Annotated in this window: 39 protein-coding genes and 1 pseudogene; 17 read left to right on the top strand and 23 right to left on the bottom strand. The window is 63.5% G+C overall.

Going from position 1 to position 41,346, the window contains the following annotated elements:
- Window positions 1–72: 72 nt before the first annotated feature.
- The 3 genes from EII26_RS13150 to EII26_RS10820 all read right to left on the bottom strand — a co-directional run bounded on the left by EII26_RS13150 (window position 73) and on the right by EII26_RS10820 (window position 2,309).
- Window positions 73–246 (bottom strand): hypothetical protein, encoded by a 174-nt coding sequence (locus EII26_RS13150; protein WP_158612285.1) that lies wholly within the window; start codon window positions 244–246, stop codon window positions 73–75.
- Window positions 247–324: 78 nt separating this feature from the next.
- Window positions 325–561: a hypothetical protein gene (locus tag EII26_RS10825; RefSeq protein WP_124889178.1), complete on the bottom strand. Its 237-nt coding sequence runs from the start codon at window positions 559–561 to the stop codon at window positions 325–327.
- Entirely contained in the window at window positions 561–2,309 is a 1,749-nt protein-coding gene (locus EII26_RS10820) for a WD40 repeat domain-containing protein (RefSeq protein ID WP_124889177.1), read from the bottom strand. The genes EII26_RS10825 and EII26_RS10820 overlap by 1 nt, the downstream gene beginning before the upstream one ends.
- A gap of 661 nt (window positions 2,310–2,970) precedes the next feature.
- On the opposite strand from EII26_RS10820, the gene EII26_RS10815 reads away from it, so the two are divergent.
- On the top strand, window positions 2,971–3,819 hold the full coding sequence (locus EII26_RS10815) for a hypothetical protein (RefSeq protein ID WP_124889176.1): 849 nt from the start codon (window positions 2,971–2,973) through the stop codon (window positions 3,817–3,819).
- A gap of 130 nt (window positions 3,820–3,949) precedes the next feature.
- Here EII26_RS10815 and EII26_RS10810 read toward each other — a convergent pair whose 3' ends face one another.
- The 9 genes from EII26_RS10810 to EII26_RS10770 all read right to left on the bottom strand — a co-directional run bounded on the left by EII26_RS10810 (window position 3,950) and on the right by EII26_RS10770 (window position 11,472).
- Window positions 3,950–4,741, bottom strand: a complete 792-nt coding sequence (locus EII26_RS10810; RefSeq protein ID WP_158612284.1) for a histidinol-phosphatase — start codon at window positions 4,739–4,741, stop codon at window positions 3,950–3,952.
- A complete protein-coding gene (hisIE, locus tag EII26_RS10805; protein WP_199735192.1) occupies window positions 4,738–5,394 on the bottom strand; it encodes a bifunctional phosphoribosyl-AMP cyclohydrolase/phosphoribosyl-ATP diphosphatase HisIE in 657 nt (218 codons plus the stop codon). The genes EII26_RS10810 and hisIE overlap by 4 nt, the downstream gene beginning before the upstream one ends.
- Window positions 5,391–6,167 carry an imidazole glycerol phosphate synthase subunit HisF gene (hisF, locus tag EII26_RS10800; protein WP_124889174.1) on the bottom strand — a complete coding sequence of 259 codons (777 nt, stop codon included), beginning with the start codon at window positions 6,165–6,167 and terminating at the stop codon, window positions 5,391–5,393. Before hisF ends, hisIE begins: the two co-directional genes overlap by 4 nt.
- Window positions 6,164–6,886, bottom strand: a complete 723-nt coding sequence (hisA, locus tag EII26_RS10795; protein WP_124889173.1) for a 1-(5-phosphoribosyl)-5-[(5-phosphoribosylamino)methylideneamino]imidazole-4-carboxamide isomerase — start codon at window positions 6,884–6,886, stop codon at window positions 6,164–6,166. Before hisA ends, hisF begins: the two co-directional genes overlap by 4 nt.
- Window positions 6,887–6,920: 34 nt before the next feature.
- Window positions 6,921–7,508 carry an imidazoleglycerol-phosphate dehydratase HisB gene (hisB, locus tag EII26_RS10790; RefSeq protein ID WP_124889172.1) on the bottom strand — a complete coding sequence of 196 codons (588 nt, stop codon included), beginning with the start codon at window positions 7,506–7,508 and terminating at the stop codon, window positions 6,921–6,923.
- Window positions 7,495–8,565, bottom strand: a complete 1,071-nt coding sequence (gene hisC / locus EII26_RS10785) for a histidinol-phosphate transaminase (RefSeq protein ID WP_124889171.1) — start codon at window positions 8,563–8,565, stop codon at window positions 7,495–7,497. The genes hisB and hisC overlap by 14 nt, the downstream gene beginning before the upstream one ends.
- Entirely contained in the window at window positions 8,562–9,203 is a 642-nt protein-coding gene (gene hisG / locus EII26_RS10780) for an ATP phosphoribosyltransferase (RefSeq protein ID WP_124889170.1), read from the bottom strand. The genes hisC and hisG overlap by 4 nt, the downstream gene beginning before the upstream one ends.
- Complete coding sequence (locus EII26_RS10775) at window positions 9,200–10,285, bottom strand: ATP phosphoribosyltransferase regulatory subunit (protein WP_124889169.1); 1,086 nt, start codon at window positions 10,283–10,285, stop codon at window positions 9,200–9,202. Before EII26_RS10775 ends, hisG begins: the two co-directional genes overlap by 4 nt.
- A 350-nt stretch (window positions 10,286–10,635) precedes the next feature.
- Window positions 10,636–11,472 carry an alpha/beta hydrolase gene (locus EII26_RS10770; protein ID WP_124889168.1) on the bottom strand — a complete coding sequence of 279 codons (837 nt, stop codon included), beginning with the start codon at window positions 11,470–11,472 and terminating at the stop codon, window positions 10,636–10,638.
- Window positions 11,473–11,799: 327 nt separating this feature from the next.
- Between EII26_RS10770 and EII26_RS10765 the strand changes: the two genes are divergently transcribed.
- From EII26_RS10765 to EII26_RS10725, 9 genes are all read left to right on the top strand, one after another.
- Window positions 11,800–12,822, top strand: a complete 1,023-nt coding sequence (locus EII26_RS10765) for an SIS domain-containing protein (protein ID WP_124889167.1) — start codon at window positions 11,800–11,802, stop codon at window positions 12,820–12,822.
- Between the two features lie 6 nt (window positions 12,823–12,828).
- Complete coding sequence (locus EII26_RS10760) at window positions 12,829–13,635, top strand: PfkB family carbohydrate kinase (RefSeq protein ID WP_124889166.1); 807 nt, start codon at window positions 12,829–12,831, stop codon at window positions 13,633–13,635.
- 34 nt (window positions 13,636–13,669) lie between these two features.
- Window positions 13,670–14,953, top strand: a complete 1,284-nt coding sequence (locus tag EII26_RS10755; protein ID WP_124889165.1) for an ABC transporter substrate-binding protein — start codon at window positions 13,670–13,672, stop codon at window positions 14,951–14,953.
- A gap of 66 nt (window positions 14,954–15,019) precedes the next feature.
- Window positions 15,020–15,901 (top strand): carbohydrate ABC transporter permease, encoded by an 882-nt coding sequence (locus EII26_RS10750; protein WP_124889164.1) that lies wholly within the window; start codon window positions 15,020–15,022, stop codon window positions 15,899–15,901.
- A gap of 12 nt (window positions 15,902–15,913) precedes the next feature.
- Window positions 15,914–16,747: a carbohydrate ABC transporter permease gene (locus EII26_RS10745; RefSeq protein ID WP_124889163.1), complete on the top strand. Its 834-nt coding sequence runs from the start codon at window positions 15,914–15,916 to the stop codon at window positions 16,745–16,747.
- 2 nt (window positions 16,748–16,749) lie between these two features.
- Window positions 16,750–17,754: an SIS domain-containing protein gene (locus tag EII26_RS10740; protein ID WP_124889162.1), complete on the top strand. Its 1,005-nt coding sequence runs from the start codon at window positions 16,750–16,752 to the stop codon at window positions 17,752–17,754.
- 8 nt (window positions 17,755–17,762) lie between these two features.
- The gene (locus EII26_RS10735) at window positions 17,763–18,908 is read left to right on the top strand and encodes an ABC transporter ATP-binding protein (protein WP_124889161.1); all 1,146 of its coding nucleotides are present in this window, start codon (window positions 17,763–17,765) and stop codon (window positions 18,906–18,908) included.
- Window positions 18,909–18,912: 4 nt separating this feature from the next.
- Window positions 18,913–19,620: a GntR family transcriptional regulator gene (locus tag EII26_RS10730; protein WP_255415963.1), complete on the top strand. Its 708-nt coding sequence runs from the start codon at window positions 18,913–18,915 to the stop codon at window positions 19,618–19,620.
- Window positions 19,620–20,363 carry a GntR family transcriptional regulator gene (locus EII26_RS10725; RefSeq protein WP_124889159.1) on the top strand — a complete coding sequence of 248 codons (744 nt, stop codon included), beginning with the start codon at window positions 19,620–19,622 and terminating at the stop codon, window positions 20,361–20,363. The genes EII26_RS10730 and EII26_RS10725 overlap by 1 nt, the downstream gene beginning before the upstream one ends.
- Window positions 20,364–20,606: 243 nt before the next feature.
- Here the strand turns inward: EII26_RS10725 and EII26_RS10720 are convergent, their stop codons facing one another.
- The 11 genes from EII26_RS10720 to EII26_RS10670 form a co-directional block, all read right to left on the bottom strand.
- Window positions 20,607–21,896 (bottom strand): D-serine ammonia-lyase, encoded by a 1,290-nt coding sequence (locus tag EII26_RS10720; RefSeq protein WP_124889158.1) that lies wholly within the window; start codon window positions 21,894–21,896, stop codon window positions 20,607–20,609.
- Between the two features lie 106 nt (window positions 21,897–22,002).
- Complete coding sequence (locus EII26_RS10715; protein WP_124889157.1) at window positions 22,003–22,662, bottom strand: M15 family metallopeptidase; 660 nt, start codon at window positions 22,660–22,662, stop codon at window positions 22,003–22,005.
- 2 nt (window positions 22,663–22,664) lie between these two features.
- Window positions 22,665–23,849 carry a DUF819 family protein gene (locus EII26_RS10710; RefSeq protein WP_158612283.1) on the bottom strand — a complete coding sequence of 395 codons (1,185 nt, stop codon included), beginning with the start codon at window positions 23,847–23,849 and terminating at the stop codon, window positions 22,665–22,667.
- 241 nt (window positions 23,850–24,090) lie between these two features.
- Window positions 24,091–24,531 carry a VOC family protein gene (locus EII26_RS10705; RefSeq protein ID WP_124889155.1) on the bottom strand — a complete coding sequence of 147 codons (441 nt, stop codon included), beginning with the start codon at window positions 24,529–24,531 and terminating at the stop codon, window positions 24,091–24,093.
- Between the two features lie 6 nt (window positions 24,532–24,537).
- Window positions 24,538–25,854, bottom strand: coding sequence for a methylenetetrahydrofolate--tRNA-(uracil(54)-C(5))-methyltransferase (FADH(2)-oxidizing) TrmFO (gene trmFO / locus EII26_RS10700; protein ID WP_124889180.1), 1,317 nt, complete (start codon window positions 25,852–25,854; stop codon window positions 24,538–24,540).
- Window positions 25,855–25,856: 2 nt separating this feature from the next.
- The gene (topA, locus tag EII26_RS10695) at window positions 25,857–28,190 is read right to left on the bottom strand and encodes a type I DNA topoisomerase (protein ID WP_124889154.1); all 2,334 of its coding nucleotides are present in this window, start codon (window positions 28,188–28,190) and stop codon (window positions 25,857–25,859) included.
- Window positions 28,191–28,192: 2 nt separating this feature from the next.
- Window positions 28,193–28,528 carry a hypothetical protein gene (locus tag EII26_RS10690; protein ID WP_124889153.1) on the bottom strand — a complete coding sequence of 112 codons (336 nt, stop codon included), beginning with the start codon at window positions 28,526–28,528 and terminating at the stop codon, window positions 28,193–28,195.
- Window positions 28,529–28,792: 264 nt separating this feature from the next.
- On the bottom strand, window positions 28,793–29,620 hold the full coding sequence (locus EII26_RS10685) for a QueT transporter family protein (RefSeq protein ID WP_124889152.1): 828 nt from the start codon (window positions 29,618–29,620) through the stop codon (window positions 28,793–28,795).
- Window positions 29,621–29,692: 72 nt separating this feature from the next.
- The gene (locus EII26_RS10680; protein ID WP_124889151.1) at window positions 29,693–30,469 is read right to left on the bottom strand and encodes an energy-coupling factor transporter transmembrane component T family protein; all 777 of its coding nucleotides are present in this window, start codon (window positions 30,467–30,469) and stop codon (window positions 29,693–29,695) included.
- On the bottom strand, window positions 30,469–32,196 hold the full coding sequence (locus EII26_RS10675; protein ID WP_124889150.1) for an ABC transporter ATP-binding protein: 1,728 nt from the start codon (window positions 32,194–32,196) through the stop codon (window positions 30,469–30,471). Before EII26_RS10675 ends, EII26_RS10680 begins: the two co-directional genes overlap by 1 nt.
- Before the next feature lie 207 nt (window positions 32,197–32,403).
- Window positions 32,404–33,048, bottom strand: a complete 645-nt coding sequence (locus EII26_RS10670) for an L-fuculose-phosphate aldolase (RefSeq protein ID WP_124889149.1) — start codon at window positions 33,046–33,048, stop codon at window positions 32,404–32,406.
- Window positions 33,049–33,327: 279 nt separating this feature from the next.
- Between EII26_RS10670 and EII26_RS10665 the strand changes: the two genes are divergently transcribed.
- The 7 genes and pseudogenes from EII26_RS10665 to EII26_RS10635 all read left to right on the top strand — a co-directional run.
- Window positions 33,328–34,401, top strand: coding sequence for an Rpn family recombination-promoting nuclease/putative transposase (locus EII26_RS10665; RefSeq protein WP_124889148.1), 1,074 nt, complete (start codon window positions 33,328–33,330; stop codon window positions 34,399–34,401).
- A gap of 84 nt (window positions 34,402–34,485) precedes the next feature.
- Window positions 34,486–34,968, top strand: coding sequence for an HIT family protein (locus tag EII26_RS10660; protein WP_124889147.1), 483 nt, complete (start codon window positions 34,486–34,488; stop codon window positions 34,966–34,968).
- A 4-nt stretch (window positions 34,969–34,972) separates the two neighbouring features.
- On the top strand, window positions 34,973–35,608 hold the full coding sequence (locus EII26_RS10655; RefSeq protein WP_124889146.1) for an IMPACT family protein: 636 nt from the start codon (window positions 34,973–34,975) through the stop codon (window positions 35,606–35,608).
- A 41-nt stretch (window positions 35,609–35,649) separates the two neighbouring features.
- Window positions 35,650–35,934 (top strand): PD-(D/E)XK nuclease family transposase, encoded by a 285-nt coding sequence (locus tag EII26_RS10650; protein WP_124889145.1) that lies wholly within the window; start codon window positions 35,650–35,652, stop codon window positions 35,932–35,934.
- Window positions 35,935–36,050: 116 nt separating this feature from the next.
- Window positions 36,051–36,710: pseudogene (locus EII26_RS10645) on the top strand (Rpn family recombination-promoting nuclease/putative transposase); the annotation flags it as partial.
- 737 nt (window positions 36,711–37,447) lie between these two features.
- Window positions 37,448–40,396 (top strand): hypothetical protein, encoded by a 2,949-nt coding sequence (locus EII26_RS13455; protein ID WP_233572715.1) that lies wholly within the window; start codon window positions 37,448–37,450, stop codon window positions 40,394–40,396.
- A gap of 117 nt (window positions 40,397–40,513) precedes the next feature.
- Window positions 40,514–41,346, top strand: an 833-nt coding sequence (locus tag EII26_RS10635; RefSeq protein ID WP_124889143.1) for an Rpn family recombination-promoting nuclease/putative transposase, incomplete at its 3' end; no start/stop codon positions are given.

Here is a 41,346-nt window from a genome sequence, read left to right as displayed (position 1 = left end):
ATCGAAACAAACAGACCTTCATCGATATGATTTACCTCGTCGCAGGACATTTGAATTTGACTGAATAGTTCCTTACCCACACAGAATAACGAGGAACCTAAAAAATACAATAACGGCATCGACCACCCGCGCAAAGAAACGGCGCCAGAACAACATTGCCTGCGGCGCTTCCAAATTCCTCTCCGGCTCCTCCCGCTTGGCTTCCGATGCGTTTCCTCCCGTCGGTTCCAATATCGTCTCGTCCATCGCAGCGCCTCCCTGTTCCTTGTATGGTCTTCTTTATTTCATGACCTTCTCCGCTGGCTTAATTTCAAGCGTGTCAAGCTAAGACCGCACTGTGGAATCCGGCTTGTCGGGATAGGGATCGCCCATGGGGTCGCAAATTCTGTCATAAGGCCCCGGATTCCTCTTCAACAGCCAGCTCCATTGCCCAAGGGGATGAGGCGTTTCGTCATATCTGAAAAAACCGTCTTTTTTAACCCCTTGCAGACCCCGGGGTGTAATGTAATATGACTGCTTGATCAGCTCAAGCATCAAAAGCCTGTCGTTCCAAGCACCCATCACTTAGCCTCCCTCTCAAGATCGATAAAGGCCAAAGTGCCCCTTTGATCGTCCATTGCAACGGCAAACAGTTCCGTCTTCAGCCACACAAAACGTCTAGGGGACCCTCGATCGTCTTTGTCGAACTTCCTGAGAACCTGCACCTCTGCCTGCGTCTTCCGATCCAAAAAATTCAAAGCGACTATCATTATCCTTTGCGACTGATTATCACCAGCCAGCATCACAATTGTTTTCTCGTCCGACGACAGGAGCAGACGCCCCCCTTTGCCGGCGAACTCCCGCTTTAGCCCTGTCCCCAAGTCCAACTCAAGCAAAACGCCGACATCTTTTCCCTTCTCTTTTTTCTCTCCGAGAAGATACGCTTTGGTGCCCTCCGCATTCAGCTTCCACCCGTAGTAACGGACTCCCCAATAGCTGTCCAAACGGTATCCATCAAGCTGAAACATCCGCTCTTCCCACGTTTTCGTATCTACGCTGTGCACCCACTTACACACCGATATGGTTTGGGCGTTATCTGTCGGATAAACGAAACGAGAAGCATCGGAGGAAAAATACGCACTGCCCTCAGGGCTCAGTTCAAAAGAAACGGAAAGCCCTTGCCGTATCGTTCTCGGAAGCCCTATCTCTCCTCCAGCCACAGCCACTTCCGTGCAGAGCAGATCGGCCAGATTCGTTTCGTGCCCCAGGCTTTTCTCCCTTGCTTTGACCGTTTTAGCCTCCTTACTAGTGCTCCAACCTCCTTTTCGATTCCAAATCCAGCTCCGGTGCCACAGCACCAGCAGCGTCTCCTCGTCCGGGCGGAATGCCAGGTCGTGGAACACCTTCTCCTTATGTTCCTCGTGCTCCGGCCAGTTGAACCCGGAAAGCCGCCTGAAGCCCTCCACCTCGTACACCACCAGGTCGCTGGCCCCTTCCGGACGGCCCCGGCCCGCCGCAGCCAGATAACGGCCGCTGGGGCTGAAACGCACCCGCTGCACCGCAAGGCAGTCGTCGCTCCAGACGCACTCACGGCTCGTCGTATCCCACACGTAAAGCCCCTTTGCCGTACCCAACGCCAGCAGTTCTCCGTCCGGAGAGCCTGCCATGTACGCAATACGCGACCCCACGTCGTATACCTTTACGGCGGGGGCGGAGTAATGGTCAAACACCCTGACGATGCTCGACCAGCTGAAATCTATGCCGGGCGCAAAGTAGCACAGCAGCATCAGAAAGACGATCCCCGTCTGGACGAACCACGGGTCCTCCTTGGACGCGATGCCTTTTTCTTCGTTTATCGTTTCCACAATCTGTTGCAGCCGCACCATCCTGAGCGCGGCCCTGAAGAACAATACCAGCAACACCAGTACCAAGGCCGCGCCGAAAAGAGAAGCGAGCAGGACGAGGCTGATCAGGCCGGCACTGTGTCGAGGGCTGTCCGACAGGAAAGGTGCACCGATCACCATGAGCACCAAAAGAAGTGCGACCTGAACGACCTCCAGAAAAGCATAAATCACCAAGATATGGCCTGTCGAATAGGCTTTTTGGCTGTAAAGCCACATCAACAAGGGCAGTGAGGCGTAGAGAATCCTTCCGATCAGGCCCGCTCCGTCTCCCCCGACAAAAACAAAGAAAAGATTCCCCCCGCCCGTCACGACCAGCAGCAAGATTACCGCGGAATAGATCTTCAGCAGCTTCCCGATCCGATCCCGGCATTCCGTTATTGGATCTAAAGTACCCTCCCGCATCGGTTCCAGCACCGCCTCGTCCATCGTATTGCCCCCTGTCCGGGTGAAAGTGGTATTTTTCGCTTCAATGCCCCGACTTCCGTTTTGGATGCTGTCCGTTGTGGCCCCCGCTCACGCTCCGCCCCCACGAAAACCGAAGCCCGCCGCCCTTGCAAAAGTGGTGAAAGTGGAATGGTCCATGATCGATTTTGAAATGAAATGAAAAGGAATGCCGACGAAAAAATATCAAATATTCTCACCGGAGTCAATGAATGTTGATGGAATGGGGTTGTAGGGGAGAGGTTGGGACGGGGCCTTTGAGGCCCGTGGCGAAGGAGGATGAAAGGTGGAGCTGATCTGCCGGGCAATGCTGGAGTGTTTCGGGGGCCATTAGGTCGTCGAAGGGGACTTCCTTGGTGTCCGGCTGCCCGCGGCGGGGAAGATCGAGCACCCTTTACACTCGTGTATCTTTGTGCTTGAATGACGACGGCAGTGCCATTTCCCCGACACGAACGGAATAGACCGGAACTCGTAGAACAGCATTCGGGAACGCCGCTCTGGCCGCGCAGACCTGAGTCAACGACAAATTCCTGCGAACGCGCGCGAAGCGACCGACCTTAAAGATCGAGGTCCGTTGTTTCACGTTGTTTTGTTGTTGGCTACCAACGCTTGGCAAGGCTAAGGCGCTCATCGAGGGAGGGGCCGAATGGGCCATACGACGGAAGAGGACGAGCGCAGAATTCGGGAGAAGTACGGGGATATGCTGGAGGAAGTTGAGGCGGATGAAGGGAAACAAAAATTCAAGACTAATAGGTTTAATTTTCACCACTATGTCGATATTACATTGGGGATCGGCTTTTACTTATTGAGTCTGTGGTTTTTTGTCGCTTCCTTTCCTAACGCTCCCAACTTTCTATGGGTGGGAATGGTGGTAGCTCTCGTTATCTACTTCAAACGCTGGCGCTTTTATTATTCTGTGGCGCAACGTATCCGGCATACTTTGGCCATCATGGTCTTTATCCATGTCTGGCTCTGTTTCGCCATCTTCTTCGGGGCAGGATATCTCGATAATATCCTGTTTGGTTGGTTTTTGACCTGTGGGTTTTGTCTTTTGGGTATGCCTGTGTTGGCGTATTGGATTTGGAGTAAGCGGCGGGATGATCGGCTTGCGCTTCTGGTCTATTTGAGTGGGCTGTGGTTTATCTTGCTCTGCTGTCTTGTCCCTGCTCCACAACGTTTCTTGATCTTTTTTTGCGCTATTGTCGCTTATTTGACTATGTGCCTTATAGGTTACCGAGTTCGAGAAGGGACATATGCCAGAAGTTTCGGTACTCTTGATTCGCCTAATCACATTTTAACAGTGCTGATGTTAATACCCCTTTCCTTTTTTACAAACCAAAAGATTTTATTAAGGCAACTGCCTGATTTTATGTCTCTTTATTTGGTAATAGCTGGATTGGGAGCGATAGAGTATCTTTTTTATGGACTCGAAGAGTGTGGGGCATTTCGCGCATACCGCTTGGCTGAGTTGGAAGAAAAAAGGCGGAGAGGATAAGAAAAAAGGAGACTTGTCTGGAACTTGAGTGAGTCGGGAGAAAGATTGTGACGTCCTCTGGACTGGGAAATCCGGAGGGGTATGCCTTGGAGGCCCTGAATCCGCAATCTCCGCCGCGAGCGGCTCCGGCCTAAAGCCCGACCTCCTGCCAGGCGCCGCCGATCCACTGAAGCGCGGAACGGAAGCCGGCCTGTCGCAGGGCCTCCGCCCCCTCCGGCAGGAAGCGCAGAAGGTCCCCTGCGTCGTGGCAGTCCGCCTGAAGCGTGAGGAGGCGGTTCTTCTCCCGAAGCCGGCGCAGCAGGAAGCCGTCCGGGTTCGGCCGACCGCGCCAGCGGAACCCGCTGGCGTTCAGTTCCGGAACGCACCCGCTCTCGATCACCGCGTCGAGCGCCTCCAGGGCGATCCTCCGGTACGCCGCGTCCTCCTCGAAGAAACGCCCCTCCGCGTTGAACTTGACGATCAGGTCGAAGTGCCCGACCACGTCCGGGCGCTGGGTCCGCACCATGTCGACGACGCTTGCGTAGTAGGCCCGGACGGCCGCCAGGGGGCCGCCGACCGCCTGAAGAAGCGCGCCGAAGCGTTCCTTGTCCCAATCCACCGCGTGATGGGCTCCGTCCACCCTCAAGAAATGTACGGATCCGATCAGGAAGTCGTAATCCGCACGGCGGGCCACCGGAGCCAGGAAGTCCTGCTCCATGCCGATGGCGATGCGGATGACGCCGGCGTACTTTTGCCGCAGGGCGAGGAGCGTTTCGCGGTACGCCGCCTCCGAACGCAGGGAGCCCGCGTCGAAGGGGGCGGGGGAGTGGGCGCTGAAGCCCAGGTCCGAGAACCCCGCCGCTACGGCCGCCCGGACCATCGCCTCCGGCGTGCTGCGGCCGTCGCAGAGCGTCGTGTGGTTGTGGAGGGTCGAGCGGATCACCGAAGCGGCTCCTGCTTCACCTTGCGGTCGACCACATGGCGGGAGGCCAGCTCGCTTCGAACGTCGTCCGGCGTCACGCCGCAGTGCACCATCAGCACGAGGGCGTGGTAGCAGAGGTCCGCCAGCTCGTAGACCGTCTCCTCCCTCGACCCCTTCATGGCGGCGATGACGACCTCCGTCGCCTCCTCCCCGCACTTCTTCAGGATCTTCTCCAGCCCCTTCTCGAACAGATAGGTGGTGTAGCTGCCCTCCGGCCGGCTGACGTTCCGGTCCCGGAGCAGCCGGTAGAGCGCGTCGACCGAGAGGTGCGGGGCCCCGGGGGGCGTGTCCCCGTCGAAACAGGAGTCGGTCCCCCGATGGCAGGCCGGGCCCTCCTTCAGGACCTCCACCAGCAGTGCGTCCCCGTCGCAGTCGGGGCGGATGGAGACCACGCGCTGGATGTTGCCGCTGGTCTCGCCCTTGCGCCAGAGCGTCCCGCGGCTGCGCGAATGGAAGCAGGTGCGGCCCTCCCTCAGGGTGATCTCCAGGCTCTCGCGGCTCATGTAGGCCAGGGTGAGCACTCTGCGGCTGCGGTGGTCCTGGACGATCGCCGGGATCAGGCCGCGCTCGTCGAACTTCAGCGCGCCGACGTCGATCCTCGCGCCGACGTTCATTGCGAGGCCGCTTCCCCCGGGAGCAGGACCGGGATCCCCTGCTCCCGCAGGTACCGCTTCAGCTCGGGGATGAGGACGGTGCGGGAGTGGAAGGCGCCTGCGGAGAGCCCCGCCGCCACGCCCGGAATCCGGAGCGCCTCGGCGAAGTCCTGCATCGTCCCGGCGCCCCCGGAGGCGACGATCGGTATGCCGACGGCGCCGCCCACGGCCTCGAGCATCGGCAGGTCGAAGCCGCTTCGGACGCCGTCGGCGTCGATGCTGTTCAGGACGATCTCCCCGGCCCCCAGCGCCTCGCCCAGGCGGGCCCAATCCAGGGCGTCCCGCCCCGTATCGGTCCGTCCGCCGCCGGAGAAGACTCGGTACCCGTGCTCCGTCCGTCTGACGTCCATCGACAGCACCACGCACCGGCTGCCGTACCTCTCGGCCGCACGCCGGACGAGCTCCGGGTCCCGGAGCGCCCCGGAGTTCACGCTCACCTTGCTGGCGCCGCAGTCCAGAGCCCGGCCGAAGTCCTCCAGGTCCGCGATGCCGCCGCCCGCCATGAGCGGGATGCGGACGGCCTCCGCGACCCGGCGCAGGAGATCGGCGAAGATCGGGCGCCCCTCCGTGCTGGCGGCGATGTCGTAGAACACCAGCTCGTCCGCCTGGCTGTCGTTGTAGTACCGGGCCAGGACGACGGGGTCCTCCACGTCGCGCAGCCCCTCGAAGCGCACGCCCTTGACGACCCGCCCGTCCTTCACGTCGAGACAGGGGATGATGCGTTTTGTGGTCATGATCGTTCCTCCGCTTCCCGGATAAGAGTGTCGAGCCGGAGCCGGCCCGCATAGAGCGCCTTTCCGACGACGGCTCCGGAGACCCCCAGGCCGCGCAGCGCCAGGAGCTCGTCCAGGGTCGTGATGCCGCCCGAGGCGATGACGCCGGGGATCCCGACGTCCTGCAGCCGTTCGTACAGCTCCAGGTTGGTCCCCTCCAATCTGCCGTCTCTGGCGATGTCGGTCGCAACGACGGTCGCGACGCCGCGGGCCGCGAGATCCCGGCAGAACGCCAGCCCGTCGATCCCGGTGCCCCGTTCCCAGCCGTGGGTCATGACCTGCCCGTCTCGCAGGTCGACGCCGACGGCGATCCGGTCTCCGAACAGCGCCAGGCAGCGGTCCAGAAACTCCGGGTCGGATACGGCCGCCGAACCCAGGATCACCCGGCCGGCCCCCGCGTCCAGGTAGGCCCGGACCCGGTCCAGGGTGCGGATGCCTCCGCCGACCTGTACGAAGAGGGCGGTCTCGCGGACGATCGCCTCGATCGTCCGGTGGTTCGCAGCCCGACCGCCGCGGGCCCCGTCCAGGTCCACGACGTGCAGGCAGCTCGCCCCCGCGTCGCGGAATCGCCGGGCCGCCTCGGAGGGTTCGACGGCGTAGTCGGTCCTACGTCCGAAATCCCCCTGTTCCAGCCGGACGACCCGGCCGTCCAGCAGGTCGATCGCCGGGTAGATCCTCATGTTTCGCCGCCCCCATCCGATGCCGCCGCCACGGTCACAGAACCCCCTTGCTGGATGGGACCTCGCCCGCAAAGCCCGGTTCGGGGCCTGCCGCCTCGGCGAGCGCCCGGCCGAACCCCTTGAAGATCGCCTCGATGACGTGGTGCGCGTTGGTCCCCGAGAGGAGCCGTATGTGCAGCGTCAGGCCGAGCGTGCGCACGAGGCCCTCGAAGAACTCGCGCACGAGCTCCGTGTCGAACGAGCCGACCCGCGCCTGCGGCATCGGCACCTCGAAGCAAAGACAGCTCCGGCCGCTCACGTCCAGGGCCACGAGGACCAGGGCCTCGTCCATCGGCAGAAATCGCTGCCCGTAGCGCCGGATCCCCCTGCGGTCTCCGAGCGCTCGGTCCAGGGCCGTACCCAGCACGATCCCCACGTCCTCGACCAGATGGTGGAAGTCCACCCGCACGTCCCCGGTCGCCCGGAGGGTCAGGTCGAAGCGGCCGTGGCAGCACAGCAGCTCCATCATGTGGTCCAGGAACCCGCAGTCCGTCAGGACGTCGTGTCGTCCCCGCCCGTCCAGGTCCAGAGTCAGCCGGACCGACGTCTCCCCGGTAACCCGCTCCACCTCAGCCCGCCGCATCGGCCGTCTCCCTCAGGATGTCCCTTACGGCACCGATGAGCGCCACGATCTGCTCGTCCGTGCCCACGCTGACGCGGAGCCAGTCCCCGGTACGTCCGCCGGGGAAGTGGCGCACGAGGATCCCCCGGTTCCGCAGAGCGCGGTACAGCGCCGCGGCGTCCATGGGGGGCCGCATGAAGACGAAGTTGGCCTCGGACGGGAGCGTCTTTGCGCCGAGGGCCCTCAGTCCCTCCTGCAGGGCTTCGCGGTTCTTGACGATCTCCCTGCGGGTCCGCTCGAAGTACGCCTCGTCCCGCAAGGCGGCCTCCCCGGCCGCGAGGGCCAGGCGGTTGACGCTGTAGGGGTTGAAGGCGAACTTCAGGGTCGCGAGATCCCGCGCGAGCGGCTCCGAGCCCAGGGCGAAGGCCAGACGGATGCCCGCGAGCTGACGCGACTTCGAGAAGGTCTGCACGACCAGCAGGTTGTCGTAGTCGTCCAGCAGGGCCGTCGCCGAGTCCGCGCCGAAGTCGACGTAGGCCTCGTCCACGACGGTAAGGCGGTCCCGGTCCTGCTCCAGAAGCGCCCGGACCTCGGAGAGCGTCAGCGCGATTCCCGTGGGGGCGTTGGGGTTGGCGATGAAGACCGTCTCCCTGTGGTTTCGGTAGTCGTCGACGTTCAGAGAGAAATCCCCGCGAAGCGGAACCTCCCGGAACGGCACCCCGAACATCCGGCAGAAAACGGGGTAGAATCCGTAGGTGACGTCGGCGAAGACGGCTCCTTCGGGACAGAGGCCGTGGAAGCAGAAGGCCAGAAGCTCGTCGCTCCCGTTCCCGGTGACGACCTGGCGCTCCGAGACGCCGAACCGCTCGGCGATCGCGCGGGTCAGCCCCGCGGCCTCCGGGTCCGGGTAGAGGTGCAGCTTCTCCGATTCTCCGCCGGAGAGCGCACGCAGCACGGACGGCGAGGGCGGAAAGGGGTTTTCGTTGGTGTTCAGCTTGACCACGGGACCGCCGTGCGGCTGTTCTCCGGGGGCATAACGGACGAGATCCGCCAGTTTGGGGTCTAGAAAGCGTTTCATGCCTCGACCTCCTTCGGACGGCCGGATGCGGCTCCCCTTCGCCAGGGGGCCGTGAGCCGCTCGATCGCCTCGCGCGCGAAATGGTAGCGGGCCCGGTTGGCGATCAGGCGGGCGCTGAGCGGGGCGATCTCCTCGACGACCTCCAGGCCGTTCTCCCGAAGGGTCGTCCCGGTCTCGACGATGTCGACGATGACGTCGCTGAGCCCGACCAGCGGCGCGAGCTCGATGCTCCCGTGCAGGGGAATGACCTCCGCCGCGCGGTTCCTGCGGGCGAAATGCCCGGCCGCCGTGCGCGGGTACTTGCTGGCGACGCGCAGGACCGTCGAGGGGTCGTCGACGTACCCCGCCGGGGCTGCGACGACCATCCGGCAGGCACCGAAGCGCAGGTCCATGAGCTCGAAGACGTCCGGCTCGTCCTCCAGCAGGACGTCCTTCCCCACGATGCCGATGTCGGCCGCCCCGTGCTCGACGTAGACCGCGACGTCGCTGGGCTTGACGAGCGTCACCCGGATGCCGTCCATCGTAAAGGCCAGCCGGCGCGACCCGTTCCGCAGCGCGCCGCAGTCGCAGCCGCTCCTCTGGAGCAGCTCGACGGCCCTGGCGACCAGGCGTCCCTTGGGAAGGGCCAGGCCGATCATCGGTCCTCCTCCCTCAGAGCGCCCGATTCGTCGACGAGCCATACCGACGCGGCCCCGTCGGCCTCCGCACGGACCCGGCAGACGCGCACGCTCCGGCCCTGCCGCACCCATTCCTCCACCCGGTCGAGGACTGCGGCGAGGTCGGGACAGCGGTTGATCAGCGCCACGTCGACGCCCTGCGGGCCGTCCCGAAGCAGCGCCTCGAGCTCGGCGAGGTAGACGGCGAAACCGACGGCGACCGAGGGCTTCCCCATCTTCTCGAGCAGCCCGTCGTACCGCCCGCCGTTCAGCACCGGGCGCGCCAGCCCGTCGACGCAGCCCTGGAAGCACATCCCGTTGTAGTAGTTCAGGCCATGCAGCACGGAGAAATCCAGGCGCAGGTGTCGGCCCAGCCCGTTGCGTTCGACCACGTCGCAGAGGGTCCGGAGCTCCTCCAGCTCCCCGCCGGCGTCCCGGTCCGCGAGTGCCGAGTCGAGCGCCGCGAGGGCACGGGGAAGCTCGGCCGGAAGGTCCAGCAGCTTCGACAGGACTCCGGCGTTCCCGTCCCCGACCAGACGGGCGAGGTCGTGGGCGTTCTTCCTGCGCACGCAGTCCAGAAGGAGGGCGGAGGGGGGCACGTCCCCCAGGGCCTTGTTGAGGAGCCCCAGGTGCCCGACGGCAAGGATGAATTTGTCCGAGAAGACGGCCAGGCTCTTCAGCGCGAGCAGAAGCACCTCGGCCTGAGGGTAGAGCGGACCGCCCCCCAGGTACTCGATCCCGATCTGGCGGATCTCGCGGAATTCGCCGTCGCCCCCCCTGCGGAAGACGTTCTCGGTGTAGTGCCATTTCCTGGCCCGGCCGTCGGGCCGGTAGTCGTTGACGATGCTCATCGTCACGTCCGGCTTCAGGGCCATCAGCCGCCCGCGCGAATCGGGAAACGTGATGGCCGTCTCCTCGCCCAGAAAGTCCTTATTGTCCCGGTACAGGTCGTAGGGCTCGAACTTGTCGATCCGGTAGCGCCGATACCCGTAGCTCCGGTAAAGCTCCCGAAGCGCCAGAACGGCCTTCTCCTCCCGGGTCAGCACGCCTGCGGGCGGTTGCATCGCATCCCCTTCTTTACATTAACGAATTAAAATGATAAACGATGGACATTGTATCGCAACTCGTGCGGGGAGGCAAGCCGAAGGGGGGCTGTGCGCCGTGTACGAGCGCCGCCACGGTCAAGGGTGTCGGGCTGCATCGATGAGGTATGGATTTTTTTCGATGGGAAAAGACGGCCGGCCTCGTCAGAGGAATCGCCGACGGCGGGCCCGGACTTCGCGACGGGAGGGCACGATTCCCCACGCGCCTTCGGTTTGCGGGCCCCGAAGGCGGAGGAAGGGCTGCACTTATAACGCCCGGCGCTCGTCCTCGGGCTCCTTTGAGGAGGAGCGCCGGGCATTATCCTTCGGCGTCAGTGACGGCCGAAGTGATCGGTCAGAAAGTTTTCGAGCGCGGCCGTGTAGGTCGACCGGGACTGCGCGAATCCCTCGTTGTGGCCGCCGCGGATCTGCACGAAGGTCTTTTCGCCCCTGATGGCGTTGTAGAGTTTCTGCCCCTCGCGGAAGGGGACCACTCCGTCGTCGGGGCTGTGGATGCACAGGGTCGGCACCGTGAGGCGCTTGGCCGCCTCCAGGGGGTTCCAGATGTCGCCGACGGCGAACCGCATGAGGGGGGTGAGGAAGTCGAGGCGCATAAAACCGAACGGCGAGGCGAAGGTCGACTCCAGGATCAGGGCGCCGGGCTGCACGCTGCGCGTGAGCTCCAGGGCCAGCGCCCCGCCGAAGGAGCGGCCCAGGAGCACGATATCGCTGGGCGACGTTCCCTTTTCCTTTACCAGCCAGTCCCAGGCCGCGCGCGCGTCCTTGCCGACCCCCTTGACGGAGGCAGTGCCGCCGCTCCGGCCGTAGCCCCGGTAATCGAAGATGAACACGGAGAGCCCCAGATCGTGGAGGATGCGGATGTGCCCCATGCGGTTTCCGATGTTGCCCCCGCTGCCGTGCAGAAAGAGGACCGTGGCGCGTGCCCGGTATGCGGGGATGTACCATCCGTGCAAAGCCAGTCCGTCGGATTGGAAGGTGACATCCTCGTATTCGAGCTGAAGGTCCTGCGGGGTGGACCGGACCGTGGCCGTCGGATGAAAGACCATCGAGGGGAAGAACAGACGAAGCCCCACGAGCAGCAGGACGAGCAGGAACCCCAGAAAGAGCGCCGTCTTGTACAGGAGCCTGAACAGAAAACTGAAGAGCATTGTCGCTCCCTCCTTTCGGACGCCGTAAAGCGTTGCGTCACGAAGGTACAAATTCCTTCGTGGCGCAATGCTACCATATCTCGGGCTTCCTTCAAACGGAAATATGCGGAATGGAGGTATCCGTTACATTGACAACATATTGAATCGTGATATATTGTGCCTGTAAATTGGTATGGAAAAACTCGAACTTGTTTAATGCGGGGCGTGGAGAGCAACGGATCCGTCCTCAGCTGGAGCGCTTCGATAGGTTTCTCCCCAAAAAATTTTATGTTTGTACATTTTCAGGCGTCGGCCTCCAAACAATTTCGGTGCAAAAGGGATGGGACCATGCTCAATCTGGACAAAAGCGACGTGGATTTTCTGGTGACGGAGCACATGGCGGACGAGGTGACCCATGTGCTGAAGGACGTGTTCCCCCGGATGGACGCGCAGATCATCCCGGAGATGAACAGGCGGGGGATAAAAAAGCTCTACTTCGTGGCCTGCGGATCGCCGCTCTGCGCCTGCCAGACCGGAGTGCGGCTGCTGGAGGCGCGGTCGTCCCTGCGTTCGGGGGCCTACAGCGGCATGGATTTTCTCTCGGAGCCGCCCTTTGCCCTGGGGCCGGACGCTCTCGTCGTCGGCGTCAGCGATTCCGGAAAAACTCAGGAGGTCTGCGAATCCCTGGCCTATGCCCGTAAAAAGGGAGCCATGACCGTCGCCGTGACCAAGACCGCGGAGAACCCTCTGGCGGACGCCGCGGAGTACCTCATCGACTACCGTGCCGACTGTATCTGGGAGGTTCACCTCCTTATCGTCTATTACTTTGCCCTGAGGGCCATGCAGGAGGCCGGAGTCGAGGGGCTCGAGCCCATTCTGGAGGACATGCATCGGCTTCCCGGCATCCTCGCGCGTCTGGTGAACGAGGTGGAGGAGGAGATGAAGGCCCTGGCCGAGAGGGCCTCGAAGTGGAAGATGATCTACACCGTATCGGCGGGAAACCTGCTGCCGCTGGGCTACAAGGAAGGGATCATCACCATGCTGGAGTTCACCTGGACTCACGGCTGCAGCCTCAACGCCTCGGAGTTCAGGCACGGGCCTCTGGAGGTCGTCGAGGAGGGGGTGCCCTACGTCTTTCTGCTGGGCAACGACGCGTTCCGGCCGATCACGGAGAGGAGCCTGCGCTTCGTGGAACAGCGCACCAAGGACGTCGTCGTCTTCGATGTGCGCCGTTTCGAGGGCGGGCTGCATCCTGCCCTGGACCCCCTGATCCTCTTTGTCCCGCTCGAGTTTTTCTACTACTACCTTTCCCTTTACAAGGATCACAACCCCGATGCCCGGCGCTACTACGGCGGGCTCGCGGAGTATTAGGCCGTCATGAAGATCGTCGGTGTCGGCGACAACGTCCTGGACAAGTACGTCGATCAGGGGCTGATGTACCCTGGCGGCAACGCCGTCAACGTGCCTGTCCTGGCCCTGCGCTATGGCGCGGAGGCCGCGGCCTACATCGGCGCCCTCGGGGACGATGGGGGCGGAAGATGGCTTCGGGAGGCGCTGGTCCGGGAGGGACTGGACGTCTCCCGGACCAAGATCCTGCCCGAGAACAACTCCTATTCCAGAGTGACGCTTGTGGATGGGGACAGAACCTTCGTCGGCAGCGAGAAGGGCGCCAGCTGCAAACTGGTTTTGTCCCGGGAGGACCTCGACTATATCCGTGGATTCGATGTCGTCCATACCAGCATCTACAGCGGGCTCGAAGGGCAGCTGAAGGAGCTCCGGGCGAGCAGCCGTATCCTTGCCTTCGACTTCTCCAACGAGTGCGACGCGGCGTATCTGAGGGCGGTCGCGGGCTCGGTGGACTACGCTTTCTTCTCGGGGTCGAAGATGAACGACTCCGATATCGAAGCGCTTTTTCTCCTGACGGAGTCCTTTGGGGTGACCTTGTGTCTGGTCACGCGGGGCTCGAGGGGGGCGGTCCTTCGTTTCGAGGGGCGTACCTACCGGCAGGATGCCGTTCCCTGCGAGGTCGTGGACACGCTGGGTGCCGGGGATGCCTTCATCGCGCGGCTGATTCTAGGGATCGTCTCCGGCGGAGAGCCGCAGGCCGTCCTCGGAGAGTCGGCCCGCTGTGCAGCGGCCGCATGCTCCCACTACGGAGCTTTCGGATATCCCAAACCGTTCTGAGGCAACACCAAAATCGGGAAGGAGGAAAACAACGATGAAAAAACTGTTCCGCTCGCGTTCCGTCCTGTGTGTGATCCTGTTTGTGCTGACAGCGTTCGTCCTGTGTGCCGCCGCCGAGGCGGCAGACCCCGTGACGCTCAAGTTCCTGCACAAGTGGCCGAAGGTGGAGTACAACGAATTTTTTGTGCAGATGGCCAAGGCCTTCGAGAAGGAACACCCGAACGTCACCATTCAGGTGGAGGCGGCCGGAGACGAGCCCATCAAGGACAAACTGCGCATCCAGATGGGGACGGACCAGCAGCCCGACGTCTTCTTCTCCTGGAGCGGCGAGTTTGCCAAGAACTTCATCCGCACCGGAAGCGTCCTGGATCTGACGCCTTATCTGGACAAGGACCCCGACTGGAAGAACGGCTTCATGATGGCCGGGCTGGAGCCCTTCACCATGAAGGGCAGGAACTACGGTATCCCGTACCGAATCAACGGAAAATTCTTCGTCTACAACAAGAAGATGTTCGGCGATAACGGCCTGAAGGAGCCTGCGACCTGGACGGAGTTCACCGCGGGGCTGGAGACTCTGAAAAAGGCGGGGGTTACGCCCATCGGATTCGGCAATATCTATCCTTGGGCGGGCTGTCACTACCTCACGGGGCTCAATCAGAAGTGCGTGCCCCAGGAGGTGCGCGAGAAGGACTACACCGAGTCCGGGGCGTTCGACGATCCGGGCTACGTGAAGGCCCTCGAATATTTCAGGGAGCTGCAGGAGAAGGGGTACTTCAACATGGGCGCCAATTCCACCGAACACAACATGGCGCTCGAGATGTTCTACGGCGGCCGGGTGGCGATGGTGTACGTCGAGCTCGAGGAGTTCGCGGACATCGAGGAAAAGATGGCGGGGAACTGGGGCTTCTTCGCGATGCCGGCCATCGAGGGCGCTCCCGGGAACCAGAAGTTCCTGACGGGGGCGCCGGACGGATTCATGGTCTCCGCCAGGACCGAGCATCCCGACGAGGCCGTCGCCTTCCTGCGTTTCCTGACGAACAGGGAGAACTCCGAGCGGATGGTCAAGGCCATGGGGTGGCCCAGCCCTGTCGTCGGAGCTGTCAACGAGGGGAATTCCATGGAGATGCTGGTCCGGGGCCTGAAGGCGGTCACCGAGGCCGAGGGGATGGCCCTTTGGCTGGACACCGACATCGCCATCAAGATCTCCGACGTCTACCTTCCCGATCTTCAGGAGCTCCTCAATGGGGACAAGAGCCCCGAGGAGGTCATGAAGGACGTTCAGGCCACAGCGGCCGAGGTCAGGAGCGAGGCGAAATAAACAAACGTCCGGTCCGCCGCCCTGGAGCGGCGGCGGACCCATCGACCGGGAAGGGAGAGCGGCCTCATGAACCTCTACGGCAATAAAAAACTGGCGATTCTTTTCCTCCTGCCGGCACTGGCGTTGTTGTTGCTGTTCGTCTACTATCCCATCGTGGAGAGCTTCATCCTCAGCCTCTATCGCTGGAAGGCCTTCTCCAGCGACAGGGTGTTCGTCGGGTTCGAATATTACAGAAAGCTCTTCAAGGACGCCGTCTTCTACACGGCGCTCCGGAACAACGTCCTGTACTCCGCCATCTCCATCGTCTTCCAGGTAGGATTTGGGCTGGTCTTTGCGGCCGTCCTGGAGGAGAGGGCCTTCCGCAGAATGCAGCCCTTTTTCCGCACCGTGTACTTCCTGCCCTCCGTCATCTCCATCTCCGTTGTGGGGCTCCTCTTTCAGCTGGTCTACCATCCCAGCATCGGCCTTCTGAACCAGGGACTTCGCGGCCTCGGCCTGGACGCCCTGTGCCGGGCGTGGCTCGGGGAGAAGAATACCGCCATCTTCGCGATCATCGCGACCTCTCAGTGGCAGTACATGGGGTACATCATGCTCCTCTTCCTGGTGGCCATCCAGAAGATCCCCCAGGAGCTCTACGAGGCTGCGGAGATGGACGGAGTCAACGCGTTCCAGAAGTTTCGCTATGTGACGCTTCCTCAGGTCAAGGACACGCTGGTGATGTGCACGATCATCACCCTGATCGGGGGCTTCAAGGTGTTCGACGAGGTCTACGTCATGACGGCCGGCGGCCCCGGACGCAGTTCCGAGGTGCTCGCCTCCTACCTTTACCGTGCCGGGTTCCGAAACGACGAGATGGGGCTGGCCTCGGCCCTGGCCACGACGATTTTTGTCATAACCTTCACCATGACGCTCTTTCAACTGCTGGTCTCGAAGAGACAGGAAAGCTAGGAGGCCGCCGCGATGCGACAAGAACGCCGTTGGAGTCCCGGACACGTTCTCGTTTTGGGCATTCTCGTCCTCTACGCGCTGCTCATCGTCCTTCCTCTGATATGGATGGTCCTCAGCGGGTTCAAGGACAATCAGGGCCTTTTTCTGGACACCTGGGGCCTTCCCAAGAAATTCCTCTGGGAAAATTACGTGACGGCTTGGAACGGCGGCGTGGGACGGTATTTTCTCAACAGTCTGATCGTCACGAGCACCTCGGTCTGTCTGACGCTGTTCATCAGTTCCTGTGCCGCATTTGCCCTGAGTCGTTTCGAGTTCAGAGGCCAGGGGATCCTCCTGCTCTTCGTGCTCGGGGGCCTCATGCTGTCCCCTCAGGTCAGCCTGATCCCGCTCTTCAAACTTCTGCAGAGGCTGAAGCTCTACAACACCTATTGGGCCCTCATCATCCCCTATGTGGCCTATCGGATCCCCTTCACCACCTTTCTGATCCGGGCCTACATGCTCTCCCTGCCCCGGGAGATAGAGGATTCCGCCTATATCGACGGGTGTTCCGCGTGGACGGTCTTCTCCAGGATAATCCTTCCCATGAGCAAACCCATCCTGGTCACCGCCGCCCTGTTCACCGCGATGAGCTGCTGGAATGAATTCATGTTCGCCCTGGTGTTCATCGAAAGCGACAAGCTGAAGACCATCCCCATCGGTCTGATGGGACTCAAGAGCAGCCTTCGCACGGAGTGGACGATCCTCATGGCGGGACTGACGCTCTCGATGCTGCCCATGGTAGCTCTTTTTCTGATCTTTCAAAAACAATTCATTCGGGGAATAACCTCGGGAGGAGTGAAGGGATAACGATGAACGCGCAGCAGGAATACAAAGAGGTGCTCATGAGGGGCATCCGTGAGAAGGACAACATCGAAGCCGCATTGAGGGAGCTCACGAAAAAGCCCATCGACAGCGTCTTCTTCGTGGGGTGCGGAGGATCCCTGGCGGTGATGTATCCGCTGCAATACCTGATGAATCTCCACACGACCATCCTCGCCGTTCCGTACAACGCCAGCGAGTTCCTCAACATGAAGCCCAAGGCCCTTACGGAGAGGTCTTTGGTGATCCTCTCGTCCTACACGGGGACGACGAAGGAGACGGTGGCTGCGGCGGAGATGGCCAGAGCGAAGGGAGCCCGGACCATCGCCTTCGCCGGCAAGGCCGACACGCCTCTGGGCAAGGCCGTGGACTACGTCTTTGCCAACGATGCGCCGTCCGGAGTTACGGACTCCAAGCTCATCATGCTCTATCAGATCGTGTTCTGCCTTCTCGACAAGCTGGGTTTCGGCGTCGATTACGAGCTGCTCCAGAAGGAATTGAGCCTTCTTCCGGAGGGGCTGGCACGCATCCGTGAACTCGCCAAGCCCGAGGCTCGGGAGTTCGCGGAGAAGAATCACGACCAGACCTTCTTCATGGTTACGGGAAGCGGGATCAACTGGGGGGAGGCCTACTCCTACGCCATGTGCATCCTGCAGGAGATGCAGTGGATCCCCGCGCAGTCGGTTCACGCCGGGGAGTTCTTCCATGGGGCCTTCGAGATCCTTCAGGAGGACACCAACCTGCTGATCTTCCAGGGGGAGGACGAGACCCGTCCCCTGACCGAGCGTGTGGTGGCGTTTGCCGAGCAGTATACCCGGCGGGCCCACCTCATCGACACGAAGAACTACCCGCTGGACGGAATAGCGCCGGACCGCCGGGGGATCTACGGCCCCTTCATCCTTCTGGCCGTGCTCAACAGCTACAGCGACGCCTTGGCCGAGAGGAGGAACCATCCCCTGAAGACCCGCCGCTACATGGGCAAGGTTCCGTACTAGGGGGCGCCATGGCCGGCCTGCGTCTGCGAAGGATCAGGAAGATCTATCCCGGAGGGTTTGTCGCCGTCAAGGATTTCAACCTGACGATCGACGACAAGGAGTTCATCGTGCTGGTCGGCCCCTCGGGCTGCGGCAAAAGCACCACCCTGCGCATGATCGCCGGGCTGGAGGATATCAGCGAGGGCGAGCTCTACATCGACGATGTCCTGGTGAACGACGTGTCTCCCAAGGACAGGGACATCGCCATGGTCTTCCAGAACTACGCCCTTTACCCGCACATGACCGTTTACGACAACATGGCGTTCGGGCTGAAGCTTCGGAAAGTGCCGACCGATGTTATCGCCAAGCGCGTGAAGGCCGCCGCTGAGATCCTGGGGATCGAGGAACTTCTCCAACGGAAGCCCAAGGCCCTTTCGGGCGGACAGCGCCAGCGCGTGGCCCTGGGAAGGGTCATCGTCCGGGAGCCCCGGGTCTTCCTCATGGACGAGCCGCTCTCCAACCTGGACGCCAAGCTGAGGGTCCAGATGCGTGCGGAGATCGCCAAGCTCCACAAGCGCCTGAAGACGACCTTCATCTACGTGACCCACGATCAGACCGAGGCCATGACGATGGGGACGCGCATCGTCATCATGAACGACGGGGAGATTCAGCAGATAGACAGCCCCAAGGCACTGTACGACAATCCCGTCAACATGTTCGTGGCCGGTTTCATCGGAAGCCCGCAGATGAACTTTCTGCCCGGCGTCGTCGTGGAGGAGGAGGGGCGCTGCCGGCTCCGTCTTCCGGACGGCAACGTCCTGCAGCTTTCGGAGGAACGGGAGCGGGTGCTGCGGGAAAGGGGATACCTGGGGAAGGAGGTCGTTGCGGGCATTCGCCCCGAAAGCCTTCATGAAAGCCAGGTCGATCCTCTCACGAAACGGTTCTCGCGCATTCGTGCCACCGTGGAGGTTGCGGAGCTCATGGGATCGGAGACGCTCCTGTACTCCACGCTGTTCGGCCGCCAGATCGTGGCCCGGGTCGTGCCCGATACGGAGAAGACGGTGGGCGACGAGGCCGAATTTCATGTGCACTGGAAGCGGATTCACGTGTTCGACAAGGAGACGGAGCTGAACGTCATGCAGAAGCCTCTGGAGGAAGGGGGCGAGGCTCGTTAAGGACATCACTCCCTACGAGAGGGTCCGGGAGCGGCTTCTCTGCTGCCTGGAGGAGTCCGGCCGGGAGAGTGTGAAACGGTTGCCCAGTGAACGGGAGCTCTGTGCTTCCCTGGACGTCCACCGGGAGACGGTGCGGCGGGCGATCGCTTCTCTGCGCCTGGAGGGGCGGATAGACAGCCGTATCGGCTCGGGGCACTACAACACCCGACCCAAGCTCGAAAAGGAGCTGACGGATCTCCTGTCCTTCACCCGTTGGGCCCGTTCGATGGGGATGGAGCCGGGCTCCCGAATTCTGAGGCAGGAATGCCTCGAGGCCTCCAGATCCGTGTGTGGCTTTTTGCAGGTTCCCTTGGGAACGAGGCTCTTTCATGCCGTGAGGCTCCGGATGCTCGACGGAGCCTCACTTTTGCTGGAGTACGTCTACCTGAGCGAGGAGGCCTATCCCGGGCTCTCGGACTGTGATCTGTCCTCGGGTTCGCTTTACGCGATCCTTTCGGAACGTTATGGAGCGGAGCTGTATCGGGGGCACGAGACGATCAGCATCACCTACCTCGACGCATGGGAGGCGCGCCACTTGGAGGTCTCCGCCGGGAGTCCCGCGTTCTTCGTGCGTTCCGTCGTGACCGACAAGAGGGACAAACCTGTTGAATACTGCAAGACCGTCATGCGGTGGGACCGGGTTCGTCTCGTCTGTCGCAGGGAGGAGCCCTGATGTCCGGGAACGACGGCAAGCTCTCTCCCTGCTGCCAGCAGCTCAGGGAGGCGATTCGGGCCGGGATCGAGGAGGGGGAATACCGGCCGGGGACGGCGATTCCCTCGGAGAACGAGCTGTCCGCCGCTTATGGCCTGAGCCGGCAGACGGTCCGGAACGCCGTTGAGATCCTGGTCCGTGAGGGCTTGTTGAGGCGCGTCGCGGGCAAGGGCGTCTATGTGCGGCTGAAGGCCAGTCTGTCGCTGGAGGATCGGGAGTGCGGCTTTCGGCTCAGGGAGCCGCTCCGGCAGAGGCGGCACGTGTTCAGGAGGACGCTGCGTCCGGCAGGTCCCTATTACGGGGGAAAACTGGACCTGGGGCCGGACGACGCTCTTTTTTACGTCCAGCAGGGTGTTCTGGAGGGGCCCCAGCCCTTATACATCGAGGAATTCTACCTGCCTCAGGGCGCTTTTCCGGGCATCGAGAGGATCGAGTTCATGGCGTTCGACGTCGTGGAGATCTTCCGGCATTACGGAAAGGACTCCTGCAGGACCGAACAGAGCCTCGAGATCGTCCCCGTGGACGCCAGAAACGGGAAACGGCTAGAGCTGTCCGAGGGCGACCCCATACTGCTTCTGGAGCGCAGGGACTTTGACGGGAGGGGGCACCCCATGGCCTTCTTCCGCTATCGGATACGGGGCGATGTCTGCGACCTGCGGATCAGCTTCTCGGACCTGGCTGCTTCGGGCCTTGCTTCGATCTAAGCGACCGAAGCGGTACTTAAGGGTTGCAGCCTTAAGGAGCCGCTTGTCTGTTTAAACGAAGTGTGCGATTGATTTGGAAATTGGGATTACGTTCGCGAGGAACGGTAAATGAAGTGGCGTAAAGTCGTGATCGACGTCGGCGCGGGGCCCCGGGAGGCCGTCGCCCCGGAGGTGCTCCCCGCCAGCCGCGCGACGGACGTCCCCGCTTGTCACGGCGGGCGGAGGCCTGGGCACCCGCGGCAATCATCGGGCGGCCAGGTACTTTTTCCGCTCCTCTTGGGGCACCATGCCGCCGCCGGTGGCCCATACGATGTGGGTGGCGTTTTCCAGGCGTTCGTCCCCGAACCGGGCGGCGTACGCCTCGTCCTCCTGGATCCGGGCGTAGCCCGGGAAACCGGCTGTGGCCGAGGGCTCCACAAAGATTCTCTCCCGTTCCCAGAGCTCCGGCACCAGCCGGTCCATCCGGCGGTCCTCCACCGTGAAGAGCCCGTCGAGCAGGTCGCCCACCAGCCGTCCCACCAGCTTCGAGGGGCGGCTGACCGCCAGGCCGTCGGCGATCGTCCTGCCCGTCAGCCCGATGTCCTGCACCGCAATACCGTCGTGCCGGCCGGTCATCACCCCGAGGAGCATGCAGGGGGCCTGAACGGGCTCGGCGAAGAAGCAGTGCGCGTCCCGGCCGTAGATGCGCTTCAGGCCGTAGGCGACTCCGCCCGGCCCGCCCCCTACGCCGCACGGCAGATGGACGAAGAGGGGATGGTCCCCATCGACGGCGATGTCCCGTTCCTCCAGCTGGCGCCGCAGCCTGTCGGCCGCCACGGCGTAGCCCAGAAACAGCGTCCGGGAGTTCTCGTCGTCCACGAAATGGCAGAGCGGATCCGACTCCGCCTGCCTGCGCCCCTCCGCCACGGCCTTCTGATAGTCGCCGGCGTACTCCGCGACCTCGGCGCCCTTTTGCCGAAGGAGATCCTTCTTCCACTGGCGGGCGTCCGCGGACATGTGGACCGTCACCCGAAAGCCGAGCCGCGAGCCCATGATCCCGATGCTCAGCCCCAGGTTTCCGGTGGACCCGACCGTGATCGAATAGCCGGCGAACAGGCGCCGGAACCGCTCGCCGCAGAGTACGGAGTAGTCGTCCTCCTCGCGCAGCATCCCGTTCTCTTTCGCCACGGTCTCGGCGAAGCACAGCACCTCGTAGATGCCGCCGCGGGCCTTGATGGAGCCGGAGATCGGGAGGTCGCCGTCCCGTTTCAGCATCAGGCGGCCCCTGAGGGGCCTCCCTGCACGCCGCGCCAGGTGCTCCCTCATTGCGGGGATCTCCTCGAGCGGGGACTCGATGATCCCGCCGCTCTCCGGGAACGCCCTTCGGATGCAGGGGGCGAAACGGTCCATGCGGGCCGCCGCGTCCGCGATCTCCGCGTCCGTTACCGCGGAGGAAAGGGAGGGCGCACCGCAGCGGGGGTTGAGCCACAGGACCTCCTCCCCGCGCGCCATGTTTTGAACCAGGGGAAATTGAACGGCGATATCGTCCTTCATGCGATTGCGCTCCTGTCGAAACGATTTTCCGGAGGGCCGGAACCGTGGTCAAGGCCAAGCACGCCGGGACGGGCAACCTCTTGCCGGCGTGCCTTCATGCCCATGCTCATCGAACGGGAAAGTCGAAGTAGGTTTCGGGGTAGGGCTCCTTCTCCAGGTTGAAATGCCACCATTCGTATTCGAAGACCGTGAAGCCGCTGAGAATCATTGCGGTGCGCAGAATGGAGCGGTTGGCCTCCTGCCGATCGGTCAGTCCTTCGGCGATGATGTGCGAACGCGAATCCATGAAATCGAAGATCGACCCCATGTCCAGCTCCTGATGCGTCTGCGCGTCCACGATCGTGAGATCGACCGCCCCGCCCCTCGAATGCCCGGACCGCTCGGCGATGTAGCGAAGTTCGAAGAAATCCTTCTTGTCGACCCGGGGGTAGTGGATCGGCTTGCGTCGAATGTCGTCCGTATCCGCCGCCCATCGGCGGAAGTGATCGACCGCCCTCTGGGGGCGATAGGCGTCGTAGAACTTCATCCGGTAGCCTTGCTCCCGCAGGAGTCCGGCGGCCCTGACGCAGCACTCGGCGGCCTCCCGACTCGTGACGACGAGGGGACGTTCGTAGCCGTCGATGCCGCACCCGACGAGGTTGTCCGTGCCCCAGTATTTCGCGTCGACGATGCAGTCCTCGATCCATTCGTCGATGTACACGAAGCCATCCGGCAGCCCCGCTTTGGGAATGCCGAACGTGCTGGCGTTCCTGGCCGTTCTTTCCATGGTTACAGGTACTGCCTCAGCCAGGTTGCGATAAAGAGCGCCAGCGGCGTCCCGATGATGTACCCCCAAAGGCCCACCAGGATGGCGGGCACCACCAGCTCGCCGTACCCCTTGGCGACCGCCATGGCCGCAGCGGAGGCCGGGCCGCCGAGGTTGGCGTTGGAGGATATGCTCAGCTCCTCGATGTTCTGGCGCAGCAGCTTGCCGCAGAGGAGCGTCCAGACGATGTTGATGGCGGCGATCAGGCCGCTGAAGATGAAAAGCAGCGGAGCGGAGACGATGACGTCCTTCAGGACGGCCGGGCACCCGATGACCACGAAAAAGGTGTAGATCAGGAACGTCCCGATCTCCTGAGCGCCCCTGAGCGACTTGAAGTACCGCGGGAAGAGCGTTGCGGCCAGGACCGCGACCAGGGTCAGGATGACGAACTGGTTCCCCAGGATCATGGAGGGCAGGGCGCTCCAGAGGTCCCCGCCCTCAGGGCCTGCAAAGCGGATTTTGAGCCAATTCGCGAGTTTGATCGATACGGTCGACAAGACGAAGGCTGTGGCGATCGTCAGGGCAATATCAAGCAGAGAGACCTCTTTTTTGCCCCAAAACGAGGCGGACATGGTTTTTGCATCGCCATGGAGCGCCCCCTCCTCCTCGAGCTTTGCCTGAAAAGGGTGCCTGAATCGTGCCGTGAAGTACCGGCTGCTGGGAATCCAGAGGAGGACCAGGAACGCCAGGGCCATCATGAAGTTGTCCGAGACCACATAGGCGCTCAAGGTAGAGTCGGAGGTGCGGAGGGACCGGACGACCGCGAAGATGTTGACGCCCCCTCCGATGTAGCCCCCCGTCGCCAGCGCGGCCAGCTTCTCGGGCTCGGGAAGGAAGTTCTTCAGGAGGAAGAAGGCCGCGACGACGCCGATCAGGGTTCCGATGGCGCTGATGTTGAAGCAGAGGAACATTTTGCCGGTATCCCTGAGGATGGACTTGATGTCCGCGCGGAAAAGAAGCATGGAGACCGCCAGGGGGATGCAATAGTCCAGGATCGCATCATAGACGGGAGCCTCCGTCGGAAGAATGCCCAGATTGACGGAGACGATCGCCAGGATCAGCCCGATCACCGGCCCGGAGAGCTTCTCCGCCCACCGATAGTGCTGCTCCGCATAGATGGAGGCCGCCGAGAAAACAACGATGAGCATCCACAAAACCCATGTGTCGTCTGCCGCAACCAACGTCCCGCTCCATAGAAAACCCATTGCAAACACCCCTGCCTTTCTTATGGTAAAGGATCAATGCGTTTTCAGAGTATTTCACTGGGGGTGAATTGTCAAGCCGGAGGGGGAAGGCCGAATCCGGCGCTTTTTAAAGCCCGGCCCTTGTCGGGAACGGCTTCTGCAATCGAAGCAATCCGGCGGAAGAAAGAGGAGTTTTCGTTTTCCGTCACGAGAAACAACGGTCCCGGGAGAAGGCGACGACTTCGTATTCGATGCCCTCGGAGTCCTTGAAGAAAAAGGCGTAATAGTCCTCGCAGTATTCCTTGTAATGGCGCGGCCGGTGGATGATGGTCGCCGGAATGGCCGAGATCTCCCGGTACAGGTCGTCGACCTCGGCTTCGGTTTCGACGCGGAATGCGAGATGATGCAACGCACCCGCTTTGCGCCGGCTGACCGTTTCGCCTGCGAATTGCGGGCGGCGGTTTACGATCCCGAAGGAAAAATTGCGGTTGTGGTACTCCACGATGCGGTATTCATGTTCGGGTACGCAGTCGTGCTCCTTGAGGCCCAGGTCGAAGCCAAGGAGCGGCAACAGCCTGTCGTAGAAGCGCTCCGCCCGCTCGATATCCTCAACGGTTACGTGGATATGGTCGATTCTCGGTTCCATCCGCGTCTACAGCCCCTCCCGGAACGCCTCCGCAGCGGCGACGGCGCGGGCGTGGAAGGCGGCCGCGCGCTCGCGCTTGTTTCGGATCCGCTCCGCCAGGGGCGGGAAGATCCCCAGGTTCGTGTTCATCGGCTGGAAGTGCTTCGGGTCGGCCGTGCGCAGGTAGCGCAGCAGGGACCCCACGGCCGTCTCCGCCGGCCATTCGGGCAGGGGGCTTTGTTGCCCTTGCCCTTGCCCCCGCAGCAGGCAGGCGGCGTTCAGCCCCGCGGCCAGGCCCATCGCCGTGCTCTCCATGTAGCCCTCCACGCCCGTGATCTGACCGGCCAGGAACAGGTCCTGGCGCCCCAGAGGGATGGGGCGCAGGTGCGCGTCCAGAACCGCCGGTGCGTTGACCGAGGTGTTGCGGTGCATCACGCCGAACCGCACGATCTCCGCGCGCTCCAGGCCCGGGATCAGGGCGATCACGCGCCGCTGCTCGCCCCACTTGAGCCCCGTCTGGAACCCCACGAGGTTGTAGAGCGTCCCGTCCGCGTTGTCCCGGCGGAGCTGGACCACCGCCCAGGGCTCCCGCCCGGTCCGCGGGTCGGGGAGCCCCACGGGCTTCATGGGGCCGAACCGCAGCGTGTCCGGCCCCCGGTCCGCGATGGCCTCCACGGGCATGCAGCCCTCGAAGTACATGCCCCTCTCGAAGTCGTGGGGAAGGGCGCGCTCGGCGCTCAGGAGCGCCTCCAGGAACGTCTCGTACTCCTCCCGCGTCATGGGGCAGTTGATGTAGTCGTCGCCGCGCCCGTAGCGTCCGGCGACGTAGGCCCGGTCCATGTCGATGGACTCGCGCGTCACGATGGGGGCCACGGCGTCGAAGAACGCCACGTACTCGTGCCCCAGCCGTTCACGCAGGTCGCCGGCCAGCGCCGCGGCCGTCAGGGGGCCGGTGGCGACGATCGCGGGGCCCGGGGGCAGGACGCGCACCTCCTCGCGGACCAGCGTGATGCCGGGATGCGCGTCGATACGCCGGGTGACGAGCGCGGAAAAACGCTCCCGGTCCACGGCCAGGGCGCCCCCGGCCGGGACCCGCGTCGCGTGCGCGCACTCCAGGATCAGCGACCGGAAGACCGCCAGCTCCGCCTTCAGGATGCCCGCCGCGGCCGTCTCGCCCTCCGCGCCGAAGGAGTTGCTGCACACCACCTCCGCGAGCCGGTCGGTCGTGTGAGCGGGGGTGGCGACGAGGGGCCGCATCTCGAACAGGCGGACCGGGATGCCCCGCTCCGCCAGCTGCCAGGCGGCCTCGCAGCCGGCCAGCCCGCCCCCGACGACATCAATCATCTTCAATCATCGGAGGCCGCTTCCTCCTGCTCCTTGTAGCCGCACCCCTGACAGAAGCGGGTCTTGCCGCGTTTGAACAGCTCCGCCCCGCATTCGGGGCACTTGTCGCCCGTGGGCGGGTTCCAGGAGATGTAGTCGCAGTCGGGGTAGCGGGAGCAGCTGTAGAAGGTCTTACCCTTCTTGCTCCGGCGCTTGACGATCTCCCCGCCGCTCTCCTCGCCGCACTTGGGGCACTTCACGCCGATCGTGGAGAGGATCGCGCGCGTGTAGCGGCATGCCGGGTAGCCGGTGCAGGCGATGAATTCGCCGAAGCGTCCGCGCTTCTTCACCAGCGGATTGCCGCACTCGGGGCAGTCCTCGCCGATCGGCTCGGGCTCCGGAAGGGGCACCCTCTCGGCCCCGCGCGCCTCCTCCACGGTCTTGGAGAACTCCGTCCAGAACTCGCGCACCACGTCCAGCCAGCGGCGCTTGGCCTCCTCGATGTCGTCGAGCTCCTTCTCCATCTGCGCGGTGAAGCCCGTGTCGACGATGGACGACACGTCCTCCCGGTCGAAATAGCGCTTGAGGAACTCGTCCACCGTCATGCCGAGCGACGTCGGGAAGAGGCGCTTCTCGTCGTTCTTCTCCACGTAGCCGCGCCCGAAGAGGGTGTCGACGATCGTGGCGTAGGTGGAGGGGCGTCCCACGCCCTCCTCCTCCAGAGTCTTGATGAGGGTCGCCTCGGAATAGCGGGCGGGCGGGCGGGTGAACTTCTGCTCCTTCTCGGCGCCGACGAAATCGAGGGGCTCTCCCTCCTCCGCCTTGTCCATGCGGTTCCCCTTGAGGTCGAGCGGCCACACGGCGCTCCAGCCCTCGAAGATCAGGCTCTCGCCCAGCTGGCGCATCCCGACGCGCCCGGCCTCCGCCAGCAGCGTGGAGTTGGCCACGACCGCCGGGGCCATCTGGCAGGCGACGAAACGGCGCCAGATCATGTCGTAGAGCCGGAACTGCTCGGAGGTCAGGACGTCCTTGAGGGACTCCGGGGTCAGGGTGACGTCGGTGGGGCGCACGGCCTCGTGCGCGTCCTGGCTCCGGCCCGGAGCGGCGTAGACGTTGGGCTTCTCGGGCAGGTAGGGGGCGTCGTATCCTTCGGCGATGTGGGCGCGGCAGGCCTCGACCGCCTCGGCCGAGAGCCTCAGGCTGTCGGTGCGCATGTAGGTGATCATGCCGACGTGCCCGCGTCCCGGGAGGCTCAGCCCCTCGTAGAGCTCCTGGGCCACCCGCATGGTCCGCCTCGGGGCCATGCCCAGGCGGCGTGCCGCCTCCTGCTGGAGCGTGCTGGTGCGAAAGGGCGGCGGCGGGTTGCGTTTGCCGTTGCGCAGGCGGAACTCCGAGACGCGGATGGGGTTGGCCTCCACCTCGCTCAGAAGCTCGTCCGCCATGGTCCGGCTCTTGATGAGCAGCGGCATCCCGTTCTTCCAGAGGGATTTGCCGTCCAGCCTGTCGACCTTCATCTCGTAGGAACGGCCGCCGGAGGCGGTCGCCCGGACCGTCACGGACCAGTACTCCTCGGGGACGAAGCGGGCGATCTCCCGCTCCCGTTCGCAGATCAGGTCGAGCGCCACGGACTGCACGCGCCCCGCGGAGAGCCCGTAGCGGATCTTGTTCCAGAGCAAGGGGCTGAGCGTGTAGCCCACCAGCCGGTCCAGGATGCGGCGCGCCTGCTGGGCGTCCACCTTGTTCAGGTCCACGACGTCCGGGTTCCGGACGGCGCTGCGCACGGCGCCCGCCGTGATCTCGTAGAAGCGCACGCGGCACTTCTCCGAGAGGTCCAGACCCAGCAGTTCGGCCAGGTGCCAGGCGATGGCCTCGCCCTCGCGGTCGGGGTCGGAGGCCAGCAGGACGTTCGACGCGGACTGCGCCATGGCCGAGAGCTCGTTCTTGATCGCGGCCTTGCCCTTGACCAGGATGTATTCCGGGGCGAAGTCGTGCTCGATGTCGATAGCCATGCGGCTGCGGGGCAGGTCGCGGATGTGCCCGACGCTCGAACGGACGACGTATTTGTTCCCGAGGATGCCGGTCAGCGTCTTGGCCTTGGACGGGGACTCCACGATGACGAGGGTCTTGCCCGCTGCGGACGTTCCCGAGCTCCGCGAGCGCTTCGCGGGCTCGGCCGCGGCTTTTTTGGGGGTAGCACTCTTGACGGTCTTCGTGCCCTTCGAGGCCTTCGCCGCCGAGGTCCGGGCGGGGGCCGGCTTCTTGGCGGCCTTCGTCGTGCGCTTGGCCGGCGTCTTCCTGGTCCGCTCCTCCGGGCCCGGGTCCGTGCCGGACGCGGTGGGCTTCTTCGTGGGGCTCATCGTCAGCAGACCCAGTTGCCCGAAGGGGGCAGGGAGATGGATACGGCAAAGGGGACCTTGAACGACGGGTCCAGAGCGACGGCCTCGAAGAGCGATTCGAAGGTCGACGCGTCGATGGGCGAACCACTCATGACGCCCAGCACCAGGGCCTGCTGGATGGCCCGCTCCGTCACCTCGGGAGGGACGGATTGGGAGTCCATCAGGCATACGGCCAGGGAGCGCGCCTCCTGCGAGAGGTAACGGCGCTCCAGACTGTGGAAGACTCTTTGGGCGCTGACTTTTTGGGATGCGCTCGCTTTTTTCTCGGTTCGGACCGCATCGGCGTGTTTTTTGTCCAAGTTCTTCTCCTTTTGGCGTGACGTCGACGGAACGCGCGTTCCGAGGACGGGGACTTGTCTTCGGGTACGAAGCTATTTATACCATATAATCGGGATTTTGAAGGGGACGTTTTGCGCTTCCCAGGATATCGAGGGCCCGGCCGGAACCCTTCGCGAAAGGTCGCGCGGGGCGAGGCGGCCGGACGGGGGACGCTGAAAAAACAGACGGGGGCCGGACACCGCCGCGCCCGCCCCCACACCGCTTCGGCTCCTTCCCTTTGCGGGTCAGTCCCCGATGTTTCCTCCCGTCGTCTGCACGAAGGAGGCGAGGATCATCCCCGCCGTGCCGACCCCGGCCACCAGGATGACGCCGAGGGAGCCGACGGTTCCGCCCGCCTCGAAGCCCCCGTACAGCAGGGCCTGACCGACGCCGAGCGCCAGGAGCAGGCCGCCGACCCAGCCGCCCACGATGCTGACGACCATGAAGAACCCGCCGATCTTGGACATGGCGCCCGGTACGGGCTGGTCCGCCTCGTTCACGATGTCCGTCCACAGGAGGTCCCATTTCTTGACGCGCGGGTAGAGCACCATCAGGATGGGCATCCCCAGGACGACCGAGGGAATGGAATTGTTCAGCATGATGATGGTGCCCAGCGCCGCGAAGGGCACCATCCCCAGAAGCTCGAGCCCCCAGGCGATGAGGAGCGCGCAGCCCATGGAGCCCGTCAGCGCCGACACGACGTAGGCCGCCGCCTTTCTGTGGGTGGTCACGTTGGGCTCGAGGTCGTGTCTGGGGGCGAGCCCGAGGTTGATCCAGAGCTTGTAGGGGATGTAGGCGAACATGAAGTTGCCGAAGAACCCGAAGAGGCTGCCGATCCCGAGAGACCCGAAGAAGTCCCCGATGAGGTTGCCGATGGCCGAGCCCCAGGCGCCGGCGGGCCCGAAGAGCAGGCCCAAAACGACCGGCAGCGCGCTTGCGGGCCGGAACTCGGTGACGCCGGGGATGAGGACGAACCCCTTGAACGGGATCAGCAGGGCCGCGTACAGGCCGGCGCAGAGGGCCACGAGGACCACCATTTTCGTCTTGCCCCACATGGAAAAAACTTCCTTCATAAGTCACACGCTCCCTTTTTTATGGAAAAGTTTTGTAGTGAACCCCGGGCATGGGCTCCGGGCCTTCAGGAATCAGAAGCTGCCCCAGGGGAAGAGGCCGGCCCAGGCCGTGTAGGCTCCGGGAACCAGCTTCAGGGCCAGCAGGGCCGCGAACAGCGCGAGCCCCAGGACGATCGCGGCGTAGTCGCGAGCCCCGAGCTTCAGTTCCAGCAGCGTCGTGCGCGAGGAGCTGTAGCCGAACCCCTTGGACTCGAGCGCCATGGAGAAGACGTTGGTGCTCCGGATCAGCGACACGAGGGTGGGGATGACCAGCGGGATGTGCTTGCGGATGCGGGCCAGGAGGTTCCCGGAGTCCAGGTCGAGCCCCCGGGACCTCTGCGCCTGGATGATCGTGTAGCTGGTCTCGACGATCATGGGCACCAGACGAATGGCCGTGGCGAAGGCGAAGGCGCCCCGGTACGGGAGCCCCAGTTTGACCAGCCCCTCGGCGATCTCCTCGATCTTGGTGGTGCTCAGGAAGATCATGCCCGCCACGATCATGAGGTCCGTCTTGAGGGCGACCATCGCGCCGTAGAGGACCCCGGAGAGGGAGAGGGTTCCCCGCGCCAGGGGCCAGACCGTCAGGCAGAAGAGGGCGATCATGATCAGCACGCCGCGGATGCGCCGGAGGTTCGAGAGCGCGCGTCCCAGCGCGCCGACGATCAGCACCAGGCCCGTCAGGATCAGCAGTATCGGGATGTCCCGGAACATCAGGGCCATGGCGAAGCTCAGCACCGTCAGCAGGATCTTGGTCCGCGGGTCGAGCCTGTGGATGGGGGTGTCCCTGTCGAGGTACAGGAAGAGGTCCATCAGGCGTCCCTCCCCTCGCCGGCCCGGGTGCAGTGGGCCAGCTCTTCGACGGAGAGGACCGTGCGCCCGAGGCGGTTGCCCAGCTCCACGATGTGGGGCGGCCTCAGGTGCGAGGCGGCCAGCTCGTCCGTGCGCGCCAGGACCTCCCGTGCGGGACCGTCCAGCAGCACCCGGCCGTCCTTCATCGTCACGATCCGGTGGGCGTACTCCGCCACCACCCACAGGGTGTGGGTGATCATGACGATGGTCTGCCCCGCCTCGTTGAGCTTCCGGATCAGCTCCATCATCCGTTTCTGCTCGCCGTAGTCGAGCCCGGTGGTGGGCTCGTCCAGGATGATGACGCCGGGCCGCGCCGAGAGCACGGACGCCACGGCGACCCTCTGGCGCTCGCCCTTGCCGAGCGTGAAGGGGTCCCGCTTCTCGTAGCCCTGAAGCCCGACGGCCTCCAGCGCCTCGGTCACGCGGGAAGCGACCTCCCCGGCGGAGCAGCCGCGGATCCTCGGGCTGAAGGCGACCTCGTCGAAGACGTTGTCCGCGAAGATCTGGTGGTCGGGGTTCTGGAAGACGTACCCCACCTCCCTGCCGATCTCGAAGACCGAGTGCTTCGTCGTGTCCTTCCCCCGGATCAGCGCCCGCCCCGCGCTCGGGAGCAGCAGGCCGTTGAAGTGCTTCACCAGCGTCGTCTTGCCGCTGCCGTTGTGTCCCAGGACGGCCACGAACTCGCGCTCCCGGATCCTCAGGCTCACGTCGTTCACCGCGCTCCCGCCGTTGGGGTAGACGTGGGTCAGCCCCTCGATCTCCACGACCGTCTCGCCGTAGCGCGCCTCCCGCTCCGCGTCGCGGTCCAGGAGCTCCCGGTACCTCGCGTCGTCGAGGGCCAGGCCCCTGCTGCGGAAGAACTCCGCCCCCTCGTCGGGGAGCAGCGGCAGCGCCTCCGGAGGGCGGACGTTCAGCCCGGCGAAGAACTGGGGGACCTGGAGAGGACGGATGCCCGCCTCCGCGACGAGCGCCGCGTCCCGAAGCAGGTCCCCGGGGGCGCCGTCGGCCAGGATGCGGCCCTTTTTCATCAGGATCAGGCGCTCGGCGTGCAGGGCTTCCTCGGTCTCGTGCTCGACGATGATCAGGGTCAGGTCGCCCTGTGCGCGCAGCCCCTCGGCCAGGGTGAAGACCTCGATCTTCCCCATGGGGTCGAGGTCCGTGGTGGGCTCGTCCATGCAGAGGACCGACGGGCGGGCGGCCAGCACGGACCCGATGGCCAGGCGCTGCTTCTGCCCGCCGGACAGGGTGGCGGGGTGGCGTCCCCCGAAGCCCTCCAGGTTGACCGTGGACAGGACGTCGCCGATGCGCGGGGCGATCTCCTCCCTCGGGACCCCGAAGTTCTCGGGCCCGAAGGCGATCTCCAGCCCGGCGTTGGTGGAGAAGAGCTGGGCCTCGAAGTCCTGGAAGACCAGGCCGATCTCCCGGGCCATCCGGCTGACGGGGGTGGTCCGGGCCGGGAGCCCGTTCACCGTCACGGAGCCCTCGTACCGCCCCCGGATGAAGTGGGGGATCAGCCCGTTGAGGCTGTTCGCCAGGGTGGACTTGCCCGCGCCGCTCTCGCCCATGATCACGACGAACCGGCCGCGCTCCACCTCCAGGTTCAGCGCGTTCAGGGCCGGGGATTCGCCCCCTCGGTAGGTGAAGGAGAAGTCCCGGACCTCCACGGCCTTTTCAGCGTTGTTCTGCAATTCTTCGCGTCCTCCGTCTCCTCTTCTTCGGGATATTGCGCCCCGATGTGGGAAGTGGTGAAGTTCTGCGGTCTATTGTGCGTATTCCGGATGGGGTTGTCAAGGATCGAGGACTCGCCCGCGGCGCGGGCGTGCTTGGCATTCCCCGTGCTGCAGCTCATCCCGAGGCCGTTTTGCGTCCGGGGCGCCCGTTCGTCGGGGCCGTTTTCATCCCCGCTGTCCGTAGGTCTTGAACTTCTCCAGGGCGACGTCCATGTCCCGGTCCAACAGCGGCACGGGCGTCCCGACGGCCAGGGAGCGGCAGTAGACCTCGCAGACGAACTCGATCTCCTCGGCCGTGTCGAAGGCGTAGGCCGGGGTGGGGCCCGCGGCCAGCAGCCCGTGGTTGCCCAGCAGCACCGCGTAGCGGTCCCTCATCCCGTCGCAGGCCAGCCGGGCCAGCTCGGGGGTCCCGAAGGGGGCGTAGGGCGTGCAGCGCACGCTGCGGCCGGCGAAGCCGATCAGATAGTGGACGGGCGGCAGCTCGCGGTGCAGGCAGGCCAGCACGGTCGCGTAGGGGGAGTGCGTGTGGACCACCGCCCCGACGTCCTCCCGTTCCCGGTAGAGCAGGCGGTGCATGTCCGACTCGCTGGAGGGCCGCCGCGAGCCCTCCGCCACGCGCCCCTCCAGGTCCATGACCACCACGTCCGCGCTTTCCGTCTCGAAGTAGTCCATCCCCGAGGGGCTGATGGCGAAGAGCCCCTTCGCGCGGCAGAACACGCTGACGTTTCCCCCCGTCCCCCGCGTCAGCCGATGCGTCACGAGCCTCCGGCCGTACGCGACGACCGCCTCGCGCTCCTCCTTAAGCAGCATTGCACAATCGCTCCTCCCCGAAAAAGTCCGTCTGCCCGTCGCCCGCATTCCGCTTCCTTCCTTAAAAATATAGGGAGGATGATCGGAACGAGGACGAAAGAGCCCCGTGCTTTCGCCCCGAGGGCCATGCGGTGCCCCGGCCCGATTTTCCGGGGCCCGAAGCCGGGGTCTCCGCTGATATAATAACCATAACGGGGCTCTTTTCAAAGTCGGGCCGGTACGGGGAGGTGTGGGGGTACGGATATTGGAGGAAGATTTTCGGACGATCCAAAGCCGCGTTTGACCTCTGCCGAGCGCGAGGATATGGAGCGGCTCCGGGAGCAGGGCGACCTTCCCGACGTTATCGACCGCTCCACGGACCTTTATTTTCGTTTCCTGCTCGGCACGCCCGCGCGCATGGGCTTGCTGCGGGACCTGATCAATTCCATATTCGGCGCCTTGGAATACCCTCTTTTGCGGACGGTCACACTTGCGGATACGGAGCGGGAGCCCGAGGTCAGGGGCGCCAAATACGCGCGCCTGGACCTGACGGCGACGGACGACCTCGGCCGCAGCCTCCACATCGAGATGCAGCGCGACGCCTACACCCACTTCGAGAAACGCTGCCTTTACTACCTCTGCCGGAACTACACGCGGCGTCTCAACGTCAGGGAGGGCTACGGCAAGTTGACGCCCGTCGTCTCCATTTCATTGCTGGGCTTCGAACTTTTCGGCGGCGACGAACGCGGCCTGTGGGATTTCGCTCTGATCAACCCGGCGACGGGCCGCCGCCTGATGAAGAGCGACGATCTGCTGCTGATCTATGTGGAGCTGGAGAAATTCGCCCGCCCCCTCAAGGCGCTGCGTCAAAAGCTCAAGAAAAACCCCGGCTACGTCATGACCCCGGAGGAGCGGGCTCTGGTCTGGGGCGGTTACATCAACAACGAGTCGGACGGGCTGGCCCTGATGGGGGAAAGCCTGGCTGCGGATTCCGTTTTTTCGGAGGTGAGCGAGGTGGAACAGCAGTTCTGGAGCGAACCGGAGAACCGTTATTATCAGCTGCGGGAACTGATGACGCAGCTGGATATCAAGGCGATCCAGGAGACGAGGCTGGCGGAGGCGACGGACCGGGCCATGGCCAAGGGTATGGCGAGGGGTATGGCCAAAGGTATGGCCAAAGGTATGGCCGAGGGCGTGGCGAAGGGCATGGCCGAGGGAATGGCCGAGGGTGTGGCCAAAGGCATAGCCGAGGAGCGGCGGCGTCTGGCGGAAAGGCTCCTCGCCTCCGGCATGGCGGCGGAGCGGGTCGCGGAGCTGACGGGGCTCCCCCGGGAGGAGCTTCCGTGCGGGGCCGATACGGACGAGCACCGCTGAGAGCGGCTTGCACCTCCCTGAGGGGGCCGTCCCCCTCGGCGGGACGCCCGGCGCAAAATTCTTGAGGAAACGAGGACCATCCTTATGGAACACCTTTTCGCCACGTGGCGCATGGCCTACATCGCGGCCCCCAAGCACCGGGGCTGCATCTTCTGCGACTTTCCCGCGGAGAACCGGGACGGGGAGCGGTACATCCTCCACCGCGGGGAGTCCTGCTTCGTGATCCTGAACCTCTACCCCTACAACCCCGGGCACCTGATGGTGGTGCCCTACCGTCACACCAACGTCTACGAGTCGCTGACCGACCCCGAGGCCATGGAGATGCACCGGCTCACGGCGCGCGCGGTGGCGGTGCTCAAGCGCGAGATGGGCCCCGACGGCTTCAACATCGGCATCAACCTGGGGCACCCGGCGGGGGCGGGGGTGGAGGGGCACCTGCACCGGCACGTCGTCCCGCGCTGGAGCGGGGATAACAACTTCATGCCCGTCCTGGCCGACACCCGGGTGGTGCCGGAGTGCCTGGACGCGACCTACCGCAAGCTCCTCGCCGCGTGGGGCGGGGCCTGAGGGGATGGACGCCTCCGGGCTCGGTCCGGACGCCTACCTGGAGCCCGCGGGGCCCGCGAGGACGGAGGAGAAGGTCAAGCGGTCGCTCTTCATCGGGCACCTCGCGCCCTGCCGGGACGAGGCGGAGTGCCGCGCCTTCCTGGGCTCGGTCCAGGCCGCCCACAGGGACGCGACGCACAACTGCTGGGCCTGGCTCCTGGGGCCCGACCCGGAGACGGAGCACTGCTCCGACGACGGCGAGCCCTCCGGGACGGCGGGGCGCCCCATTCTGGGAGAGATCAAAAGGAGCGGCACGGTCAACGTCATGGTGGTGGTGACGCGCTACTTCGGGGGCGTCAAGCTGGGGGTGCGCGGCCTGATCGAGGCCTACGGGCAGGCCGCGGCGGGGGTCCTGGCCGCGGCGGGCCGCACGGAGCGGCGGCTGACGCGCCCCGTGGAGGTCCGGCTGGCCTACCCCGCCATCGGCTTCGTGACGCGCCTTCTGGAGGAGCACGGGGCGGGGGAGTCGCCCGCCTGGAGCTACGGAGCGGAGGTCTGCGTGCGCTCTCGGGTCCCGCTGTCCCGCTCCGCGGCGCTGTTTGCGGCGCTGGAGGAGCTGAGGGCGCGGGGTGCGATCGGGGCGTGGTCGGCGCCGGAGTGAGAATGGGTGCCGAAGAAGGTCGGTGAACAGGAGGTTGTGCTATGGACTGGGACGCGAAGGGGGACGTGCTTTATCCGACGCTGGCATCTCTTACGGACGAACAGCTGGAGGCGGCGCTGGACGAAGGGCGGATCTACCGTCTCAACGACCGTTTCTTCAAGTTCCTGTTCGGTCGAGAGGATCGCAAGCACCTGTTTTTGGATCTTGTCAACGCGCTCGTGTTCCCCGACGGTGGTCCGGGCTTCACCGGTTTCGAGTACGCCAGCCGCGAGCTCTCCGCCACGCGGTCGGATGGCAAGGATTGCTATCTGGACATCTGTTATTGATGTCACTATTCACGTCGAAGCCGAAGCCACGGGGCTTCGTTTCGACGTAAGCGACCAACGCGCCTCACGGGGCTGTCGCCTCGTGGAAGGCGGTTGTCTGCTTATACCCCCAACGTTCAGCATATTATCTCAGTGCGCTGCATGCCTCCCAGATGAATTCGGGGCAATCGTACCTGGAGCTGAAGCGTACGATCTCGGTTCATATTCTTGCGTTCGGCCTGTTTGAGGGAGATCGTTTCCGCCGCGCGTTCTGTCTGTGCGATGAGGAGACGGGCGAGAAGCTGTGCGACGATTTGATGCTGGTCTACCTTGAGGTTTCGAAGTTCGCTAAGAGTAGGCCCCCGCGCAGCCGCTTGGAGTATTGGCTTTTGTATCTGGCAGGAATGGAGGCGAGGAAGATGCCGGAGCCGATGTCGAGGGACCCGATGATTGGTCAGGCTTTGGATTTGGAGAAACTGTTTTTGCAGAGCCGCGAGGAGCGCTTGAATTACCTTATGAGCTATAAGGCGATGCGGGATGCGATGACGATGGATGAGACCATCCGCCGTACCGCTATGGCCGAGGGCAGGGCCGAGGGCAGGGCCGAGGGCAGAGCCGAGGGTAAGGCCGAGGGCAGAGCCGAGGGGCGGCGGGAAGGCCAGGTCGAGCTTCTTTTCTCCCTTGTGCGCGATGGCCTTCTTTCGGTCGAGGAGGCGTCCTCCCGTGCCGGCATGACGAAGGATGCATTTGTGTCTCGGATGGGGAAGGCCGGCAAAAGCAGCGCCCGTTTGGAGTGACGTTGACGCCCTGTGGTCAGGCTTTGGATTTGGAGAGGCTGTTTCTGCGGAGCCGCGAGAAGCGCTGAAGTTACCTTAAGAACTACAGGGCGATGCGGGCCGGGATGGTGAAGGAATAGGCGCTTTCTGGAGGAGCACGGGGCGGGGGAGTCGCCCGCCTGGAGCTACGGTGCGGAGGTCTGCGTGTGCTCTTGGGTCCCGCTGTCCCGCTCCGTGGCGCTGTTTGCGGCGCTGGAGGAGCTGAGGGCGCGGGGTGCGATCGGGGCGTGGAGCGAACTTTAGGGTGGTTTTTGCCATTTTTTGCGGCAAAAAGGCGTAACGGGTCTTGCATTGCTTGCGTATTTCCGTGTATAATTTGACCTCAAAGGGCGTATGTTGTCTTTGTGCATTTGTGTTTGAGCTCCAGGCGCCCTTTGGAGAAGCTGCGCGGACGTTTTGGTTTTCAAGGGTTCGGAAGGACGCAGCGTAACGAATTGGGAAGGGAGTGGTCGACGGCATCGGGCAGAATCTCGGGTCTCCGCCGTGCCCGGTCTTTTATCGGCGGTGCGTGGTCCCCGGCGGGTCCGGGGGCGTGTTATCGCAATAGGGAGGGATAACAGGCAGTAAAGGATTTTTGTCCGCCGCAGTAAGGGAAGGGGCGGACGCGCGTAGAGAGAGGGAATCCGTTCGGCGGAGAACGGTGCCCTTACGGGCCGGAGGTCGCAGGGTGGATTCGAATTTGGAAGGAGGAATTCAGGTTGAACAAGAAACTGAAGTTGTTTGGCTTGCTGGCGCTGACGTTGGCGTTGGGGGCTGGCGTGGCTTGGGCAGCTTTGCCGGATCACGTGTTGCCGGGTAATTGGATGGACGACATCAAAACGGCAGTTGCAGGGGCTAATGCGTACAACACCATCAGCGGCAACGGTACTCAGCTTGGTAGCGTAAAGACTGATGATGCTGCCAGCCCGAACTTCCTGCAGATCCTGCAGTTGAACGCGGACGCGGGGAATACGGTGACCCTTGCTCCCAGAGCTACGGGCAACAAGGTCTTTCAGGAGTCCGTTGCCGCTCGTGCGGTTCAGGTCCTTGTCAACAACGGCAATAGTGGCAAGGTCGTTATCAGGGCGTCGAATGGCGATGATCCTAAAGTAGTGGGAGGTAATGACTACTTTACTCGCTACCATGGCGGTACGGTCCAGATGGGGGGAACCCTGGGTGTGACCAACAACAACGCCTTGGGCCAGCGCTGGGTCGGCGTGGTGGGCAGCCGCACCGAGGCCAGGGCGCCCGTGTTCCAGGTCGAGGAAGTGGACAAGCTGCAGCTGGGCGTGAACGATCCCAAGAATCGTCCTACTTTCCAGCCGTTCTTCCTGATGCGGAATACCGCCGACGGCGGTGCTGCGGCCGATCTGCGTTACGTCAAGGTCAATGCCGATGCGGTATCCTCGAAACTTCAGGGACTTACGCTCCATCATGGTCTCAGCCAGCGCAACTTTGGTGCCCCGGCTTCTGGCGCAGGTACAGCCAATGATACCTTTGTTACGGCTGCGGATGCCGCTGCGGGAGAGTTTGTCCGTTTGATCAAACAGGGGAAGGGGTCTCTGTTTATCAACGGCGACACCACCAGCCTTGCTGCGGCAGCAGAGGGCATGGTTGCCCTGCCGGATGAGTGGGCACTGGCGGGAATTCGGGGTTATAAGGCAGTTGACGGAGCACACCATCAGGGCGGAACGGTCGTCGAGGCCGGCATCCTCCAGGTCGACGCTGGAAACGCCTCCGTGCCCAACGACCACTTCCGCGGCTCGCTGGGCAAGGTGTGGGCTGCGTTCCAGGGCTCGCTTTCTGCGACGGCCACCCCCTACGACCCGGCGTCCTATCTTGCCCGTGTTATTGAGTCTGCTCCTGCCGCGGCTGATGGTGCTGCTGGGGGCGCTATTTACAACCCGCTGTTCATTCTCAACGACGCCAAGGTCATGGTGAACCGCAGCCAGTTCTTCAGCGACTTCAACGTGGCCAAGGACGCGACCTTCCATGTGGACGAGTACACGCTGGCGGGCACCAACTACAACCCGCAGATCGCGGTGACGCTGGACGACAACGATTCCAAGGCCGATGGTCTGTTGGAGGGCAAGTTCGACTTGGTTCTGAATTCTATCTCCGCCGTGAACTTCCCGACCAATGCCCCGAGGAGCGCTGCTATCAACGTTGACGCCCAGGCCATCTTCTTCATCAACAACCCCGACAACAAGATCTTTGCATCGGGCGATACCCTGGTGGCCAACGGCGTCCTGGAGATCATGGGTGCCAAATCCATCGGCGGCGGTCAGGTGACGATCGGCGCGACGGGCGGCAACGGCCTTCCCGACCGCGGGTTCTCAACCCCTGTTGCCCCTGCTGCCGGTCTGGGTACCTTTGCAGCGGCCAAGACCTTCAAGCTGGAGAACGTGACCGTTGGCCAGCCCGGCGGTGCGGTGGCGGTGGAGCGCGGCGAGACCCTGTCCTTCAAGGACATCACCCTCAACAACATGGGCACGGCGGACGTGGACAGCTTCCGCATCAATCCCGTGGGAGTGGCGCTGGGCGAAGGGTACCTTAACAATGCTGGCGGCGACCCGTTCCCGGCGACTCTGGTTTTGACGAATCCTCTACCGGGCAGCTGGACCGATTCGGCCACGGTGGCGTTCGGCGCAATGGGTTCCGATGATGCCAAGTACAGTGTCGAGGGCGTTCTGCGCAATCCGACCCGCGTGGACGTGGAGCGCGGCGTGTGGCAGTTGAACGGCTTCCCGGTTCCGACTACAGCCCAGGTCGCGGCGGGCGAGAAGCCCTTCATGAACGTCTATGTCTACCCGACGGCGGCTCTCTCCCTGGCCAAGGACGTCAACGACTTCAGCAATCTTATGGATCTGAAGGTCACCGACGACAGCCGCATCCGCGTTGTGCTGCGCGACAGCGACATCGCCGCGACCCGCAGCGAGGCCATGGCCAAAGAGCCGGTCTTCCAGGCGCATCACGTTGATTACTCCGCTCTTGGTGCCGGAGCCCAGAACAAGGACCGTCGTCTGGTCATCCAGCTGGACCCCACGCAGCTGACGGGCAGTATGATCAAGAAGGGCTGGGTCAAGCTGGTCTTCTCGCCCGACGCGAAGAACTGGAACAATCTGCACTACCTGCGCGAGTACACGCCGGGGCTGACCTACGAGGACTATGCGAAGGTCCGCATCACCTGGACCACGACGTCCGACATCGTGAAGAACGCCGTGGCTCACGTGGACGAGAACAGCTACACGATCCTTGTCGAGGTGGGCGAGGATGTCAATGATCCCGTCAACCCGGGCACGCCTCCCGCGGTCGAGAAGGACCTGAAGGCTGTGATTACGGCTCCCGCCGAGGTGAAGGTGGGCTCCATGGTCACCTTCGAGCTGGGCAAGTGGACCTACACGAAGGCTTCCGGCGACGTCGAGGTTCAGGACGTCAAGTGGATGCTGGACGGCGTCGACAAGACGGCCGACGTGAAGGACAGCAAGCTGACCGTGAAGGCCGAGAAGGAGGGCACGATGAATCTTGTCGTGACCGCCAAGCTGAAGGCCGATCGCTGGGTTTGCGGGCCTGGCCCTGCTCCTTGCGGCTCCTCTGTTCCTGCGCAAGAGGGACTAGTCTCGGAAACAAACGAACCTGAGGGCGGCTGCCCCAGCGCCCTCAAGTAGCAAAAGGCGACAAGAATCGGGCGGTCCTTTTGGGCCGCCTGATTCTTTTTGCTATACTGTACGGTAAGGACGGGAAAAACCGGAAACTGGAAAAAAGTGCGGCGCGGGGTGAAGCGGATGGCATTGAGGGATGACGAGGTATTCCGTGTTTCGGATCGGGAGCTCGAGGCCTGTATCCGGATGTCGAATCCTTTGAACGACGCGCTTTTCAAATATCTTTTTGCGTCGAAGGAGAATAAGGAAAATCTTCTTCGCCTGTTGAACGACACGCTGGGGCCGGAGCGCTGCATCGTGGACGTGGAGTATCTGGACCGGGAGAGCGATGCCCGGAGGTTCGAGGGGCGCTCTTCCTTTGTGGACGTTCTGGCTCGCTCGGAGGACGGCCGTGTTTTTCACGTCGAGGTCCAGCTTCTGGACGAGGGCTATTTTTTTGAGCGTGTGGCGTATTATGCGGCGTGCAGTCTGGCGGACCAGTTGTCGAAGGGCGACGGGTACGAGTGTCTGAGGCCGGTGGTGTTCGTGTCGCTTTTGAGGTACGAGCTTTTCCCGGGAAGGCCGGAAACGTGGCGTTCGGTCCACAGGGTTTTGGACGTGGAGGATCACCGTTGCTACAACGACTTGCTGGAATTTCAGTTTTTCGAGCTGCCGAAGCTGGAACGTCTTTTTGGGGCAGGTTTTCTGGGAGGAGAAAAGGAGACGGGATTGGAGCGCCTCCTTCGGTACCTTGGGAGGATAGGAGGGGATGAGGAGATGGAGCGTCTGGCGGAGCAGGACCCCGGAATCGAGCGGTTGAGAAAGGGAGAACGGTCTTTTTTCCGGACGCCGGGCAATCTGGCGTCGTACCGGATGCACGAGCGGGCGGAGACGGACTACAGGAACGCGTTGCGGTATCGCGAGGCGAAAGCGAGGATGGAAGGCGAGGCCAGAGGTGAGGCCAGAGGTGAGGCCAG

The sequence above is a fragment of the Fretibacterium sp. OH1220_COT-178 genome, assembly GCF_003860125.1.
Classification (GTDB): domain Bacteria; phylum Synergistota; class Synergistia; order Synergistales; family Aminobacteriaceae; genus CAJPSE01.
This window is presented reverse-complemented; position numbering and strand designations above follow the sequence as displayed.

What these genes read in the sequence shown, in the direction of transcription:
- EII26_RS13150 (WP_158612285.1), bottom strand. Translation starts at nt 246, where the DNA reads ATGGACGAGACGATATTGGAACCGACGGGAGGAAACGCATCGGAAGCC.
- EII26_RS10825 (WP_124889178.1), bottom strand. Translation starts at nt 561, where the DNA reads ATGGGTGCTTGGAACGACAGGCTTTTGATGCTTGAGCTGATCAAGCAG.
- EII26_RS10820 (WP_124889177.1), bottom strand. Translation starts at nt 2,309, where the DNA reads ATGGACGAGGCGGTGCTGGAACCGATGCGGGAGGGTACTTTAGATCCA.
- EII26_RS10815 (WP_124889176.1), top strand. Translation starts at nt 2,971, where the DNA reads ATGGGCCATACGACGGAAGAGGACGAGCGCAGAATTCGGGAGAAGTAC.
- hisIE (WP_199735192.1), bottom strand. Translation starts at nt 5,394, where the DNA reads ATGAACGTCGGCGCGAGGATCGACGTCGGCGCGCTGAAGTTCGACGAG.
- hisF (WP_124889174.1), bottom strand. Translation starts at nt 6,167, where the DNA reads ATGACCACAAAACGCATCATCCCCTGTCTCGACGTGAAGGACGGGCGG.
- hisA (WP_124889173.1), bottom strand. Translation starts at nt 6,886, where the DNA reads ATGAGGATCTACCCGGCGATCGACCTGCTGGACGGCCGGGTCGTCCGG.
- hisB (WP_124889172.1), bottom strand. Translation starts at nt 7,508, where the DNA reads ATGCGGCGGGCTGAGGTGGAGCGGGTTACCGGGGAGACGTCGGTCCGG.
- hisC (WP_124889171.1), bottom strand. Translation starts at nt 8,565, where the DNA reads ATGAAACGCTTTCTAGACCCCAAACTGGCGGATCTCGTCCGTTATGCC.
- hisG (WP_124889170.1), bottom strand. Translation starts at nt 9,203, where the DNA reads ATGATCGGCCTGGCCCTTCCCAAGGGACGCCTGGTCGCCAGGGCCGTC.
- EII26_RS10775 (WP_124889169.1), bottom strand. Translation starts at nt 10,285, where the DNA reads ATGCAACCGCCCGCAGGCGTGCTGACCCGGGAGGAGAAGGCCGTTCTG.
- EII26_RS10770 (WP_124889168.1), bottom strand. Translation starts at nt 11,472, where the DNA reads ATGCTCTTCAGTTTTCTGTTCAGGCTCCTGTACAAGACGGCGCTCTTT.
- EII26_RS10765 (WP_124889167.1), top strand. Translation starts at nt 11,800, where the DNA reads ATGCTCAATCTGGACAAAAGCGACGTGGATTTTCTGGTGACGGAGCAC.
- EII26_RS10760 (WP_124889166.1), top strand. Translation starts at nt 12,829, where the DNA reads ATGAAGATCGTCGGTGTCGGCGACAACGTCCTGGACAAGTACGTCGAT.
- EII26_RS10755 (WP_124889165.1), top strand. Translation starts at nt 13,670, where the DNA reads ATGAAAAAACTGTTCCGCTCGCGTTCCGTCCTGTGTGTGATCCTGTTT.
- EII26_RS10750 (WP_124889164.1), top strand. Translation starts at nt 15,020, where the DNA reads ATGAACCTCTACGGCAATAAAAAACTGGCGATTCTTTTCCTCCTGCCG.
- EII26_RS10745 (WP_124889163.1), top strand. Translation starts at nt 15,914, where the DNA reads ATGCGACAAGAACGCCGTTGGAGTCCCGGACACGTTCTCGTTTTGGGC.
- EII26_RS10740 (WP_124889162.1), top strand. Translation starts at nt 16,750, where the DNA reads ATGAACGCGCAGCAGGAATACAAAGAGGTGCTCATGAGGGGCATCCGT.
- EII26_RS10735 (WP_124889161.1), top strand. Translation starts at nt 17,763, where the DNA reads ATGGCCGGCCTGCGTCTGCGAAGGATCAGGAAGATCTATCCCGGAGGG.
- EII26_RS10725 (WP_124889159.1), top strand. Translation starts at nt 19,620, where the DNA reads ATGTCCGGGAACGACGGCAAGCTCTCTCCCTGCTGCCAGCAGCTCAGG.
- EII26_RS10720 (WP_124889158.1), bottom strand. Translation starts at nt 21,896, where the DNA reads ATGAAGGACGATATCGCCGTTCAATTTCCCCTGGTTCAAAACATGGCG.
- EII26_RS10715 (WP_124889157.1), bottom strand. Translation starts at nt 22,662, where the DNA reads ATGGAAAGAACGGCCAGGAACGCCAGCACGTTCGGCATTCCCAAAGCG.
- EII26_RS10710 (WP_158612283.1), bottom strand. Translation starts at nt 23,849, where the DNA reads ATGCTCATCGTTGTTTTCTCGGCGGCCTCCATCTATGCGGAGCAGCAC.
- EII26_RS10705 (WP_124889155.1), bottom strand. Translation starts at nt 24,531, where the DNA reads ATGGAACCGAGAATCGACCATATCCACGTAACCGTTGAGGATATCGAG.
- trmFO (WP_124889180.1), bottom strand. Translation starts at nt 25,854, where the DNA reads ATGATTGATGTCGTCGGGGGCGGGCTGGCCGGCTGCGAGGCCGCCTGG.
- topA (WP_124889154.1), bottom strand. Translation starts at nt 28,190, where the DNA reads ATGAGCCCCACGAAGAAGCCCACCGCGTCCGGCACGGACCCGGGCCCG.
- EII26_RS10685 (WP_124889152.1), bottom strand. Translation starts at nt 29,620, where the DNA reads ATGAAGGAAGTTTTTTCCATGTGGGGCAAGACGAAAATGGTGGTCCTC.
- EII26_RS10680 (WP_124889151.1), bottom strand. Translation starts at nt 30,469, where the DNA reads ATGGACCTCTTCCTGTACCTCGACAGGGACACCCCCATCCACAGGCTC.
- EII26_RS10670 (WP_124889149.1), bottom strand. Translation starts at nt 33,048, where the DNA reads ATGCTGCTTAAGGAGGAGCGCGAGGCGGTCGTCGCGTACGGCCGGAGG.
- EII26_RS10660 (WP_124889147.1), top strand. Translation starts at nt 34,486, where the DNA reads ATGGAACACCTTTTCGCCACGTGGCGCATGGCCTACATCGCGGCCCCC.
- EII26_RS10655 (WP_124889146.1), top strand. Translation starts at nt 34,973, where the DNA reads ATGGACGCCTCCGGGCTCGGTCCGGACGCCTACCTGGAGCCCGCGGGG.
- EII26_RS10650 (WP_124889145.1), top strand. Translation starts at nt 35,650, where the DNA reads ATGGACTGGGACGCGAAGGGGGACGTGCTTTATCCGACGCTGGCATCT.